This window comes from Rhodococcus sp. Q, assembly GCF_005503035.1.
Taxonomy (GTDB): Bacteria; Actinomycetota; Actinomycetes; order Mycobacteriales; family Mycobacteriaceae; genus Rhodococcus_G.
In genome coordinates this window covers 170,008-225,514 of the sequence record NZ_SCOY01000005.1, presented here as the reverse complement: position 1 = coordinate 225,514, position 55,507 = coordinate 170,008, and the positions used below count along the sequence as shown (strand labels likewise).

The window sequence follows — 55,507 nt, the reverse complement described above, 5'->3', positions numbered from 1 at the left end:
GTAGCCCTCGACGGTCAGCTTCGTTGGTGGCGTGTAGGTCTGGTTCTCGATCTTCTGGTTGATGTTCCGCAGTTCGCGGGCGGCGTCCTTCCTCGTGATGAATCCCCGCTTTTGGGCGCGCTTCGGCTTCCCGTGTTCCTGGGGCACGTAGTAGAGGATCGAGTACCGGGTGCCCTTGGCGGTCTGGTACTCGTTGATGCCGCCTTCGCCGGCCTGTCTACGCCTTGGCATCGTCGACCTCCTGATCATCTGCCGAAGTTTGAAACCGTGAAGGGAGAGTGACCGGCTGTAGACCTGCTTCAACCTGACGACGCCTCACAGACCTCAAGTCGGATTCGAGGGTTGAGAGTCGTTGCTGCGTCATCTTCAGGAGTTCTCTGGCTGCATCGTTAGTTGGGTCGTCAATCAGCGTCTGCGCGTGACGGCTCTCTCGCCGTTCAGTCTTGTAGATCTCGCGGAGCACCTCGACCTCGTCGCGAGCAAGGATGAGCGGCAAGGCCCCGGAGGACCATTCCTCGATCTCCTCCTTCTCGGCACCCACCCTCGGATGCGCCCAAGCGTCCCACCAACTGTGTTTGGACTCCCCACCGAACCACTGTGCCGCTGCGAGGGAATCCATTGCGACACCCGGCAGCACCTCGACTGGGTTGCCCGGAATACCCGGATACAGCAACAAGATTGGCGGTACGCCGAGCGCCTTCGCGAGAACGATCAACTCTGCGACCTCGAGACGGGTACGACGACCAACCTCCATGTCAGAGATGGTTGATCGCGAGATCCGGTAGCCAAGTTCAGCGGTCCGGTCAGATAGCCACTGAACTGAGTTTTCACCACGAAGCCGCCGCACTTCGTCGGCTACGCGTCTAACGATTCCGTCCTGCCAAGGTTGCGTCATGTTCGTCAATGTACCGCCGTGGTTGCCGAACTTCCAGCAGTGCGTCTATGGTTGCGTCAGGTTCGGACATGAACCGTAGCGTCATCCGAAACTCACGCAAATGAGGTGGAGAGGTTGAAGACGACAACCGCACCGATCGCCAAAGTCACGATCAAGGACTTGCAGAAGTCTGACGACATGGCGATCACCCGCACGACCGCCGCGCAGGCGCTCGGTGTTGACCCGCGCACCGTGACGGCCGGCATTGAGAACGGCACCATCCCCAGCGTGAAGCTGGGCCGCCGGGTGCTGATTCCGCGCATCCCGTTCCTGGCGCTGTTCGGCGCCGCCAATGACTAAGGGCTCCGCACTGACGCCGAGTAGTTGCACCTACCCGGACTGCGAAGCCCTCAGCGAATCCACCCCAACCAGGAGATGACTCACCATGACCGTAACGAAGCGCAGCATCATCCGCACTATCGCTGAGTTCCCCGACATCGACGGCGGGATCGTCGACATCAGCACGCACGACTGGGCCGACGCCGGGATCGACGGCGAACAGCTGTTCGCCGTCGAACTCATCATCGGCAACCACGCTTTCGACACATCTCACATCCCGGCCCTGATCGACGCGTTGTGCGCGGCCAAGAAGGTGCTCGACGCGGCCCGCGAGGAGGTGGCGGCGTGACGACCGACATCCTGTTCCTGTGCGCGCTGATGTGGGCGCGCAACATCGCGATCAAGAGCATCGTGTTCCACGTTCTTCCTGCTGACTTCGAGCAGCCCAGTGCCGCAGCCGTCTACGAGGCCATCACCCGCCTCGTCGACGCGGGCAACCCGCACAACCCCGAGGCGGTTCTCGCCGAACTGACCCGGACCGGGCAGGCGAGCGACGCGGTACGCAAGACCCTGCTCGACGCGACAACCGCCGGGTGCACCGGACTCGAATCCGAGTTGCGCTACCACGCCAGTTCGATCGTGGGAGCAGCATTTCGGCGGCGAGTAGAGGTCTGGGGGAAGGCGTTGGTCGACGCCGCGGGCAACATGCCCGAGCAGGACTTGATGCCGCTCAGCGTCCGTGAAGGTCTCGCCGCCCGTGAACATTCCCGTCGTCTCGCCGCACTTCGCGGCCAGGAGGTAGCTGCATGAGCGTCACAGTGACGGAACTCCCACTGGCAGAACGGTTCTGGTCTTCGCGTCCGGTCCTCGATCACGTCCGATCATTCGCCCGCTCTCGCCGGTCTGGTCCCTGGTCGACACTCGGTGTCGTCCTGGCCCGCGCAGTCGCCAGTGTGGAGCCGAACGTGATGATCCCGCCGATCGTCGGCGGCCCGGTGTCGCTGAACATCTTCTCGGCCCTCGTCGGCGCGTCCGGTGCCGGCAAGGGCGCATCCGAGGGAGCGGCACGGGACGCGGTGCAGTTCGTCGACTTCAACGGGCGCCCGATCGACCTGGACGAATTGCCCCTCGGTTCCGGTGAGGGTGTGGCGCGGACGTACCGGCCCGCTGGTACCGAGGACGACGAACCTAATCCCCGGACCCGCGCCCTGTTCTCGGTGCAGGAGGTCGACACCCTCGCCGCTCTAGGTTCCCGGCAGGGCGCGACGCTGCTCCCGGAGCTGCGGAAGCTGTACATGGGTGAACAGTTGGGATTCAACAACGCCGCGAAGGCCACGCGCTCGGTACTGCCCGCGCACAGCTACCGCGCCTCGTTGGTCGTCGGCGTCCAGCCCGCGAAGGCCGCGCCACTGCTGCACGATTCAGACGGCGGCACTCCGCAACGGTTCGTGTTCCTCCGCGTCGACGATCCCGATGCACCCGACGAGGCACCGCCGACCCCGGAGCCGTTCGTGGTGAAGATCCCGCGTTGGGGGTCGGATAGCGAGTATCTGACGATCCCCGACAGTGCCCGCGTAGCGATGGATCGGCACCGCCTGGCGATCCTGCGTGGCGCAGATGTTGATCCTCTCGACGGCCATCGGATGCTCGCTCGATTGAAGGTGGCGGCTGGTCTGACAATCCTCGACGGGCGCACCATCGTCGACGACGAGGATTGGTTGCTCGCCGGGGCGATCGCACGAGAGTCGGATCGGACCCGAGCGGCCATCGAATGTGTGCTCGCCGAGCGGACCCGCGAAGCCAACCGGGCACGCGCCGAAGCGAAGGCGGACGAGGCCGAGATCATCAACGACCGAGCCGACCGCAAAGACCTCGACCGCATCCGAGGCGCGATCATCCGATGCCTCGAACGACGCGGAACGGCTACCCGGAAAGACCTCCGAAACAACCTCAAGGCCAACCTTCGGGACCGCCTCGACGTCGTGTTGAGCGACCTCGAATCGTCCAACGCGATCACCTTCGACGGCACTGCCTACCAACTGTAAGGGGGGTAGGACCGTAGGACCCTAGGTCCACCGCTCTGACCTGCGAAAACGGGGGAGGACCGCGGTCCTACCGGTCCTCCCCCTGCAACCACCGACCTGGGAAAACGAGGCAACATGACCACCAAGCCCGATCGACGACACGACCGCGCCTTCTCCAACCACACCACCGTGAGCGTGACCGCACTCCCGCCCGGATGGATGAACGTCTGGAGGCTCAACGACGGCACCGAGTTCGTCGAACCCTGTCCCGCGCTCCTCCTTCAAGAGCATCGCGAAACAGACCTCGTATGGAACACCCCGGAACACAGCCGCGTCCACTACGAAACCGTCACCGAGACGCCCCCCTACGACACGCGGACCGTGTTCGCAGCCGCCGAAGACGGCGAGCTGGTCCCCGTCGACGACCACAGCGGCTACATCCGCACCGAATACCGAGATCCGAACGAGCCGATGCACGCCGCCATGACTGTCCTCACGGCCGCCGTGATGGGGCCGAAGTGGCGCAAGACCACACAGGAGGGTGACCGATGACCAACGCCTACGCCCAAGGCGACATGCTCGCCCTCGCCCGCGAAGCCGCCAAGCGCCGCCTCAACGGACTCGCCAAGCACTCGTGGAAGTACACCCCCGAGCAGCTGACCCTGTTGTCCAGCCTGCTCGACGAGTTCGCCCGCAAGTCCCACCAGTACCGCAACCAGGAGAACAGCAATGACTGACACCACCGAAACCATCGACTCCCTGCCCTCATGGGCACAGAAGATCATCCGCGACCTCCGAAGCGAAGCCGCGCAGCACCGGCAGGACGCGACCGAGGCCCAGGCCGAGAGGGACACCCTGCGCGAGGAACTGTCCGGCATCCACACCAAGGCCGCCCTCGACGGACTCAAGGACAAGCTGGCCGATCCCGAGGATCTGGGCCGCTACGTCGACACCGCCACCCTCGTTGACGACAACGGCAAGCCGGACCCGGACAAGTACGCCGACGCCGCAACCGCCCTCGTGACCGAACGTCCGCACCTCGGCATCGCGAAGCCGCCCGCTGGCCGATCCGGCAACCCCGTCGGCGGCGCCCGACCGCACGCCGCATCCACCCCCGATCCCGCCGCCCAGGCCGCAGCCGGCACCGCCGACTTCGTAGCGATGGTGCAGGACGGCTTCTAGGCCCCGCGTCAAAGTCGCCGAGCCGGTCCCAATGCCCGGCAAGGAATCCAAGGGTACGGGGAGGGATGGCGTGTAGACGTCCCGTTACGAACCTGCCCTGCGCGGAACAACCAATACCCCCGGGACGTCATCATGCCCCGGGGGTATTGGTGTACCCTGACAACTGATCGAACGGGCCAGGCGCCCACCCGGTTACCAGCTTCACGAGGTCCGGCACCTCACATCACGGCCAGCTAGAGCGCGACGCTCGCGGCCAATCCCCTTGGCGTACAACGCCATTCCCCCGCCGGGCTTCTACCGTCCCGGCCTGTCCCCTCCGGGAGCATTCTCATGGCACTGTCCACTTCCACCGCCGGGTCCGTACTCTCCGCCGAGCAGATCACGAACATCGTCACCGTCCCCCTTCAGAAGGCGTCGGTGTTCCTGTCCTCGGGCGTCAAGATCATCGACTCTCACGGCCCCGTCCGCATCCCCACCTACACCGGCAGCACCTCCCCGTCCTGGCACGGAGAGAACGAGCTGATCGACGAGGTGGAACCCTCGTTCGATGAGGTGCTTCTCCTCGACCCCAAGATCAAGTCGATCAAGAGCCTTCACCGGTACTCGAACGAGCTGGCCCGCCAGTCCATCGCCGAGACCATCGCCGCGATTCAGACGCGCATGGTCAACGACGTCGCCGGAAAGATCGACGACCAGCTCATTGCTGGTACCGCGGGCACCCCCACCGGCACCCTGCCCCTCGGCCTGCTCAACTACACCGGCGTGCAGAACATGACCGCAGTCGGCACCCCGAGCCTCGACGACCTGCACGACGCCGAAGGGCTGGCCCTCGGCGCGGAAGTCGACCCGACTCAGCTCAAGTGGCTCATGAACTCGCGCGACCTGGTCAACCTGCGCAAGATCAAGCAGGCCACCGGATCGAACATGTACGCACTCCAGCCCGACCCCACCGAAGCCGGCAAGTACCGCCTCCTCGGCCACGAGGTCATCGTCTCCAACCGCGTCCCGAAGAACCTCGGCGCCGGCACCAACGAGTCCGCGATCGTCCTGGCCGACTTCTCCAAGATCACCGTCGCCCGCGACATGGCCCCGACCGTGACCCTGCTCCGGGAGACGTTCGGCGAGTACGACCAGCAGGCCATCCGCGTTGTCTGCCGCTACGACGCCGCCCCGGTCAACCCCGAGGCCATCGTCGTGCTGCGCGGCGTGACGGCGTAACCGATGGCGGGCCGCCCGAAGACGCGCGCCCGCAAGGAGGCGCAGGAGGCCGGGGAACTTGCCCCGGTCCCTGCGTCGTCCTGGCAGCGCCCACCCTTCGAGAAGAACAACACCCTCGCGCTCCAGCACGGCGCGCACTCCGAACGCAGCATCGCGCCCATTGCCGCGAGGTGGATCGAAACCGCCCTCGCGCAGTGCGCATACCTGAACGACCCCTCATACACCCCCGCACTGACAGCCTGGGCCAGGTTCGAGGCCAAGGTCGACCTCCTCCACGACTGGATCGACGAGCACGGCCTCATCGGCCCCACCGGTGACGCCACCCCCGCCGCGAAGCTCCTGCCGGTCTACGAGGGCCGCGCCGCCTCGCTGCGCGCCACCCTCGGCATGGACCCGATGGCCCGCGCCAAGCTCCAACGCGACGCCGCCGCCACCGAAGTCGATCTGGCAACCCTGCTGTCCCAACACAACGCCAACCGCGAGAAAGGCGCTGACGCATGACCGCCACCCTCGACGGCATCGACGCCGACCGCCTCGTCGACGACCCCGCCTACTTCGCCGAGCAGGTCATCGGCGAACCCCTCTGGGACTACCAGGCCGACTTCGCCCGCTCCCCCGCCCGCTACCGCTGCCTCCTCGCCGGCAGGCAGGTCGGCAAATCCCGCGTTCTCGCTGTCTGCGCGCTCCATACCGCCGCCGTCCGCAGCAACGTGCGCGTCCTGGTCATCTCCAACGGAGAGGACGCATCCAAGCGCGTGCTCGACGACTGTGCCGGCATGGCCCGCCGCAGCCCGTTGCTGCGCGGGTCCGTTCTCGACGACCAGAAGCAGCTACTCACGTTCGGCAACGGCTCGACCATCCAGTCCATCCCCGCATCCGACGCCCGCGCCCGCGGCAACAGCATCGACCTGCTCATCGTCGACGAAGCCGCCTTCATCAGCATGAGCCTCTGGCAGGCCGCAGAACCGTCGATCCTCGCCCGCCCCGGCTCCCGCGTCATCCTCGCCTCGACACCCTGGGGATCGACGACCCACTTCTTCCGCAGCAAGTACGTCGACGGCAAGAACACCCCTTCCGAGCGCGTCCAGTCCTGGCACTGGCCCTCCGCCGCATCACCGATTGCCGACCTCGACCTCATCGAGGAGTGGCGGCGCACCTGGTCGCCGATCAAGTTCCGCACCGAGATCGAAGCCGAATGGACCGACGAGGCCGGTAGTTACTTCACAATGGCCGAGCTCGACAACGCCGTCGCCGACTACCAGCTCATCCCACCAGCGAAGGCGCACGGACAGACCGCCGTCGCCGGAATCGACTGGGGTTACAGCGACTCCAATGCGCTGGTCCTCCTCGGCGTCCTCGACGACCAGGAACTCAACCGGGGTAAGCACCTCGACGAACTGGTCTACTTCATCCCCTGGCTCGAAGCTCACAGCCGTATGCAGTACTCCGACTTCATCGACCGCATCGCCGAAGTGGCACGCGGCTACGGCCTGGTCCGGCTCATCTCCGAAACCAACGGCGTCGGGCAGATGCCCACCCAGGTACTCGCCAACCGGATGGACAAGCAAAGCCACCTCATGCGCGGCTACGGCATGGTTACGCCGGTCACCACCGACAACCGCCGCAAGACCAGCGGCTACGGCGCACTCAAGCTCCTGCTCCAGCAGGGCCGCGTCGTCCTGCCCAACCACACCGAACTCCTCAAGCAACTACACGCCCTCACCTACGAGATGACCCCCAGCGGAGCAGTCCGAATCGAGGTACCCGAAGCCGCCGGACACGACGACCTCGCCGACGCACTCATGCACGTGATGTGCGCAGTCGAGGGCAACTACCGCTCTTGGAGACCCGACGACCCCCGACCACTCAAGGGGAAGATCCTCACCACCCCAGGCGGCACACGGATACCTGAGAACCCGAAGTGCTGGGATCTACCGCACGCCATCATGCGCGTCAGAGGACGAGATAAGGGTGATGGATGGTGAGCGCTCGCCCGTCCGCCCGCGCCGGCCTGCCGACCTGACAGAACCCCGCACGCGCACGACAGGCGGGGGAACCGTGGTTCCAACCGTGGTTCCCCCGCCGATGCAATCTGCCGTCTGCCTGTGCGCCTACATGTTCCGCATGATTCGCGTTACAGCAGGTGAGAGGTGTTTTCCAGCCTTGACGTGCTGTCTGATGTGAGTACCGGAATCGAAGTTCGAGTCTCACCGAGGGCACCAGCAAGACACAGGTCAGCGGCGTTCCGTCAGCTCCTGAATCCCGCCACCATCGCTTCGAGGTCGGCCTTCCCCGCCTCGTCGACGGTGAGACTCATGATCGACGATATGACGAGCAGTGCGGTGAACTGTCGCGGAGTGCGCGGCTTTCCGAACAGTGACTTCTTCTCCGTGATCCGCAGTTCACGGAACGTCGAGACGGGATTGCGGGCGGCCTCGTCCTTCCCGTGATGCCGGTACTTCGCCACGGTCGTTCCGTCGAAGAGAATCGACTCGCCGGCGGCTCCCCGCACCTCGGTCACCGGCGTGTCCGCCATCGGCGTATCGGGCATGGACACCTCCTTTTCCGCGACATGCCAATCCTGGCCGGTGGTCCCGGCAGGGTGAGCTGCCCCCCAGTTTTCTGGGCCCGGTAGCGCCCCAGGTCCGTGGACGCGGAAGACCCCGGCGAGACGGGATGGGAAACGCCACGGGCCGCGACGACGCTCGAAGGCATGACAACCACCATCTCGTCCCCCCAGCGAATCAACCCCACAACGTGGAACGCCCCGTTCCGGTTCGACCACGCGCAGCTGCGCTCGGCACCCACCCGCATCCTGACCGTCGCAGGTCAGGCCTCGGTGGACGCCGAGGGCCTGGTCCTGCACGAGGGCGACCTGTCCGCGCAGATCTCCCTCGCGATGCACAACATCGAGGAGATCCTCCAGATCGCGGGCATGACCCTCGCCGACGTGCACATGCTCACCATCTACACGACCGACGTGCCCGCGACGCTCGCCGCGTACTCGGCGTTGACCGAGCGCCTCGACGCCGCCCAGGCGACCCCGCCGGCCGCGCTCGTCGGCGTCACCGCGCTCGCGCTCCCAGGCCTCGCCGTCGAGATCACCGCCCAGGCCGGTCGCTGACACCCGCCCCGCCTCCCGACCCGACACCTCGAGGAACCCACATGTCGATCACCACCCAGCAGCAACCGTCCCCGTCCGTCGACCGTCTCCGCGCGGCTGTCGCGGGTGCCGTCCTCACCCCCGGCGACGCCGGCTTCGACGCCGAACTGACCGGCTTCAATCTCGCGGCGACACCCGCAGCGTCAATCGTCGTCGCCGCCACCTGCGCCGACGATGTCGCCGCGGCGGTCCGATACGCCGCCTTCCACGGCCTGCGGGTGGGAGTACGTGCCACCGGCCACGGTGCGGCGCTCGAAGGCGCCGGCCAGCTGATCGTGACCACTTCCCGCATGACCGACGTCGCCGTCGACCCGGAATCCAAGACCGCCCGGGCGGCGGCGGGGGCCCGCTGGCGCGACGTGGCCGCGGCCACCGCCCCGCACGGACTCACGGGGCGGGTCGGTTCCTCGTCGAGTGTCGGCGTCGTCGGATTCACCCTCGGCGGCGGCCTCAGCCTCCTCGGACGCGAATTCGGTTACGCCGCAGACCATGTGCGCGCACTGGAGGTCGTGACCGCGGACGGAGCCGTCCGCACCGTGGACGCCGACTCCGACCCGGACCTGTTCTGGGCGTTGCGCGGTGGCCGCGACGGATTGGGCATCGTCACCGCAATCGAATTCGGCCTCGTCGAGCTCGCCCAGATCTACGGCGGCGGGATCTTCTTCGCCGGCGACAGTGCCCGCGACGTCCTGCACGCCTGGCGGCGGTGGGCACCCGCGTTGCCCCCGGAGGCGGGAACATCAGTGGCGATCACGCGGCTGCCCCCGGACCCGAATCTTCCTCCGCCGCTGCAGGGTCAGGTCGTCGCGCACCTGCGCTACACCCACACAGGCGACCCCGACGTCGCCGAGGCCCTGCTGGCTCCGATGCGAACCTGCGGGGCCATCCTCCTCGACGGTGTCGGCGTCATGCCCGTCGCGGCGCTCGACGCCGTCCACATGGATCCGCCCGGCCCGCTGCCCGCCGCCGACCGCGGAGCGGCACTGTCCGCCCTCCCGGCCGAGGCCGTCGACGCGATTCTCGCCGTCGCCGGACCCGACGTCCCGAGCCCGCTGGCGATCGTGGAGATCCGCCTCCTCGGTGGTGCGCTCCGCCGGCCGCACGGCACCGACAACGCGGTCACCGGCCGCGATGCCGCGTTCGCCGTGACGGCCATCGGAGTCTGCGCCGGCCCCCTGGGTGACCAGGTAGACACCCATCTGCGCGCGGTGACGGATGCGGTGGCCCCCTGGAGCGCCGGGGCGCTGCTCAGCTTCTGTGGGCTGCCTGCGGCCGTGCGGGCGGCACTGTGGCCCGCCGAGCAGCGAGCCCGTCTCGACGAGATCCGGCGGCGCCACGACCCGAACGGCGTGCTCTCCCCTGTCGACCCAGCGCTCGACGCCCGAGGGGACGGCTGACCTCGACTGTCTCCGGCGTCAGCCGAGCCAGCTGCGTCGGAGATCGGGCGGGAGCTTCTCGATCGCGAGCCTGAGCGCCGGACGGGGCATCGCCGCCGCATTCGTCGCGAGGAAGGCCTCGAGGGCGCCGCGGTCACGACTGCCCGCGTGCTTGAGATAGATGCCGACCGCATTGGTCACGACCGGCTCCGGGTCGGCGTGCAGGACCGCGCAGACCTCGAAGCCAACGGCGCGGTCGGCGTCGGTCCCCGCCATCGCGAAGTACAGGGGCGCCGTGGCCGCCGTCCGACGACGCAACGGATGCTCGGCGACGGCCAGTTCGTGCAACACGTCGTAGGGACCGCCGGCGACGTGGCCACCGACGACCCGAGGGGCCGCACGGTCGACCATGTCCCAGGTACTGATGGCGTCATGGCGCCGGAGGTACAGGTCGTGGAGCTCGGGATCGCCGAGCGCCGCGCGGGCCTTGAAGTCGAGCACGCAGAACGCCGCCATCCGCGACTCGTACTCTGCGTGGTCCATCAGCCGCTCGACCTCGGTCAACGGCATCCCGGTTGCCGCCTTGGCCGTGTCGAAGAGGTCGCGCATGCGCATCCCGATGACGGCCTCGTCGGGGGCGAGGCGTTTGCGCATCGCCGGCAGTTGCTCCGCATCGGCGTGCGACACCAACCGTGCCTGGACTGCGTCCGCCGTCAGCAGCCGCTCGCGCATCGCACTCCCGTCGTCGAGGATCGTTCGAGGCTAACGAACCCAGCTGGACGTCCGCTCCCCGATCGACCCCAACTATCTGGGATGGACAGCCAACCAGCACGGTTCCACACTGGGACGATGACGCGGAGCCTGACTGCCGAGCGTGTACGGCGCGACCTCGACGTGGTCGCGCATGCCGGCCTCGGCCTCGACGAGTTCTTCGCCGAGGTCGTCGAGTCGATCAGCCGCGCGATCCCCAACGACGCCATCTGTGTCGCGGGCCTCGATCCCGGTTCGCTGCTGCTGACCTCGGCCCGCAAGTACGGCGGCCTGCTCGGCCAGGACCACAAGGACGCCGACTGGGGCCTGCTGGAGTACGGGCGGGTCGAGGAGACGGCGTTCCGGGAGATGGCCGCGCAGCGGGTCGACGCGGTCGGGCTGAACGCCCTCACCCGAGGCGAACCCCGCGTCTCGAATCGGATGAGCGAACTGATGATCCCCGAGTACGCGTTCCACGACGAGGCCCGGATGATCCTCCGCGACGGCGACCACGTCTGGGGCGGGATCTCGTTCTTCCGGGCGGGATCGGACTGCCGTCCCTTCGGCGAGGACGAGATCACCTTCCTGGCAGCGCTGTCCCGCACCCTCGCGCACGGCGTACGGTCCGGCCTGCTGTGCTCTGTCGTCGCCGGACCTCAGACGACGATGACCGGCCCGGCGGTCCTCATCGTCAGCCGGGACGACGAGATCGTCCAGATGAGCGCGGGCAGCCAGGAACGCATCGACGACCTGATCGCAGGCGACAACAGCGGTGCCGCCGTCAATCCGATCTACTCGCTGATCGGGGCCGCGCGCCGCTACGGCCGCGGCGAGTCGGAGGTGCCCCCGCGCCTCCGGGTGCGAGGCCGGTCGGGAATGTGGCTGGTGATCAACGCGTCTCCCCTGTCGTCGAGCGACGGGCGTGTCGGCGAAGTGGTGGTCACCATCGAGGAGGCCCGGCCACCGGACATCGTGCCGATCGTGGTCGAGGCGTTCGGTCTCAGCCCCCGCGAGCGGGACGTGACACAGCTGGTGCTGCAGGGGGTCGCGACCAAGGACATCGCCGCGGCACTGCACCTGTCCGCCTACACCGTGCAGGACCACCTCAAGCTGATCTTCGACAAGGCGGGCGTCCGCAGCCGCCGTGACCTCATCGCCCGCGTCTACTTCGACCAGTACGCGCCGCGCATCAACCAGCCGCTCACGCCGTCGGGGACCTTTCTTCCGGAGCGATGAGGCTTGCTTCCCGCCTCGGGAAAGCGCACCGTGAGACGGGTACCCCTGTCGACGAACTGGTCGTGATCCGTCATGAGAACCGTTGCCCTGCGCGCCGCCGTCGCCGCGGCCGCCGTCCCCTCCCTGCTCCTGCTCGGCTCCGGAGCCGCGGCCGCTCACCAGCCGGCACCGGACCCGGTCCGTCCGGTGGTCCTCATCGGCCAGAACCAGAACCCGCTCGCGGCGTTCCTGGCGTGCGCGCCGGTAGGTCTCATCCCACTGTTCGGACCGAACATCATTCTGCCCATCTGCGTGGCCTGACCCTGCTAGATTCCTGCCCGATCGAGGCGGCGGGGGCCACCTCGCGGCGGGCAAGGAGTCTCCTTCGTGGGCAGGTTCTCGAGAACGCGGGCAGTGGCGGTTGCCGCCGCAGTGGCAGCAGCGGTGGCGATGACGGGCGCGGCGGGCGCCGCGGCGCAGGATCCGGTCGAGTACGTCAACCTCGGCGACAGCTTCAGCGCCGGTTCCGGTGTTTTCCCGACCGTTCCGGGGACCCCGACGTCCTGTGCGCAGTCCTCCCGCAACTTCGCCCACCTGATCGCTGCCGAACGCGGCTATCAGCTGACCGACGTGAGCTGCGGCGGCGCCAAGACCGAGGACTTCTACCGCGCCCAGTACGAGGGGATGCGACCGCAACTCGACGCGCTGACCCCGTCCGCGGATCTCGTCACGATGATGATCGGCGGCAACAACAACAGCACGTTCGCGATGGCGATGGCCAAATGCATCGGCGCCGGGGTGACTCGTCTCGGAGCGTGGAGCCCGTGCCGGGATCAGTACGGCGAGAGCCTCGCGGAGGAGGTGCGTACGAAGACGTACCCGGCACTGGTCCAGGCACTGAGCGACGTCCACGACCGAGCGCCGAACGCCGAGGTCGCGATCGTCGGGTACCCGTGGTTGCTGCCGGAGTCGGGCGGCTGCCTACCGCAGATGCCGCTCGCCGCGGGCGATGTGCCGTACCTGCGCGATCTCCAGGCGACGCTGAACGACGCCGTGTCCCGCGCCGCCGCGGAAACAGGCACCACGTTCGTCGACATGGCACAGGCCTCCGTGGGGCGTGACGGATGCCAGTCGCCGGAGCAGCGGTGGATCGAGCCGATGATCGGCGCGCTCCAGCCGGTTCCTGTGCACCCCAATGCTGCTGGTGAGCGCGCGCTCGCGGATGCCGTGCTCGCGGCCGTCCCGGCCTGAGTCGTCACAACCACAGACACGACGCGACCCCCGCCGCTCACCGAGAGCAGCGGGGGTCGTGTCGTGTTCGGGGACTACGCCGCCGGCGGGGTCTCCGGCTCGCTCGATCCGAGGCCGAGGCCACCCAGGATGTCTCCGAAGGATGCGTAGATCTCCGCGATGCTGCCCATGAAATGCTCCTCAATGACTGTGGGACGGTCTGCCACCGATGACCGGTGACGCATCACGGTAACGCATCTGAGCGGTCCCGTCAGTGCCACTTTCAGTGGGCGAGATCGGCGACCGGCGGCGCCGCGCGCACCCTGGAGCAGGGCCGACAGGCGCGACAGTTCGGGAGCGGTGACCTGGCCCGGCGATGTCCGCGTAGCCCGGGCAAGGTCGAACCCCCGGGTATGGCGCCCCTCCCAGCGATCCGCCGCCGGAGTGACGCCGACATCGTACCGGGACGCCTTGCTCGCTCTGCGCGTGGCGCGACGGTCACCGCGGTCGCCAGAAGTGGTTTAGTGGGCCAAAGTGTGTTCGTTCCAGGAGAAGGTGGCCACATGTCCGTGCTCGACAAGTTCCGTCTCGACGACAAGGTCGTCATCGTCACCGGCGCATCGTCGGGACTCGGTGTGGCGTTCGCCCAGGCCTGTGCCGAGGCAGGAGCGGACATCGTGCTCGCGGCCCGCCGCACCGACAAGCTCGAGGACACCGCGAATCTCGTCCGGGCAGCGGGGCGACGTGCGCTGTCGGTCGCGACCGATGTGGCCGTGCCGGAGCAGTGCCAGGCGATGGTCGACGCCGCGATGGCCGAGTTCGGACGCGTCGACGTCCTGGTCAACAACGCGGGCATCGGGACGGCGGTCCCCGCCACCCGGGAGACGCCCGACGAGTTCCGCTCGGTGGTGGACATCAACCTGAACGGGTCCTACTGGTGCGCCCAGGCGTGCGGCCGGGTAATGCAGCCGGGCAGCTCGATCGTCAACATCGCCAGCATCCTCGGCCTCACCACCGCGCAGCTGCCGCAGGCGGCGTACGCCGCGAGCAAGGCCGGGGTCATCGGCCTCACCCGCGACCTCGCACAGCAGTGGGGGGCACGCAAGGGCATCCGCGTGAACGCCCTCGCGCCCGGCTTCTTCCAGTCGGAGATGACCGACAACTACAAGGACGGCTACCTGGACAGCCAGGCACCGCGAATCGTGCTCGGCCGCACCGGCGATCCCACCGAACTCGCAGCCAGCCTGGTGTGGCTGGCTTCGGACGCAGGCGGCTACGTCACCGGGCAGACCATCGCCGTCGATGGCGGCTTCACCATCACCTGATCGAGAACACCGGGCTCAGGAGGAATGCCGATGGCACCCAAGGAGATACGTCTCGAACGACACGTCGCCGCAACCCCGGAACAGGTCTGGGCGGTGCTGACCGACCTCAACTCGGCCGCGCAGACCCTGTCCGGCGTCACTCGCGTCGAGCGGGTCGCGGGCGCCGGCTACGAGGTCGGCACCCGCTGGCGTGAGACGCGAAAGATGTTCGGCAAGGAGGCCACCGAGGAGATGTGGGTGGCCGAGATCGACGCGCCTCGCCGCACAGTGGTCAAGGCGCACTCGTCGGGCACGGACTACACCACCACGTTCACTGTCACCGCAGCCGGCCCCGGGACGGACCTGACGATGACATTCTCCGCCGAGGTCGGGTCGTCGTCGCTGGTGACGAAGGTGATGATGGCGGTGTTCGGTGGCATCGGCATGAAGGCGACGACGAAGGCGATGGCCACCGATCTCGACGACATCGCCGCACGGGCCGAGGCGGCCGGGCGCTGACCTACCCTGTCACCGCGGTCTCGTCCCGGCCGATCTGTTCCTGGAACGCGGCCCCGCGTCGCGCGAAGGCCCCGGGAGTGCAGCCGTGCCAACGCCGGAATGCACGGTTGAACGCCGCCTCCGAGCGGTAGCCGACGCGGGTGGCGATCCGGCCGAGGGAGAGTCCGCCGCCCCGGACGAGCCGGGCCGCGAGATCCATGCGCCAGGACGTCACGTATGCCATCACCGGTTCGTCCATGAGGTCGGTGAACCGGGCTGCGAACGCCGACCGCGACATCCCCGCCGCCTTCGCCAGTGATTCGATCGTCCACGCCTGGTGGGGTTCCGCGTGGAAGGCCGCGAGCGCCGCGCCGACGGCCGGATCGCGCACCGCGGCGACCCAGCCCTGCCGCGGTGACGACTCCTCCAACCACGACCGGATCGTCTGGACCACCAGCACGTCCGCGAGGCGGGCCGTGACGACGTCGCTGCCGGGACGAGGGGTGATCGACTCGGCCGCGATGACGTCCAGCGCGGCGCGTTGCCACCCGGCGTCCGCTCCGGAAGTGACGAGCACCGGGGGCAGGGTCCGCGCCAGGCGCGCGACGCCGAGACCGGAGAACGACACCGCACCGCACACCAGTCGGCACGGCGTACCGCCACCGTCGATCCGGATTCGCTCGTACCGGTCGGTGAGCTCTTCTCGCGGAAGGTCGAACAGCGGGGTGCCGGGAGTGTCCGGCGAGTCCGCCAACAGATGGCCCGTGCCCCGCGGCACGAGCGCGACGTCGCCCGGTTCGAGCCGACACTCCACGTCGCCGACGCGTACCACCGCCGAACCCTCCGTGACGAGGTGGAAGATCATCGTCCCCGGAAGTGGCGGCATGTCGATGCCCCACGGTGCGGCCAGGTCGGACACCGCATAGAAGACGCCGGTCATGCCGAAGTCCTGCAGCGCGGCGGTGAGCAGGTCGGTGTGCATGCGTCCAAGCATTCCACTCATTGGACGGTCGAGCAATAAATCGAGCCAAATAGGCATTGATCGTATCGGCCGACGGGTCGAGTCTGGGAGACACCCGGAGAGACCGGAATCGAGGACGAGGGAGTGGACGACATGAAGGTTTTGGTAGTGGGAGCAAGCCGGGGAACCGGCGCGGCCGCCGTCACAGCGCTGGTCCGGGACGGACACGACGTAACGGCGTTCGCGCGCACCGCGGCGCCGACGTCCGAGAACGTCCGCACGGTCACCGGCGACGTCTTCGACCCCGACGCGCTGGGGAAGGCGATGGTCGGTCAGGAGGCGGTCGTCGTGATTCTCGGCATCTCGGACAATCCGTTCGGAGTGCGCCTGTTCGGTCGGGCACGGACGCCACTCGACGTCCGATCCGAGGGCACGCGCCGCGTGGTCGAGACGATGGGGGCCAACGGGATTCGCCGGATCGTCGTGCAGACCACCTACGGGCTCGGCGACACCTTCGGGCGGCTGTCGCTGCCGCTGAAGCTGTTCTTCCGTGTGGTGTTGGCCCCCCAGCTCGCGGACAGCGAGGCGCAGGAGGCCGTCGTCCGCGGCAGCGATCTCGACTGGACGATCATCCGCCCGGTCTCGCTGACCGACGGATCACCCGACAACGACGCGGCACCCGCCCACGTCGACGTTCACGACCGGATCGAGGGCCTTCAGGTCACACGCGGTCAGGTGGGGCAGGTACATGCCGACGCACTGCGCCACGACGACTGGATCGGCGCGACGGTCAGCGTGTCGGGGTGAGGGGGACGAACACCGGCATCACGGCACGCGGGCCTCGACGATCAGCGACGCGGCTCCACCTGGGACAGCACCGAGGGCAACGTCGCCCAGTCGGAGGTGATCACATTCGCCGCGCGGCCCGCCAGCTCGGTGACCCGTGCCGATGCCGCCACCGGATCGGGGACTCGATTGTCGATCGCCGGTACCACTGCGTGCGCGGCGGTCATCACCAGCAGATAGTTGTTGTCCCGGTACCACCCGGTGTCGACGTCGCTGTCGACGTAGGCCGACGCATCCCCGTCGAACACCACGAACCAGGGCCGGAGCGAGACGTCGGCGTATCGCAGTCGCGGATCGCCGGGTGCGGCGCCGTTGACTGCGGGAAACGCGACGGCGGAGGTCAGGTCACCCGAATCCGCGAGATCACGCAGGTGGGCGGCATATTCACTGTCCGTCCACAGGGCGTCGAACGGGTTCGCCTCTTCGACGGTGCCCGGGATCAGGTCGATCAGGAACCGACCCGCGAGCTCGTCGCGGGTCGGCCAGCCGCGCTCACGGACGGCGTCGTCGAGGGTGGCGGCGGCGCCGAGCAGATCCGCCGGCCGGTACACCGCGTCACCGAGTCGTTCCTGCACGAGGGCATCGAATTCGGCAGGCCCGCGCGCGATTCCGGCCGAACCGGCCGATCCATCGACCGGTACCGCGCCGAACCCGTCCTTCATCTCGATCTTCACCAGCACCGGGCGGTGAGCCAGGTTCGCGTCGTGCCACGTGCGCAGATCTGTCAGGCAGGCGCCGAGGTCACCGTTCCGCGGTCCCGATGGTCCGTCGACCGAACCACCGCCGACGCAGTTGTTCTCGTTCGCCAACGGATTCTCGTGCGACACCCGCCAGCCGGTTCCGCCTGCGTTCGTCCACACGTCGAGTTCGATCAGTCCGGCACCGGCCTCGAGAGCGTCGACGAGAAAGGGATAGGTCGCCTTCTCGTAGGTGTTGTGCACTCCGACCGAGGTGGTCTGGTCGTAGCGCAGCCCACCGACATCCGGACCACTGTCCGCAGATGCAGATGCCGCCCCCGCCGACATCACGGCCACGACGGCCGACACCACCAGTACCCGGCCCACCGCACGCGACACCCGCCACACCGTCCTCACCACTCGACAACTCCGCCACCGGGCAGCGTACGAACAAACGTGTGCGACCGGGGCCGTTCAGCAGGATCCGGCCGCGAATCAGGAACGGACGATGTCCGGCAACAGGATCGACCGGGGCGGCATCGGACGGCGCGGGCGTGGGCGGCGCAGTCGACCGGTCCGGAACCGGACCTCAGGCTCCGATCGCGCCCTTCATCATCGGCAGCATCGCCCACAACTGGTCCTGCCAGTAGGGCCAGGAGTGGATGCCGGTGTTCGGAAATTCGAAGTGAGCGCTGTCGATGCCCATCGTCAGCAGCCGCACCTGGAAGGCGCGGGACTGGGCGAGCGACAGCGCTTCCAGACCCATTCCCACCGTCGTGTTCCAGTAGTCGATCGGAGCAGCGGGGCGGGTGTGATCGCCCGGGAGTCCGCTGCCTGCCGACACCCACATCGGCAGGCCGCGGAGCCCTTCGGCCTGGACGAACGGGTCGTGACGCAGCCAGGCCGGATCCCACGGTGGACCCCACATGCAGTCCGAGTTGTAGAGACCGGCGTCGAGCATCGCGATCCGGATGGCTTCCCGCATGCCGGGCGCCGACAGGTTGAGGTAGCCGGACAGTGCGCCGGCGAACGCGAACTGGTCACGATGCCTCGACGCGAGGATCAGTGCCGCGTTGCCACCCATGGACAGTCCCACCACCGCGTTGCGGGATCGACTGAATCCGTACCGCGCGGCAAGGAAGTCGGGCAGGTTGCGAGTCAGGAAGGCTTCCCACGTGTAGGTGTAGGGCTGACGGGTGAAGTTGTTGGGCGCGTACCAGTCTGCGTAGAAGCTGGCCTTCCCGCCGACGGGTTCGACGACGTTGACGCCGTGCTCGGAGAGCCACGCAGCGTTGGTCTCGTGTTCCCAGCCGCTCACGTCGTCGGTGGCCCGCAGCCCGTCGAGCAGGTAGACGCTCCGGTTGCTCCCGTTCGCGGCGAGCCAGGTACGGACCTTGATGTACCCGACTCCGCCGGGCGCCGGAACCCAGTCCTCACGCAGCCGCGAGTAGGGGTCGGCGGACGCGACTCCGGCCGCGCCGACCGCGATGCCGAGTGGCACGACCACCGCCGCCACCAGGAGCAGTACAAGATGCCGCCAGCCTCGTGTCGACGCACTCATCCGATCGACCTCCGTCACACCGAACCCTCGGAGCCGCACTGTGATTCAGGACACAGTCTTTTGGTCACGGTATTCCGCGCCCCGCGGTGCCGATTCGATCGCCACCCAATCGTTATCCCCCTTGCCCGGATCGTGATCCGGACACTCGCGGTGGCCAATACGGTCAAACCGCCTGCAGAGACCGTTCGGTTCGCTACTCTCCTGTGCAGACTTGTGCGGATTCGTCCGCACGCCAACCCAACACGGTCCAACGCACACGATCTGATCCTCGGGAGGTCACCGGTGAGCGCGACACGGCATGCGGTCGAGATCCAATTGTCAGGCAGGGGCCCGGTCGCCCGGACCTCCGACGGAGCCCTCGGCCATGCCTAGGCCCGGGCCGGTGCGCCCGCTGGTCGGCGTCAAGATGGATGCGGTTCAGATCGAGTTCTACGACCAGCAGGCCGCGGTCGAGGGGCTGCTGATGAAGTCCGGCAAGCCCAACCGCTCGGAACTCATCCGCATCAAGTTGGCGTTCGCCGACGAGCACATGCCCGCCGGCTGGCGGCCCTGACCCGCGGACCGACACCGACTCGCGACGCACCTCAGACCGACACCGTCGACAGCTCCCACGCCCCGTCACCGGACAGTTCCAGTTGGCGTGAGTGGTGCTGGTCGACCGAACTGCGGTGGCTGACGCTGAAGAGCATGCAGTCCGGAACCTCGGAGCGGACCAGGTCGTAGAGCGAGTACTCCAGTCCCTCGTCGACAGCGGACGTCGCCTCGTCGAGAAACACCAGGTCCGGGCGCAGCAACAGGATTCGCGCGAACGCGATCCGCTGTTGCTCTCCCGGCGACAGCACCTTCGCCCAGTCCTGTTCCTCGTCGAGACGCCCGACGAGGTTGCCCAGCTGGACCTTGCGCAGAACCTCCCGGATCGTGTCGTCGGCCGATCCGTCGTCATCGAGGTCTCGGACGGAGCCGGGGTAGGCGACCGTCGTCCGCAGATCCCCGAGCGGCAGGTACGGCATCTGTGACAGGAACAGCGTCCGACGTCCGGGCGGACGACCGATCCTCCCGTCGGTGTACGGCCACATCTGCGCAAGACTCCGCAGCAGCGTCGTCTTCCCGCTGCCCGAACGGCCCTTGACGACGAGCGTCTCCCCCCGCGCCATCGTCAGGTCGAGGGCCGTCACCAGCGGGGAACCGTCCGGGGTGCGAACGTGCAAGCCCTCGATCTCGAGCGCCGCGTCCAGGTCCCGGGACTCCAGGGCGGGCATCTCCCGCGAGGCGCGATCGGCGTCGCGCAGCCCGTCGAGACGGATCAGGCTGGCGCGGTAACCGGCGAAGGTGTCGTACGACTCACGGAAGAACGACAGCGAATCGTGCACCTGACCGAACGCGGTGGCCGACTGGGTGACGTCACCGAGTGTGATGGTGCCGGAGAAGAACCGGGGCGCCTGGATCAGGATCGGGAACACCTCCGCGACCTGGTTGACACCGAGATTCCAGCCGTTGAACTTCAGGGTCCGGAACACGATCTGCCAGTAGTTCCGCAGTACCGCGGCGAACCGGGTGAGCAGGCCGTGTCGCTCGACCCCTTCCCCGCGATAGAACGCGACGTTCTCCGCGCCGTCCCTGACCCGGACCAGGGCGTAGCGGAAGTTGGCCGAGAGCCGCTCGTTCCAGAAGTTCAGCTGGATCAGCGGCCGGCCGAGCCAGAACGCCACGATCGTCGACAGGAGGACGTACGCGAACACGAGGAACACCATCGCCCGGGGAACCTCGGTGCCGAACACCGTCATCGGCCCGGACAGGTCCCAGAGGATCTTCGTGAACGAGACGAGGGAGACCAGCGCGCCGACCGCCCCCATCGACAGCGTTCGGGAAATCTGCACGAAGTCGGTGATGTCCTGTTGGATCCGCTGATCCGGGTTGTCGATAGTCGAGTCCACGAACCGGTTCCGGTAGTAGGCGCGGCCCTCCAGCCAGTCGGTGGTCACGTCGTCGGTGAGCCAGCGACGCCAGCGGATGTCGAACGCCTGGCCGACGTAGAAGTCGAGGAGTGACCGCGCGACGTGAATGGTGGCGAGGATCGCGAAGACCACGAGGCTCGTCCAGAACGCCGACTCGGCCGCGTCCAGGGCGGCCGCATCGCCCTGCGCAAATGCCTGCGCCGCCAACTGCAGTGCCGTGTACATGTCGTTGCCCTGGTACGAGAACAACACCGTCATCCGCACCGCGAAGACCGTCATGAACAGAACTGCGGCGAGCAGCCCCCAGACCGGCGCGCTGTCGCGGCCGGTGAAGTAGGGGCCGCTGATCCGCCAGAACTGCCGACCCCACCTGGTGTAGCGCAGCAGCACCATCGCGGCGAGAACGAAACAGACCGCGGAAATCCCGAACGCCTCCAGGGTCCACCGCACGCTGTTCCACAGCTCGTGGTTCCAGTCCAACGACGACGACTCGGGCATCGTGACCCCTCCTGGCGTGGTGGGAGTGCGCGAATTCTAACTCCGCCGCGGTAGCGCCGTCCGAGTAACTGCTGGTCGCGGGCTCACGACCGCAGCAGTCCGCGCCGCACGGCGAGACCTCCCGCGACAGCGGCGATCCCGATCGTCACGAGCGCTCCGAGGAGCAGGGCGGGGGCCTCGCCGGGTGCGAACAGCCCGAGCTGGGTTCCGACGGTCGCGGCCGCCACCGGGATTCCGAGCTGCGCCGCGGACAGCGCCGCCAGTGACAGCGGCTGCCCGAGCAGCCTCGCGAGGGAGTGCACCGCGACCGCCGACAATCCGAGCGCCAGCCCGAGACCGACGTACACGGGATCCTCGACGAGCGCGCGGAGGTCGAGCGAGGCCCCGAGCCAGACGAAGAACAGAGGGCCGAGGAATCCTTCGGTGAGACCGAACAGCTGGCGGGCGAGCCTGCGCGGCTCCCCGACCGCCGACAGTGCCAGTCCGAGCGCGAATCCGGCGAGCATCACCGACACGTGCATGGACGTCGCGAGGGCGGCGAGCGCGAAGAGCAGGACGAGGTTCACGCGCAGCTCGAGGGCGAATCCGCGCTTCTCGGATACTCGGTGCAGCCGTTCCTGGAATCCGCTGCGGACCATCACCCGAAAGATCATGTAGACGACCGCGGCACCGACTGCGACCGCCACCGCACCGACCGCGGCGCGCGGCGCCCTGCCGGGGTCGATGACCAAGGGCAGCGCCACGATGCATGCGGCGTCGGCGACGGCGACCTGCGCGACGGTGTCGACCACGGACGGGCCGCCGAGGCGCAGCGAGTCGACGATCGGAAGCACCAGTGCCGCTGACGACGACGCGACCAGCACCGCGTACAGGCCGGCCTTACCGGTGCCGAACGCGGTCGCCAGACCGATCCCGACGGGCACGGCGGCGAGCCCGACCAGGCCAGCGCGGAGCACCCCGCGGCGCAGGGCCGGGCGGATCGCCGCGTCCCGCATCGGGACGTGGGTGCCCGCCACGAACATGACCAGGGCGAACCCGATGTCGGCGAGGAACGCCAGAATCGGGTCGCCCGGGTCGATCACGTCGAGACCGCTGATCCCGATCAGCATCCCGGCGAGCAGTTCTCCGAGCACGACGGGAAGGTTCCACTGCCTGCGCGCAGCGAGCAGGGGCCCGAGCAGCGCGACGACCGAGATCAGCGCGAGCGTCCCGAATCCCACGGCCACTCACCTCCGCCGGTTGTCGCGGCGCGCCGTTCAGCCTCGCTTGGGGAAGTGCCGGATCATGCCTTCCTGTACCACCGTCGCGAGCAGCTCACCCGAGTGGGAGAAGAATCGGCCCGTCGCGAGTCCGCGGGATCCCGAGGCCACCGGCGATTCCGTCGCATACAGCGCCCACTCGTCGAAACGCAGCGGGCGGTGGAACCAGATCGAGTGGTTGACCGTCGCCGCGACGATGCGGTCCAGGCCCCAGGACAGTCCGTGGGTGGTGATGATCGAATCCAGGACGGTGGTGTCCGAACCGTATGCCAGGGCGGCGGCGTGCAACCGGCCGTCGTCCGGGAGCGGCCCGTCGGTGCGCATCCAGACCCGGTTGTGCCCGAGCGTCTCGCCGGTGCCCTTGAGAATCCATGCCGGGTCGTTGGCATAGCGCATGTCGATCGGGCGCAGCGCCCCGACGAAGTGCGGCAGCGTGTCCTCGAAGCCGACCAGCCGCTCCCCGATGGTCGGGAGCGTCTCCGGTGCGGGCACGTCGGGCCGCGGCACGGCATGCTCGAGTCCGCGACCGTGCTCCTGGAACGCGACCAGCGCGACGGACAGCTCGCGTCCGTCCTGGATCGCCGTCACCTGCCGGTTGGCCAGTGCGCGGCCGTCACGGAAGCGCTCCACCCGGTACTCGATCGGCTCCTTGGGGTCGCCGCCGCGAATGAAGTGCACGTTGACGACGTGCAGCGGACGGTCACCGTCGACGGTGTAGCCGGCCGCGATCATCGATTGCGCGACCAGCTGCCCACCGAAGGTGCGGCTGCCGAGCTGCCTGCCCGTCGGGTGCCTGCCGAGGAACGAATCCTCGCCGATCTGCTCGAGTTCGAGCAGACCCAGCAGGGTCTCCAGGTCCTCGCCACGCTCCTGCTCCTGCGGGCTCACCAGCTCGACCGCCGCATCACTCACCTATGGTCCTCTTCCCCGATCCGATGGACGTGAATCAGATTGGTGGAGCCTACGGTGCCGGGCGGCGATCCGGCGACGATAACGACGAGATCGCCCTTGTTGTACCGACCGAGCGAGAGCAGTGCGGTGTCGACCTGCCCGATCATGATGTCGGTCGTCGAGACCGGCGGCACGAGGAACGTCTCGGTGCCCCAGGTCAGGGACAGCTGACTACGCACCTCGGGCAGCGGCGTGAACGCCAACAGCGGCAGCGGAGTGTGCAGTCGCGCGAGCCTGCGAACCGTGTCGCCGGACTGCGTGAACGCCACCAGAGCCTTCGCGTCGAGCCGCTCGCCGATCTCGCGGGCCGCGTACGAGATGACGCCGCGCTTGGTTCGGGGCACGTGGGTCAGCGGGGGCACCCGCGTCGACTCCGTCTCGACGGCCTCCACGATGCGGGCCATGGTCTCGACCGTCTCGATCGGGAACTTTCCGACCGACGTCTCACCGGACAGCATCACCGCGTCGGCACCGTCGAGCACGGCGTTCGCGACGTCCGAGGCCTCGGCGCGAGTGGGACGGGAGTTCTCGATCATCGAGTCGAGCATCTGCGTCGCGACGATGACGGGCTTGGCGTTCTCACGGGCGATCTGGATGGCGCGCTTCTGCACCAGCGGCACCTGCTCGAGCGGCAGCTCGACACCGAGGTCGCCACGGGCGACCATCACCGCGTCGAACGCCAGCACCACGGCCTCGAGGTTCTCGATCGCCTCCGGCTTCTCCAGCTTCGCTATGACCGGCACCCGCCGGCCGACGCGGTCCATCACGGCGTGCACGAGTTCGACGTCGGCGGGCGAGCGGACGAAGGAGAGCGCGATGAAGTCGACACCGAGCCCGAGCGCGAACTCGAGGTCGGCGATGTCCTTCTCGGACAGCGCCGGAACCGAGACGTTCATACCGGGCAGGGAAACGCCCTTGTTGTTGCTGACCGGACCGCCCTCGGTGACGATGCAGACCACGTCGTTGCCCTCGACGCGCGAGACCGTGAGTCCGACCTTGCCGTCGTCGACGAGGAGGCGGTCGCCCGCCTTCGCGTCCGCAGCGAGTTCCTTGTAGGTGGTCGAGACCCTGTCGTGAGTGCCGTCGACCTCGTCGACGGTGATCCGGACCTCCTCGCCGTTCTCCCACACCGTGGACCCGGTCGCGAACCGGCCGAGCCGGATCTTCGGGCCCTGCAGGTCGGCGAGGATGCCGACCGACTTGCCGCTCGCGTCGGAGGCATCTCGCACGAGCCGATAGTTGTGTTCGTGGTCGGCGTGCTCACCGTGGCTGAAGTTGAGCCGAGCGACATCCATGCCGCTCTCGACGAGCTCGCGAATTCGTTCCCCGGTCGCAACAGCAGGGCCCAGGGTGCACACAATCTTTGTCCGTCGAGTCACCTGTGCGAGCCTAGTCTGTGAACCGATTCAGTTCTATTCCCGCCCCATGAACACAATGAACTCGTGTAAAGCGTTCACCGCCGTGTCACCGCCGCGTTCACGAGATCAGCCCCGTCACAGGACCTCGAGGGGCAGCGCCGTCGGATGCACCGGCGACGGGAGATCCGAGTCGCCGGTGAGGAATCCGTCGACCGCGTGTGCCACCGACCTGCCCTCCGCGATCGCCCACACCACGAGCGACGCGCCGCGGTGCGCATCACCGCACACGAACACCCCCGGCGCCGACGTCTGCCAGTCCGGACCACACGACAGAACGCCCCTCCCGGACAGCGGCAGCTCGAGTCCGTCCAGCAGCGCGCTGTGCTCGACACCCTCGAAGCCGATCGCGAGAAGCGCCAGATCGCAGGGCAATTCGACCTCCTCGCCGACCGGCGCGATGTGCCTGCGACCCTGCTCGTCGCGACTCACCCGCACCTCCGCGAGCGACATGGCCCGCACGCGACCCCGCTCGTCACCCAGAAAACGTTGCACCGCAACCTCGTAACGCCGCACGCCACCCTCCGCGTGGGCGGGCGAGGTACGCAGGACCATCGGCCACGACGGCCACGGCGACCGCTCGTCGTCGCGTACGACCGGGGCCTCCGCGTGGTAGTCCAACTGGGTCACGGAGAGGGCGCCCTGCCGATGGGCTGTGCCGAGGCAGTCGGCGCCGGTGTCACCGCCGCCGATGATCACCACGTGTTTGCCGCGTGCGGTGACGGGGCTCGGGCCGTCGCCCTCGCATTCCCGGTTCGCCAGCACGAGGTGTTCCATCGCCAGGTGGATCCCCTCCAGTTCGCGACCCCGGACCTCGGTGTTGTCCCGGGCACGCAGCGCGCCGACGGCGAGGACGACCGCCCCGAACTCCTCACGCAACCGTGGAACGGTCACGTCGACCCCGACCTCGCAGTCCGTGACGAAACGGGTTCCCTCGCCGCGCATCTGGTCGATCCTGCGGTCGATCACCGCCTTGTCGAGCTTGAAGGCCGGGATGCCGTACCGGAGCAGTCCCCCGAGCCGGTCGTCGCGCTCGAAGACGGTGACGTCGTGTCCGGCCCGCGTCAACTGCTGCGCGGCCGCCAGCCCGCCCGGCCCGGAGCCGACCACCGCGACCCGGTGGCCGGTCGACACGATCGCCGGCCGCGGCGTCACGGCCCCCGTCTCGAAGGCCACATCGGCGACGGCCTGCTCGATCCGTTTGATCGTGACGCTGCCGCCGGTGTCGTTCTCGGCGATCGACAGCACGCACGCCGCTTCGCAGGGGGCGGGACAGATCCGGCCGGTGACCTCCGGAAAGTTGTTGGTGGCGTGCAACCGGTCGGCGGCGGCGTCCCACCGGCCGCGTCGAACGAGGTCGTTCCACTCGGGAATCAGGTTGCCGAGCGGGCAGCCCGCCGACCCCGAGTGGCAGAACGGGATTCCGCAGTCCATGCACCGGGTGGCCTGCTGCGCCACATCGGCGGCCCGCGTCTCGGCGGACTGCTCGGCGCCGACCTCGGCCCAGTCACGCACCCGCTCGGAAACGGGCCGTTTCGGTGCCTCTCGCTTGTTCACGGTGAGGAATCCGTGCGGATCAGCCACGAGCGGCCTCCATGATCGCGGTGTCCACGTCGCGTCCCTCTGCCCGCGCGAGGCGGCCCGCTTCGAGCACCCGCCGGTAGTCGACCGGCAGCACCTTCGTGAACAGGGCCGCCCGCCGAGGCCAGTCGGCCAGCATCGACGCCGCCACCGGCGAGTCCGTGTACTCCCGGTGTCGCGCCACGACGACGCGGAGCCATTCCAGGTCGTCCGGGTCGGGCGATTCGAGGGTGACCATCGCCGTGTTGACCCGGGTCGGATCCAGGTTCAGTACGTAGGCGATTCCGCCCGACATACCCGCTGCGAGGTTGCGGCCCGTCGGCCCGAGGACGACGACCCTGCCGCCGGTCATGTACTCGCAGGCGTGGTCGCCGACCCCCTCGACGACCGCGGTCGCCCCCGAGTTGCGGACGGAGAAGCGCTCCCCCACCTGCCCGCGCGCGAACAGTTCACCCGAGGTCGCACCGTACAGCAACGTGTTGCCCGCGATCACCTGCTCCTGCGCGTCGAACGGAGCATCCGCGGCGGGCCGCAGGACGATCCGTCCACCCGAAAGACCCTTCCCGACATAGTCGTTCGCATCACCTGTCAGAGCGAGGGTGACACCGGGCGGCAGGAATGCCCCGAGCGACTGACCCGCCGATCCCGTCAGTTCCACCACGATGGTGTCGGCGGGCAGACCGTCGGCCCCGTACCTGCGGGTGACCTCCGCCCCGAGCAGGGTGCCGACGGTGCGGTTGACGTTGCGGACCGGAAGTCGCAGCCGGACGGGGCGGGCATCCTCGAGCGCACCGTCGGCGAGCTGGATCAAACTGCGGTCCAACGCTTCTGCCAGTCCGTGATCCTGTTCGCGGATCCGGCGCCGCTGCGGCACCGACTGCCCACCGTCGCCTGCGGGGACCGCGAAGATCGGCGACAGGTCCAGGCCGCGACTCTTCCAATGCGCCACCCCCTCCGCGGTCTCCAGCAGATCGGCGCGACCGATCGCCTCGTCGAGACTGCGCAGTCCGAGCCGCGACAGGTGTTCACGCACCTCCTCGGCGACGAACCGGAAGAACTCCTCGACGAACTCCGGCTTGCCGGTGTACCGCGCGCGCAGCACCGGGTTCTGGGTGGCGACGCCGACCGGGCAGGTGTCGAGGTGGCAGACGCGCATCATGATGCACCCGGCGACGATCAGCGGTGCCGTCGAGAATCCGTACTCCTCACCGCCCAGGAGGGCCGCGACCATGACGTCCCGACCGGTGCGCAACCCGCCGTCGCACTGGACCGTGATCCGGTCGCGGAGACCGTTGAGCACCAGCGTCTGCTGCGCGTCGGCGAGGCCGATCTCCCACGGGGCGCCGGCGTGCTTGAGCGAGGTCAGGGGCGAGGCGCCGGTACCACCGTCGTTCCCGGAGATCAGCACGACGTCGGCGTGGGCCTTCGAGACACCGGCGGCCACGGTACCGACGCCGACGGAGCTGACCAGTTTGACGTGGATGCGGGCACGGTCGTTGGCGTTCTTGAGGTCGTGGATCAGCTGCGCCAGGTCCTCGATGGAGTAGATGTCGTGGTGCGGCGGCGGGGAGATCAACCCGACGCCGGGCGTCGAGTGCCGTGTCGACGCCACCCACGGGTACACCTTGAACGGCGGCAACTGGCCGCCCTCGCCCGGCTTGGCGCCCTGCGCCATCTTGATCTGGATGTCGGTCCCGTTGACGAGATAGTCGCTGGTGACGCCGAAGCGGCCGCTGGCGACCTGTTTGACCGCGCTGCGCCGGAGCGGATCACGCAGCCGGTCGGGAGTCTCGCCTCCCTCGCCCGTGTTGGATCGTCCCCCGAGGCGGTTCATCGCGATCGCCATCGTCTCGTGGGCCTCGGCGGAGATCGACCCGTAACTCATTGCGCCGGTGTTGAACCGGGCGACGATCGCGTCGACGGGTTCGACCTCGTCGAGTGGGACCGCCGTCGCCGGGTCCTCTCGGAAACGAAACAGCCCGCGCAACGCCCCACCCTGCTCGGCGAGCGTGTTGACCGTGTCGCTGTAGCGGGCGAACACCTCGCGTCGGCCGGTTCGGGTGGCATGCTGGAGCAGGAACACGGTTTCGGGGGTGAACAGGTGCAGTTCGCCGTCGCGGCGGAACTGGTACTCGCCGCCCACGTCGAGGCGCTGAAATGCGCGATCACTCGGATTCGCGGGGTGGGCGAGACGGTGCCGCCTGCGGACCTCCTCGGCGAGCACGTCGATCCCGACGCCTCCGAGCGTCGAGACGGTGCCGGCGAAGTACTCGTCCACCAGATCGCGATCCAGTCCGATCGCTTCGAAAACCTGTGCGGCGGTGTAGGACCCGACGGTCGAGATCCCCATCTTGGACATCACCTTCAACACGCCCTTGCCGAGGGCGGTCAGATAGTTCCGTACGGCCACCTGCGATTCGAGGCCCCTCAGTTCACCCTCGCGGACCAGGTCCTCGATGGTCTCCATCGCCAGATACGGGTTGACGGCCGCCGCTCCGAATCCGATGAGCATCGCCACATGGTGGACCTCCCGGGCATCCCCCGACTCCACGACGAGCGCGACCCGCGTGCGTTCCTTCGTCCGGATCAGGTGGTGGTGCACCGCCGAGACGGCCAGTAGCGACGGGATCGGCGCATGCGACCGGTCGGCGTCCCGATCCGAGATGACGAGCGTGCGGTACCCGGCGGCGATGGCGGCACTCGCGCGCGAACGCAGGTCCTCGATCGCCTCGCGCATCCCGTCGGCGCCGCGGTCCACCTCGTAGAGCGCGCGCAGTACCGTCGCCGCGAGCCCCGGATGCTCGCCCTCGTCGTCGATGTGGACGATCCTGTTCAGGGCCCGGTTGTCGAGCACCGGCCACGGCAACACGATCTGCCTGCACGAGGCCGCCGTCGGCCGCAGAAGGTTCTGCTCCGGACCCATCACCCGGGACAGCGAGGTGACGACCTCCTCCCGGATCGCGTCCAACGGCGGATTGGTGACCTGCGCGAACAGCTCGACGAAGTAGTCGTAGAGCAGGCGCGGCCGCTGCGACAGGACCGCGATCGGAGTGTCGGTGCCCATCGACCCGATCGGCTCACCGGCCGCCGCCGCCATCGGCGTCAGCAGAAGCCGCAGTTCCTCCTCCGTGTACCCGAACACGATCTGCCTGCGGACCACCGACTCGTGCGGGTGCACCGCGGCAGGTCGGTCCGGCAGTTCGTCGAGCGAGAGTAGACCCGCGTACAACCATTCCGCGTACGGCTCCGCGGCCGCGAGTTCCCCCTTGACCTCACTGTCGGGCACGATCCGACCCGCGGCGGTGTCGACGAGGAACATCTGCCCCGGCTCCAGTCGTCCCTTCGCCAGCACCCGCGACGGATCGATGTCGAGGACACCGGACTCGCTGGCGAGGACGACGCGGCCGTCCTCGGTGAGCCACCACCGGCCGGGGCGCAGCCCGTTACGGTCGAGAACGGCGCCGACCCGGACACCGTCGGTGAACGTCACGCACGCCGGGCCGTCCCACGGTTCCATCAGGGAGGCGTGGTAGCGGTAGAAGTCGCGGCGGTCCGCGGGCATCGCCCGGTTGTTCTCCCACGCCTCCGGGATCATCATCATCACCGCGTGTTCGACGCTGCGCCCGCCGAGATGCAGCAGTTCGAGCACCTCGTCGAACGACGCGGAATCCGACGCGTCCGGCGTGCAGATCGGGTAGAGCCGAGTCAGATCACCGGGGATGAGGTCGGACGCCAGCATCGCTTCACGGGCCCGCATCCGGTTCCGATTTCCGCGGACGGTGTTGATCTCGCCGTTGTGTGCGACGTACCGGAACGGATGTGCCAGCGGCCACGACGGAAAAGTGTTGGTCGAGAAACGACTGTGCACGATCGCGATCGCGCTGCGGCACCGCTCGTCCCGCAGGTCGGGGAAGAACACCGGCAGCTGCGTCGTGGTGAGCATGCCCTTGTAGACCATCGTCCGGGACGACAGCGACGAGAAGTAGACGCCCAGCGCCGGGTCGTCGGGGATCTGCTCGGCACGTTTGCGCAGGGGGTAGACGAGCCGGTCGAGGTCCACACCGGACGGTCGGCGGCCGCCCGGGCCGACGGGTGCCGCGACGAACAACTGGCTCATGTACGGCATACACCCGCGGGCACTGATGCCGATGTCGGCGCCGTCCGGATCGACGGGCACCTCCCGCCATCCGAGGATCTCGAGGTGCTCCTCGGCTGCGATCGCCTCGATTCGAGCGACCGCTGCGGCCCGCGGCGCGGATTCCTGCGGCAGGAAACAGATCCCGGCGGCGAACGCGGCTTCGCCGGAATCGTTCACGTCGGGGAGGTCGAACCCGGCAACCGCGGTCAACAGGTCGACCGGCAACTGCACCAGGATCCCGGCGCCGTCACCGCTGTTCGGTTCCGCTCCGGCTGCCCCACGGTGTTCGAGGTTCGCCAGCGCCAACAGACCGTCGGCGACGATGCCGTGATCCGCCCTGCCGTGAATGTCCGCCACCATCGCGACCCCGCAGGAGTCGGATTCGCGCGCCGGGTCGTACAGGCCCTGCGGTGCGGGCAGTTGGGAGAACAGCACCTGGACACCTCCACGGGAGGCCGCCGTCACGGCACTGGCCGTGAGGCAGGCGGCGTCCGGGTGTGGCGCGCAGAGGATGGTCGACCGAGCGTCACACTCGGGTGCGCACAGTGTAGACGCGAGGTGAGGGCGCGGTCGAGATGCCGTTCTCCGACGGGATCGGCCGGGGGCCGATCAGCTCCGCAGTTTCAGACCCCGCGAGTCCCGGGTGTTGCCTGCCAGCATGATGATCCCGTCGATCAGCGGCCAGATCGCGCCGATCCCGCAGGTCAACCAGGTGGCGGCGATCTGACCGATGGCGATACCGGTGTGGCCGGTGTAGAAGCGACCGGCACCGAACCCGCCAAGGAATATCTGCAGCAGCCCCGCCGCGATCTTGGTCTTGTCCGACAGCGGCTCCCCCGTCAACGGATCACGACCGTACGGGGCGGTCGGATCGACGCCCGGGTATCCGTATCCGGGGACGGCGGAGACCTGCGGGTGCGGAGCGTAGCTGGGCCCGGTGCCCGGCGCACCGTAGACCGGCCCCGGCGGGGGGTACGCGGACGTCGTCTGCTGATCGTCGGGCCCCTGCGCCGCGAACGCGGCCATCGGGTCGAAACCCTGCCCGTTCTCGATCCGCTTCTGCCAGTCGTCGTTCGGTGCGGTCATGACTTCTCGTTCCCCCCTGTGGTGCTGTTCTCATCGTCGTCGGCGGCGACACCCCCGGTGTCGTCGGCGTCGTCTGCCTGGGCACCGTCCACGCCATCCGTGTCGGCGCCGTCGGCCGGCTCGGGATGCTCCGCGAGATAGCGCTCCCGGGCCGCCCCGATACGCAGCTCGGCAGGCGTCTCCCGACCCTTGGTGGCCAGCACGAAGTATGCCATCGCACAGGCGAACACGATCGCCGAGGTGAACGAGTTGATACGGATGCCCGCGATGTGGGTCGCGTAGTCGTCGCGCATGAGCTCGACGAAGAACCGGCCGAGGCTGTATCCGGCGGCGTACAGCGCGAACAGGCGTCCGTGCCCGATCCGGAACCTGCGATCGACGACGACCAGCAGGATCACGATCAGCACGTTCCAGACCAACTCGTACAGGAACGTCGGGTGCACGATCCTTTCGACGACCCCGTTGGAGGTACCGGTGAGCGGATCGAGACGCCCCGCGTCGTTCACGCGCTCGTAGATCTCGAGGCCCCACGGCATCGTGGTCTCGCGCCCGTACAGCTCCTGGTTGAACCAGTTGCCGAGCCGACCGATGGCCTGCGCCAACAGGATTCCCGGGGCGATGGCGTCACCGAGTGCGGCAACGGACACACCGCGCTGACGGCACCCGATCCAGGCGCCGACCGCGCCCAGTGCGACGGCACCCCAGATTCCGAGCCCGCCCTGCCAGATCTTCAGTGCGTCACCGGGATTGCCGCCCTCACCGAAGTACGTGCTCCAGTCGGTGAGGACGTGATAGAGGCGGCCGCCGATCAGACCGAACGGCACCGCCCAGATGGCGACGTCGAGGACCGTGCCCTTCTCGCCGCCGCGCGCGACCCAGCGACGGTCACCCCACACCACCGCGACGAGGATGCCGACGATGATGCAGAACGCGTAGGCGCGCAGCGGAAACGGACCGACTTGCCACACGCCCTGCGGTGGGCTCGGAATATAGGCGAGGATGTCGACAGTTGACGTCACGACGCCACGGTAGCCGAACGGACACCCTCGGCGAGTTCGACCGTGAGGGCCCGCAACGCGTCCATCCCCTGCCCGGCCGCGGCGACCAGTGCGGATCCCACGATGACTGCATCGGCGTAGGCCCCGATCTCGGCGGCCTGGGCACCCGAGCGGACGCCGATACCGACACCGACCGGGATGTCCGAGTGCTCACGCACCCGGGCCACCAGCTCCGGCGCCAGGTTCGACACGGCGTCGCGGGCGCCCGTGACACCCATCGTCGACGTCGCGTAGACGAATCCCCGGCAGGAGTCGAGGGTCATCGCGAGCCGCTCGTTCGTCGAGCTCGGCGCGACGAGGAAGATCCGGTCCAGTCCGTACTTGTCGGAGGCCGCGATCCAGTCGGCGGCCTCGTCCGGGATCAGGTCCGGGGTGATGATGCCGAGTCCGCCTGCGGCGGCGAGGTCGCGGGCGAACTCGTCCACGCCGTACTTGAGTACGAGGTTCCAGTACGTCATGACGACCGCCTTGCCACCGGCCTTCGTGATCGCCTCGACGGCCGTGAACACGTCGCGCACACGGAATCCGGCGCGCAGCGCCTCGTCGGCGGCCGCCTGGATCGTCGGGCCGTCCATCACCGGATCGCTGTAGGGGACGCCGACCTCGATCAGGTCGCAGCCCGCGTCGACGAGCGTCTCGAACGCCTCGATCGACTTCGGTACCGTCGGATAGCCGGTGGGCAGATACCCCACGAGAGCCGGCCTGTTCTCGGCCCGGCACTGCGCGAAGATCTCCCCCAGTCGCGACTGCTGCGCGCTCACTTGTCTTCCCCCTCGGTTGCGGTGTCGGTGTCGGAATCGGTCGGCATGAGCCCGAACCACGTGGCGGCGGTGTCGACGTCCTTGTCACCGCGACCGGAAAGGTTGACGAGCACGATCGCACCCTCACCCAGCTCCCGGCCGAGCTTCAGTGCACCCGCGACGGCGTGCGCGGACTCGATCGCCGGGATGATGCCTTCGGTGCGGCACAGCAGCGCGAACGCATCCATCGCCTCGGTGTCCGTGACCGGGCGGTACTCGGCCCGTCCGATGTCGTTGAGGAACGAGTGCTCCGGCCCCACGCCGGGGTAGTCGAGGCCGGCCGAGATCGAATGCGACTCGATGGTCTGACCGTCGTCGTCCTGCAACAGGTAGGAGTACGCGCCGTGCAGCGCGCCCGGCGATCCGCCCGCGATCGTCGACGCATGACGTCCGGTCTCCACACCGTCACCGCCTGCCTCGAATCCGACCAGCTTCACGGCCGGGTCGTCGATGAAGGCGTGGAAGATGCCGATCGCGTTGGAGCCGCCACCGACGCACGCGGCGACGGCGTCCGGCAGCCTGCCGGTCAGCGCGCGGACCTGTGCGCGGGCCTCGAGGCCGATGATGCGCTGGAAGTCGCGGACCATCGTCGGGAACGGATGCGGGCCCGCCGCGGTGCCGAAGCAGTAGTACGTGTTGTCCGCGTTGGTGACCCAGTCGCGCAGCGCCTCGTTGATCGCGTCCTTGAGTGTCGCCGATCCGGTGACCGCGGGGATGACCTCGCCGCCGAGCAGGCGCATCCGTGCGACGTTGAGCGCCTGCCGCTTGGTGTCCACCTCACCCATGTAGACGACACACTCGAGTCCGAGGAGTGCGCACGCCGTCGCGGTCGCGACGCCGTGCTGACCGGCGCCGGTCTCCGCGATCACGCGGGTCTTGCCCATCCGCTTGGCGAGCAGCACCTGCCCGAGCACATTGTTGATCTTGTGCGACCCGGTGTGGTTGAGGTCTTCGCGCTTGAGGAGCAGGCGCGCACCGCCCGCGTGCTCGGACAGCCGGGCCGCCTCGTAGACCGGGGACGGCCGGCCGGTGTAGTCACGCTGCAGGCGGTCCAGTTCGTTCAGGAACGCCGGATCGACGCGGGCCTTGTCGTACTCGGCGGTGACCTCCTCGATCACCGCCATCAACGCCTCGGGGACGTAGCGGCCACCGTAGGCGCCGAAGTGGCCACCCGCATCGGGTTCGTGGGCGCTTCGCGCGGTGACGCCGTCGCTCATGCGGGGCAGGCCCTGGTTCGTGCTGGGGAAACCCTTGGCGGAAAGTACGGGATCGTCTGCAGTCACCTGTTCAGTCTGCCCTAGTCTGCAGACCCGAAATCCCGCCGGGTCGCAGACCCGAAATCCCGCCGGGTCCGGCCAGTCGGTATTCGGGGGCCTGGCCGTGACCGGCCCGTCAGCGCGCGGGCTTCGGGCAGGACGGATGAGTTCCGGCCGCGACCAGATCCTTGACCGCCGTACGAGGGTCTCCGCTGGTGACCAGGCCCTCGCCGACGAGCACCGCATCGGCGCCCGCCCCGGCGTACGCGAGCAGGTCCGCGGTGCCACGGACACCGGACTCGGCGATCTTGACGACCCGGCTCGGCAGGCCCGGCGCGATGCGTGCGAACGTGTCGCGGTCGACGTCGAGGGTCTTGAGGTCGCGGGCGTTGATGCCGATGACGCTCGCCCCCGCCTCCAGTGCGCGATCGGCCTCTTCCTCGGTGTGCACCTCGACGAGGGCGGTCATGCCGAGCGACTCGGTGCGATCGAGCAGGGACGCCAGGGTGTTCTGGTCGAGGGCCGCGACGATCAGCAGGATCACGTCGGCGCCGTGGGCACGGGCCTCGTGGATCTGGTACGGGCCGACGATGAAGTCCTTGCGCAGGACGGGGATCGACACCGCCTTGCGGACGGCGTCGAGATCCGCCAGGGATCCCTTGAAGCGCCGTTCCTCGGTGAGCACGCTGATCACGCGCGCCCCACCCTCCTCGTAGGCGCGAGCCAGCGACGCGGGGTCGGTGATGGTCGACAGCTCACCCTTCGAGGGGCTGGCGCGCTTGACCTCCGCGATGACGCCGATCCCATCGGCCCGCAGCGCGGCCGCGGCATCGAGGGCAGGCGCCGCGGCGGCGGCAGCGGCCTTGACCGCGGCAAAGTCGAGCAGTGACTCGCGAGCGGCGACGTCGGCGCGCACCCCGTCGAGAATCGAATCGAGAACAGTCATCACGTCCCGAGTCCTTTCTGGGCAGTTGCCGATTGTGAGAAACGTCATCCGTACAAGCAAGCCTAGATGCCGCCCATGTCTTGACTAACGGCGGGTCTACGTGCCAGTGACCGGACCCGGTCCGTCCTGGTCGCCGCGAACATCGTCGGGGCGATCGTCATCGGTGGGATCGTCGCCCGCGTCGAGCGCATCCCACAGGACCCGTTGGCTCGGTGGCTCGTTCGATTCCCGACGTTTGACGGCGTCGTCGCGCCGCGCCGCCGGAGCCGCGTACTTCGACGACAGTCCAGCAGCGACCGACGCCTTGCGCAGTAGCAGGATCGCCGCGGCGAGCGCCGCCACTCCCCCGACGATCACCAGCAACGCAGGCGTCGTGGACACCGCGGTACTCGTCACGTCCGCCCGGTCGGGCAGCTCGGCGAGCCGTCCCGCCCGGTCGTCGTCGACGTTGGACGTCAGCAGGGTCACCGCAGGCACGATCGCCGCGACGGCGACCACGGCAACCAGGAGCGCGACCACGCGCAGCGCCCACCCGCGGACCGCGAACGAGGCCGCGATCGCGGCGAGCAGTGCCAGGGCCAGCGGAGTCGTGGCGGCCGCCCACGTGCCCCCGTCGAGTGCGGTGGTGCGCGCCTCCCCGAGTCCGTCGAACGAGTCCACCCGCACCCACGTCATCCTCGACGCCGCCCACAGGCACAGTGCCGCCACCGCCAACAGCAGCACCGGCAACGCCGCCGTGACGGGAGACCGCCGTGCGGTGGGCTCGGCCTCGGATTCAGACATCGTGACCGCCGAGGGTGCGCAGGGTGCCCGCGGCGGCGATCGCGCTGAGCGCGGACATCGCCTTGTTCCTGGCCTCCGTGTCCTCGTACACGGGATCCGAGTCGGCCACGACGCCCGCACCCGCCTGCACGTACGCGACCCCGTCCTTGACCAGTGCCGAGCGGATCGCGATCGCGGTGTCCGCGTCGCCTGCGAAATCGAGGTAGCCGACGATGCCGCCGTAGATGCCGCGGCGAGTCGGTTCGAGTTCGTCGATCAGCTCCATCGCGCGGACCTTCGGCGCGCCGGACAGGGTGCCCGCCGGGAAGCACGCGGTGACGGCGTCGAGAGCGTGGTTTCCTTCTGCGAGGCGTCCCGTCACCGTCGACACCAGATGCATGACGTGGCTGTAACGCTCGACATGCCGATAGTCGTGCACCTTCACGGTGCCCGGCTCGCACACGCGGCCGAGATCGTTGCGGCCGAGGTCGACGAGCATCAGGTGCTCGGAGTTCTCCTTCTCGTCCGCGATCAGGTCCTTCTCGAGCAGAAGGTCCTCCTCCTCGGTACTGCCGCGCCAGCGAGTGCCCGCGATGGGGTGCGTGGTCGCAGTGCCGTCCTTGACGGTGACCAGGGACTCGGGGCTCGACCCGACGATCGCGAACGCGGTGCCGCCGTCGCCGTCCGGGACGTTGACGAGATACATGTACGGGCTCGGATTGGACGCGCGCAGCATCCGGTAGATGTCCACGGGCGCGGCGTCGGTGTCCATCTCGAATCGCTGCGAGAGCACCACCTGGAACGCCTCACCGGCCTCGATCTCAGAGATCAGGCGGCGCACGTCGGCGCCGAACTCCTCGGTGGTGCGTTGGCGGCGGAACTCCGGAGCGGGGGTCGTGAACGTCGACACCGTCGACGGCGCCGGGGCGCCGAGAGCCCGGGTCATCTCGTCGAGTCGGGCGACGGCGTCGTCGTACGCCTCGTCGACCCGCTCGTCGCTGCCGTCCCAGTTGACGGCGTTCGCGATCAGCGTGATGGCGCCCTCGTGGTGGTCGACCGCAGCGAGATCCGTCGCGAGCAACATCACCATCTCCGGGATGTGCAGGTCGTCGACGGCGTGGCTGGGAAGCCGTTCGAGCCTGCGCACGACGTCGTAGCCGAGGAAGCCGACCATGCCGCCCGTCAGTGGCGGCATGTCCGGGAGTCGCTCGCTACGGAGCAGTTCGAGGGTCTGCCCGAGCGCGGCGACGGGGTCACCGCCGGACGGCGCGCCTGCGGGGACGTTGCCGTACCACGCGGCCTCGCCGTCGACGACGGTCAGCGCCGCGGGAGATCCGACACCGATGAACGACCATCGCGACCAGGAGCGCCCGTTCTCGGCCGACTCCAGGAGGAAGGTGCCGGGCCGGTCGGCCGCGAGCTTGCGATACGCGGACAGTGGGGTCTCGGAGTCCGCCAACACCTTTCGAGTGACCGGCACGACCCGGTGTTCGGCCGCGAGCGCGCGGAACTGCGCGCGGGAGGTGGTGGCTGCGGCTGTGTCGGCTGCAGCGGGTGCGGAGGGAACGGTGGTTGGCTCGCCGGACATGACGTCAATCATGGCAGGAGCGGTCGGACGCGACTGCGATGGCTGCCTACCAGACGTCGCGGTCCAGCGGCCTCGGCAGCGGTGCGAGTGCGCCGGCGTCCCGCAACAGGCGGTAGGCCCGCGCAACCGCGGCAGGTTCCATACCCACCTCGACCAGGATCCCGCCCGCGACGGGCTCTCGATGCCCGGTCGTCAGGTCGTCGGGCACGAGGGCCGCGCGCCCCGCGGACAGGTATGCGAGGCGTCCGATCACGGGGTCGCCCACGCTGTATCCCGCGTCGTCCTCGAGCGCATCGAGGATGTCGTCGTCCGTCGCGTCGCCGAAGTCCGGATCCCATACGCGGGTCAGGGCGGCGAGGAGCTGCGTCTCGGGCAGCACCCGACTGTCGGGTGCCGTGAGGCCGATCACCAGCGACTGCAGCAGGTACTGCGGTGCGCCTCCGGCCAGGCCACTGACCTCGATCTCACACCCGGACGCCGCGGTGCCGGCCAGTCGCAGGCCCATCCCGACCAGGTCCGACCAGCCCTCCTCTGCCTGAGCCGCGCGCAGGGCTCGCAGGAGTGACACCCGGTCCGGCACGAAGGCGGCGGGCGGCCGGGACGCGCTGACGTGCTGCCATCGCACGCCGGGGAGCAGCTCGTCGATCGCCGTCACCGTCGACAGCCACCGGTCCGCGACCGCGTCGACCGATTCCGGCCGCGGCCCCCAGAAGCCCCGCACAATGGTCCGCATCCCGCCGACCGTATTCGATGCGGGCGACCCTCGTACCCTCGGCGCCCACGTACTCTCGGCGCATGAATCCCGGTGACAAGGCCCCCGACTTCGCGCTCCCCGACCAGTCCGGCACGGTCCGGAAGCTGAGCGAGCTCGTCGCGGACGGGCCGCTGGTGCTGTTCTTCTACCCGGCCGCGAACACGCCGGTGTGCACCGCCGAGGCGTGCCATTTCCGCGACCTGGCCGACGAGTTCGCCGCCGTGGGCGCATCCCGGGCCGGGATCTCGACGGATGCGGTGGAGACCCAGTCGTCGTTCGCCGCGGCGAAGTCGTTCGACTATCCGCTGCTGTCCGATGCGGACGGCGCGGTGGCGGAGCAGTTCGGCGTGCGGCGTGGGTTGCTGGCGAAGTTCATGCCGGTGAAGCGGACGACGTTCGTCATCGGGTCGGATCTCACGATTCTCAAGGTGATCGCCAGCGAACTTCGCGCCAACACGCACGCCGATCAGGCGTTGGAGTTCCTGCGGCGTTAGGCCAGTTGCAGGGACCGCTTGGACAGGCCCATCCAGAATCCGTCGATGACCTGGTCGGGTGTCTGCTCGACGTCGCTGGACGCGCCGAGCGCGACGAACAGCGGCGCGAAGTGCTCGATCGTCGGGTGCGCGTAGGGCATGCCGGGCGCCTGGGCACGGAAGTCGACCAGCGCGTCGACATCACCTGCCGCGAGGCGTTCGGCTGCCCAGGCGTCGAACTCCCGAGACCAGCCGGGCGCGGTGGCGTTCGGCGTCCAGTCGCGCAGGAACGGCAGTCCGTGGGTGGTGAAGCCGGACCCGACGATCAGAACGCCGTCGTCGCGCAGGGGTCGCAGTCGTTCGCCGAGGTGGAGCAGCCGCTGCGGGTCGAGGGTCGGCAGGGAGATCTGCAGGACCGGGACGTCGGCATCGGGGTACATGACGGTGAGCGGGACGTAGGCGCCGTGATCGAGCCCCCGGTCGGGCTGGTGGTACACGGGTTCGTCGTCGGGCATCAGCGACGCAACGGTCCGGGCCAGGTCGGGCGCTCCGGGCGCCGCGTATCGCACGCGGCGGTACTTGGGGTCGAAGCCGCCGAAGTCGTAGACGAGCGGAGTTCCCGTGGTGACCGTCCCGATGGTCAACGGTGCGGATTCCCAGTGCGCCGACACCATCAGCACGGCTTTCGGCCGGGGCAGATTCCGCGACCAGGCCGCGAGTTCGGAGACCCACAGTTCGTCGTCGACGAGCGGCGGGGCACCATGGCTGAGGTACAGCGCCGGCATGGCGAGGTCCGTCATGTCCACTCCTTTGAGTTGAAGCTTCAACTATCATAGGAGTCAACGCACGAGTTCGACAAGTATTCCAAGGGGGGCAGCTCCGGATGGCCGAGTCACACGGCGACGAAGAGACGAGCGGGAACGACGGCGGGACCCGCTGGCTGACGGACGAGCAACAGCGGGCCTGGCGTGAACTCGTCGCGCTGTGCACGCGACTGCCCGCCGCACTCGACACCCAACTCCAGCGCGACGCCGAGCTCAGCCATTTCGAGTACTTCGTGCTCGCGGTGCTGTCCGAGGCACCGAAGCAGCGCCTGCAGCTCAACGCCCTCGCATCCGCGGCGAACGCGTCCCTGTCCCGCCTCTCCCATGTCGTGACACGCCTCGAGAAGGCCGGCTGGGCGCAGCGCGAACCGATCGTCGGAGCGCGCGGCTCCTACGCCGTCCTCACACCCGCGGGTCTCGCCAAGGTCGTCGCAACGGCCCCCGGACATGTCGCAACCGTGCAGGCGCTCGTGTTCGACGGACTCGACGACGAGCAGGTCCGCACCCTCGCCACCCTGGGCGCCGCGATGGTCGAGCAACTCGACCGCACGATCGCCCAGGGCACCGGCAAGGCGTGAGCCGTGCGAATGAGACTCTCCCGAGTCAGGCCAGTGGAGTACCGCCGACGCCCCAGTTCTCCCCGGGGACCTCGGTGATCGTCACCCACACCTTGGCGGGATCCTTGCCGCTCGCCTCGGCGTAGGCCCGCGTCACGCCTTCGATCACGGCGCGCTTCTGCTCGGCGGTGAGACCCGGTGTCTGACTGATCTGAATCATCGGCATGCGACGAACTGTGCCACAGCTCCAATGGCGACGAGTGACCCGTCGGGCATCTCTCGATCGGACCGATCACACGCCGCCAGGGCCGCATCGAACTCGGCTCGACATCGTCGAATGGCGCTGAATATCAAGCAGTTCGCACGCTCGCTTGCCGGTTCCACTGCGTGACGAGGTACTTGGCGTCACGGCCGACGCCGCGTAGTGACGCGGAGGAGAGGCTGCGTTGCCATTCGAGGCCGATGTAGCCGAGACCGTTATGGGTGGTGGACAGGCCTTTTCGGTGGCGAGGGCGCCCACTGGCGGTGAGTGCTCCGAGGTTGGAGAAGTAGGGAAGGTGCGGGATGTAACCCGTCGCGAGGATGATCGTGTCCACCTCGGTGGTGGTGCCGTCCGGCCAGAGCGCGGTGCGCCCGGCAAGGCCGGTGAACATCTCGCGGGCCCGAGGCTTTCCGTTGGCGACGGCGGATCGGTAGCGGCCGGCGTCGAACACCGGCGCGGTCGAGGGCCCGCGGATTCGATGCCCGATGGGGAGGGTGTCGAGGCCGGTGACAGTGAACCAGAAGTGCATGTCGCGGCCAAGAGGCCGTTGGGGCACGAACTTCGGCGGTGTGCGGCTCGCGAGCGTGACGCGCGCAGTGGCGGCGAGTTCGGCTGCGATCTGGACGGCGGAGTTCCCGGCGCCGACGACGATGACGTCTTCGCCGGTGCGGTCGGTGGGGTTGCGATAGGCGCCGGCGTGGATGATCGTGCCTGTGAACGTGTCCTGGCCGGGCAGCGCCGGGATATGGGGTGATCCGAATCCGCCGGTGGCCGCGACGATCCGCGGTGCAGTGAAGGTTTCCCCGGTGTCGGTGGTGGCGGTGTAGAGGTGGCCGTCGTGTGTGACGGTCTCGACGCGCTGGTTGACGTGGATGTCGGCATCCAGGGTCTTAGCGTAGAGCCGCAGGTAGTCGACGACTTCGTCGCGGCGCGGGTATCGGTCGCCGTCGCCGGGGAACGGAAGTCCTGGCAGGGCACTGTATTTCGCGGGCGAGAACAAGGTGAGGCTGTCGTAATAGCGAGGCCAGGATCCGACGGGTTCGTCGGACGCCTCGAGCACCGCGGTGCTGAGGTTTGCGCAGCGCAGGGCGTGGGCGGCGGCGAGACCGGATTGTCCGCCGCCGATGACAATGGCGTCGTAGTCGGGCATCAGGAGTCCTTGCGGGTCAGGGTGCGGGTTCGGCGGTGCGGCTGGGAACGGAGACGGAGGCGACTCCGGCCGCGAGGAGTGCGATGGCGCCGAGGACGAGGTAGGTGCGGGCGTAGCTGCCTGTCCAGTCGGACAGGGCGGTGCCGGCCCAGGGTGCGAGTGCCATGACGATGACGATGGGGGCGGACATCAGGCCGTTGAGGCGGCCGTAGTGGGCGGCGCCCCAGCGGTCGGTGATGGCGGTGGCTTGGACGAGGGTGAACAGTCCACGGATCAGGCCGGCGCCGATCGCGACGGTGATCAGGGTGGCGACCGTGGTCACAACACCCAGAAGTGCTGTACTGACGGCGGTAGCGACGAGAACACCGATGGCCCGGCTGCGAGCCGAGGTGCGGGCCGCGAGGGGCAGGTAGCCGATGCGGCCGAGGAGCTGTCCCGCCCCACTCAGGCCGAGGGTCAAAGCCGCCAGCGACGGGGAGAACCCTTGTTCGATGAGCAGTGGCACGAGGTTGAACACGCCGGCGAAGGCAGCGAACGCGCCGAGGCTCAGTGCGACGACGAGAGCGAGGAACGCGGGACTGCGGGAGGCGTCGCGGTGATCGGTGACGTCGCCGTGCGCCGGCGCCGGCGGGTGAGGCCAGCGACCGCGCAGTCCCCACAGGTGGGCGGGGATGGTGATGACGGCGAGGATCGCCGCGAGGACGAGATAGGTGGCGCGCCAGTCGGTTCGCTCGACCAGCGTCGCGGCGAGCGGCGCGAAGACGGTGCTCGCCAGGCCCGCGGCGAGGGTGAGGATCATCAGCGCCTTGACGTAGCTGTCCCCGTACCAGCGGGTCAGGGCCGCGAACGCGGGCGGATAGAGGACGCCGCCCATCGCGATACCGGCGACGATCCAGCCGGCGTAGAACGTGGGCAGGTTGCGTGCGGTTGCGATGAGAAGCAGTGCGGGCACGGCGAGTACGGAGCCGGCGGTCATGATGGCGCGTGGGCCGATGCGGTCGATGATTCGGCCGACGGGGATGCCGGTGAACGCAGCGGCGAGCTGGCCGATCGAGAACGCGGCCATGATCGTCTGCAGGGACCAGCCGGTGTCGTCCGCGATGGACACCGACAGCACGGGGAACGCGTAGTACAGGATTCCCCAGCTGGTGATCTCCGTCAGGCACAGGATCGCCAGGACCCGCCGCAGACCGGCCGCGGGGAGTGTGTCGGTCTGCGGCGGGGCCTTGGTTTCCGTCATCGGGCTATCGTGACCCGCCGGGTGCGGCCAGGGTGACAAGTTCCGGTTCCGGTGTGCCGCAGCAGCCGCCCTCGGAGGCGTCCGCGTCGGGCTCGTCGAACACCCCTGCGCCGCCACACACGCCGGTTTCGGGGAGGATCAGCTCGACTCGGGCGGCGGCGTCGTGATCGCCGGCGATCGCGGCGGCGATGCTGCGGACCTGCTCGTACCCCGTCATGGCCAGGAACGTCGGTGCGCGGCCGTAGCTCTTCATTCCGGCCAGGTAGAAGCCGGGTTCGGGGTGGCTCAGTTCCTTGGCTCCGTGCGGGTAGACGGTGCCGCAGGAGTGCACATTCGGGTCGATCAGTGGGGCCAGCTCGGTCGGGGCCTGCAGGACCGGATCGAGGCCGAGGCGGATCTCCGACAGCCAGGACAGCTCGGGCCGGAACCCGGTGAGCACCACGACCCGGTCGACACCCTCAACCCGCTGACCGGCGTCGGAGACCAGGGCAATCTGGTTCTGATCGGCGGGTTCGACTGCGGCGGTGCGGAACCCGGTGACGACGTGCAGCAGGCCGTCGTCGACCGCCTTCTTTGCCTTGAGACCCAGCGCGCCGCGGGCGGGCAGCTGGTCGGCTTCGCCGCCACCAAACGTGGAGGTGACGTCGCCGCGGCGCAGGATCCACGTAATCCGGGTGCCGGGCGTTTCCTTCTCGAGCGCGGCGAGAGCAACGATGGCGTTGAGTGCCGAGTGGCCGCCGCCGGCGATCGCGGTGTGCTTGCCCGCGTACTGCGCGCGAACTGCCGGGTCGTCGCGGTCCGGGACGCGGTACTCGATGACGTCGGCCGCAGCCTTCTCACCGAGTGCCGCCAGCCCTTCGCCGCCGAGGGGGTTCGGGTTTCCCCAGGTGCCGGAGGCGTCGATGACCGCCTGCGCGAGCACGCGTTCCTCGGTCCCGTCGGCGCGGCGGATGTGCACGGACAGCGGTTCGGTTTCGCGGCCGGCGTCGACGACACGGTCGCGGCCGCGGCGGGCGACGCCGACGACCTCGGTGCCGAACTGCACGGCGTCACCGAGCGCGGCGGCCAGCGGGACGAGATATTCGCGGACCCACTCCTGCCCGGTCAGATACGCCTCATCGTCGGGGGCGTTCCAACCCGACAGGTCGAGTAGGCGGCGGGCGGCGGGGTCGATGACCTCCGACCAGCGGGAGAACAGCCGAATGTGGTTCCACTCGGCCACCGCAGCGCCTGCGCCGGATCCGCGCTCGAACACCAGCGGGGTCAGTCCTCGTTCGCGCAGCTCGGCGGCGGCGGCGAGGCCGATCGGGCCGGCGCCCACAACAACGACGGGCAGGTCAGACACAACAAACACCCTTTCATCGACGTTCATCGATCAACTTCAAATGCGACTGTATCGACGTTCATCGATGAATGCAACCATCGACGGACATCGATATAGTGGAGACATGACCTCCCTGGAGATGCCGGTCGTTCGGACCACCCGCCCCGCCGGGGGCGAGGCACTGGCGACCGAGGACGCTGCGACCTACGCCAGCTGGTTCGCGTGCCTGGCCGAACCGACCCGGGTGCGACTGCTGCATCAGGTCGCGAGCACCCCCGCCGGGATCACGGTCGGTGAGCTGGCCGAGGCACTCGGGGTCGGGCAGCCGACCGTCTCGCACCACGTTCGCAAGCTCGCTGACGTCGGGTTCGTCAACGTCCACAAGGACGGCACCAGCACCGTCGTGGTCGTCAACCCAGCGTGCTGCACCGGCCTTCCGCAGGCCGCAGATGTGGTCATGGGCACCCTCGCGCTGCGCCCCTGCTGCCCGGACGACCTACCCGCCGACGTCACCGTCCGCCCGATGGAAAATGGCGACTGGGATGCGGTGCGCCGCATTTACGGCGAGGGCATCGCCACCAAGGTCGCGACCTTCGCCACCGAGGTCCCCGCCCGCGACGTACTCGACGCACAGTGGCTACCCGGGCACAGGTGGGTCGCCGAGATTGACGGCGCCGTCATCGGTTGGGCCGCCCTGAGCCCGGCGTCGGGCCGCGACTGTTATCGCGGGGTCGCGGAGAACTCGGTGTACGTCGCGGACGGGATGCGGGGCCGCGGCGTCGGCAAAGCGCTCCTGCGCACCCAGGTCATTGCCGCCGACCAGGACGGCCTGTGGACCCTGCAGACGTCGATCTTCCCCGAGAACCGTGCCAGCATTGCCCTGCATCACTCCGCCGGATTCCGCACCGTCGGTGTGCGCGAATGCATCGCGCAACTCGACGGGCAGTGGCGTGACACCGTCTTCCTCGAACGTCGCTCACCCGGGCGTTAGGCGTGGCCGCGCACTGAGGCCAGATGACACCGTGTGCGGAGGCGCGTGATGGACATGCATATGGATCCGTCCGAGTCGGTTGATCGTGCGGCGATTGCCGCCGATCTCGAGCGGGCGCGGGTTTCGCTGCATGAGCTCCTTGATTGCATGGGCGCCAATGATTTCGAGCGTTCCTCGAGCGGCACCCGGTGGACGAACGAGCAGTTGCTGTTCCATATGGTCTTCGGCTACATGGTCGTCCGTCGGCTGCTCGTGCTGGTGCGGATGTTCGCTCGGCTGCCTGGCGGCGTGAGCCGGGTGTTCGCGCGGGCCCTGGACGCCGCAACTCCGGTGTTCGACAAGGTCAACTACCGGGGATCTTGCATGGCGGCACGCGTGTTCGATCGGCGGCGGATGGGGCGCAAATGCGACCGCGTCATCGAGTCCCTTCAACGCCGTCTCGCCAATGAATCCGACGCCGCGCTCCACTCGGGCATGCATTTCCCGACGCGATGGGATCCGTTCTTCGCCGACTTCATGACCCTCGAGCAGGTCTATCGATACCCCGGCAGGCACTTCGACTTCCATCGGGACCAGCTCGCACTCGGCTGAGTGCTCAGCCCTGCCCTGCCTCGGACGACTGTTCATCCCGTCGAACGTTCACCTGAGGCTTTGTTGCGCAGTGATTCGATACCTGTCAATATTGATACATGTCGAATCAACGTCAGCAGGATGACGGAGCCTGCTGCTCGCCGCTGGTGCGCGAGCCCCTGACCGAGGACTGGGCCGGGGACCTGGCCCGGATGTTCAAGGCCCTAGGGGACCCGGTACGCCTACGGCTGCTGTCGCTGGTCGCCTCTCACGCCGGAGGCGAGGCGTGCGTCTGCGACATCTCCGGGTCGTTCGACCTGTCGCAGCCGACGATCTCCCACCACCTCAAGGTGCTGCGCGAGGCCGGCCTCCTGGACTGCGAGCGACGCGGCACCTGGGTGTACTACTGGGTGATCCCGTCGGCCCTACAGCAGCTCTCGGCGGTGCTGCTCACCGAGGGTGGGCCCACGGCGGTGTCGGCGCAGTGCGTGGAGGCCACGGCGTGAGCAAGACCGTGACCACAGCGGAGCATCCGGCTGTCGTCGGCAAGCTCTCCACCCTCGACCGCTACCTGCCCGTCTGGATCGGCGCGGCGATGGTCGCCGGACTGCTGCTGGGCCGGTGGATTCCCGGGTTGAACACTGCGATCGAGAAGGTGCAGATCGACGGGATCTCGCTGCCAATCGCCCTCGGACTGCTGATCATGATGTACCCGGTGCTGGCGAAGGTCCGCTACGACCGCCTCGATACCGTCACCGGCGACCGCAAACTCCTCGTCAGCTCACTGGTGCTGAACTGGGTAATCGGTCCGGCGTTGATGTTCGCCCTCGCCTGGATATTCCTGCCGGATCTGCCCGAGTACCGGACCGGCCTGATCATCGTCGGCCTCGCCCGCTGTATCGCGATGGTGATCATCTGGAACGACCTCGCGTGCGGTGACCGCGAGGCGGCCGCCGTCCTGGTCGCGATCAATTCGGTGTTCCAGGTGGTCATGTTCGCCGTGCTGGGCTGGTTCTACCTCTCGGTCCTCCCCGGCTGGCTCGGCCTGGAGCAGACAACCATCGACACCTCACCGTGGCAGATCGCCAAGTCGGTGCTGATCTTCCTCGGCATCCCCCTGCTCGCCGGCTACCTGACACGCCGTTACGGCGAGAAGGCGAAGGGTCGCGACTGGTACGAGCAGAAGTTCCTGCCGCGGATCGGGCCGTGGGCGCTGTACGGCCTCCTGTTCACCATCGTCGTGCTCTTCTCGCTGCAAGGCGACCAGATCACGTCGCACCCCGTCGACGTCGTGCGGATCGCCATCCCCCTGTTGGCGTACTTCGCGCTCATGTGGGGTGGCGGCTACCTGCTCGGTGCCGCGCTGGGCCTCGGCTACGAGCGCACCACGACGCTCGCGTTCACGGCGGCGGGCAACAACTTCGAACTCGCCATCGCGGTCGCGATCGCCACCTACGGCGCCACGTCCGGGCAGGCGCTGGCCGGGGTGGTCGGGCCGCTGATCGAGGTCCCCGTCCTCGTCGGCCTCGTGTATGTCTCACTCGCGCTGCGTAAGCGCTTCACCCCCACCACGAGATTGTCCGTGTCGGCCACGAAGCCCTGATCCGATCAGTCGCTCGACGAGGGAACTGCACACTGACCAACACCGGTCGCAGCCAGAACTGCTGGTGCCGCAGGATCAGCGTCCTGTTCCGCGAGCTCGCGTCCACCGCTATCACCTGACTGACTCGTCCAGTCCGTCCGATCCTCCTCTTCGAAAGGGACTGTGCATGTCCACCACCCCGAGTGTCCTGTTCGTCTGCGTGCACAACGCCGGACGATCCCAGATGGCCGCGGGCTTCCTCACCGCGCTGGCCGGAGATCGGATCGAGGTCCGCTCCGCCGGCTCCGCGCCCGCCGACCAGGTCAACCCGGCCGCCGTCGAGGCGATGGCAGAGGTCGGGATCGACATCTCCACGCAGAACCCGAAGATTCTCACCGTCGACGCTGTCCAGGCCTCCGACGTGGTGATCACCATGGGGTGCGGCGACACCTGCCCGGTCTTCCCCGGCAAGTCCTACCGCGACTGGGTCCTCGAGGACCCGGCCGGCCAGGGCGTCGAGGCGGTCCGCCCGATCCGCGACAAGATCAAGACCAAGGTCGAGGCGTTGATCGTGGAGCTGACTACCGCCTCCACCGGCCGCTGACCAGCAGGTTGAGCTGATGGCGACGAGTGTCGATGTGGTCGTGATCGGCGGCGGCCAGGCAGGTCTGGCGGCCGGCTACTACCTGCGGCGCACCGGGCACCGGTTCGTGATCCTCGACGACCAGCCCACGCCGGGCGGGGCGTGGCCGCACATGTGGCCGTCGCTGCGCCTGTTCTCTCCGGCGGAGTACGCGCCCCTGCCGGGGTGGCCGATGCCCCACTGGCGCGACGGGTTCCCGCCCGCGAGTCATGTCGTGGACTACCTCACCGCCTACGAAGCCCGCTACGACCTGCCGGTCGAGCGTCCGGTGCGGGTGACCGCGGTCCGCCGCGACGGCAGCGACCTGATGGTCGAGGCGGGTGCCCGGATATGGCGGGCACGCCGGGTCATCAGCTCCACCGGGACCTGGCAGCAGCCATTTTGGCCGATCTACCCCGGAGCGCGCACCTTCACGGGTCGCCAGTTGCACACCGTTGACTACCGCACCCCGGACGAGTTCGCCGGCGCCGACGTGGTGGTCGTCGGGGGCGGCAACTCCGCTGCCCAGCTCGTCGCGGAGATCTCGACGACCGCGTCGACCACGTGGGTGACCAGCCGGCCACCGCGGTTCCTTGCCGACGGCGTCGACGGGCGGGCGCTGTTCGAGGTCGCGGCACGCCGCGCCGCAGCCCTGGCCGCCGGGCGTCCCGATCCCGGCGGCGTCGCGGCTCTCGGTGACATCGTGATGGTTCCGGAGGTGCTGGCCGCCCGTGAACGTGGTGCGCTGACAGCCCTGCCGATGTTCGACCGCCTCACCACGGACGGGGTCGCCTGGGGTGACCGTCGGCAGCACGCCGACATCGTGGTGTGGGCGACGGGGTTCCGGCCCGCACTAGGCCATCTGAGGCCGCTACGGCTGCGCGGCCACGATGGCGCCGTACCCACCATCGGGACCCGCGCGCTGAAGGAACCGCGCCTGCACCTGCTCGGCTACGGCGACTGGACCGGACCAGGGTCGGCCACGATCCTCGGCGTGGGCCGCACCGCCAAATCCGCTGTCGCCGAACTCGACCTCGACGACTGACCGATCCCTGAAAGGACCATTTCGATGAGCACACCCTCGGTGCTGTTCGTGTGCGTGAAGAACGGCGGCAAGTCCCAGATGGCGGCCGGGCTGATGCGCACCGCCGCCGGCGACACCGTCACCGTGCACTCCGCCGGCACCAAACCCGGCACCGCCGTCAACGCCCTCTCGGCCGAGTCCCTGCTCGAGGTCGGCATCGACATCACCGCCGAGACTCCAAAACCGGTCGACCCGCAGCTGGTCCGCGACGTCGACGTCGTGGTCACCCTCGGCCGCGAAGCCCACGTCGACGAGGTGCCGGGCACCGCATTCGAGAACTGGGACACCGACGAGCCGTCCGAACGCGGCATCGACGGCATCGAGCGGATGCGCCTCGTGCGCGATGACATCGCCGCCCGCGTCACCGACCTCGCCACCCGCATCACCCAACAGCACCAGGAGATCCGTTGAGCACCATCGAAGTTTTCGAACCCGCCCTCTGCTGCAACACCGGCGTCTGCGGTGACGATGTCGACCAGGCGTTGGTGACCTTCTCCGCCGACATGGACTGGGTCCGCTCCCAGGGCGGCGAGATCGCCCGATTCAACCTGGCCAGTGAGCCGCTGGCCTTCGCGCAGCGGGAAGCGGTCGCCGCGTTCCTGAAACTGTCGGGTTCGGAGGGACTGCCGCTGGTCCTCGTCGACGGTGTCACCGCGATCACCGGCCGCTACCCGGACCGGGCCCAGCTCGCGAAGTGGGCAGGCCTCGACGAACCGGCCCCCGTCGCCGCGCCGGCAGGGATCACGATGCTCGGGTTGGCCGCCACCACCGACACCGGATCCTGCTGCGCCGACGATACGAACTCGACCTGCTGCTGAGAAGGACTGCTCCACATGAAGTTTCTCGACAACCCGCCCCGCTTCCTGTTCTTCACCGGCAAGGGCGGGGTCGGGAAGACCTCCATCGCGTGCGCCTCGGCGATCGCCCTCGCCCGCGCCGGCAAGAGGGTGCTGCTCGTGTCCACCGACCCGGCGTCGAACGTCGGGCAGGTGTTCGGACTGACCATCGGGAACACCATCACCGCCGTGCCTGCGGTGCCGGGTCTGTCCGCACTCGAGATCGACCCGCAGCAGGCCGCCGACGCCTACCGGGAACAGATCGTCGGGCCGGTGCGCGGGCTGCTGCCCGACGCCGAGATCGCCTCGATCACCGAACAGCTCTCGGGGTCGTGCACCACCGAGATCGCCTCGTTCAACGAGTTCACAGCGCTGCTCACCGACACCGACGGTGTCACTGACGGGTTCGACCACGTCGTGTTCGACACGGCCCCGACCGGCCACACCATCCGGCTGCTTCAACTCCCCGGCTCGTGGACCGTGTTCCTCGACGACGGCAAGGGCGACGCTTCGTGCCTCGGCCCGCTCGCCGGTCTCGACAAGCAGCGCGGCATCTACGCCGACGCCGTCGGCGCTCTCGCCGACCCCGACCGCACCCGTCTGGTGCTGGTGACCCGGGCGCAGCGGGCACCGATCGCGGAAATCGCCCGCACCCAGACCGAACTCGCCGACATCGGCCTGACCCATCAGTACGTCGTCGTCAACGGACTCCTCCCCACGCCGGACGGGCGCGACGCCCTCGACACGGCGATCCACCGCCGCGAACACGCCCTCCTGGACGCGCTGCCGGAGAACCTGCGTACGTTGCCTGTCGACGAGGTCGATCTCAAACCCACCAACATGGTCGGCATCGACGCCCTCGACTCGCTGTTCACCGCGACCACTACGGTCGGCGACGAACCGACTACCCCTACCGCCGGGTCGGGCGCAGCGGCCGATGCGGCGTCGCTGTCAGCTCTCGTTGACGAGATCGCCGCCGACGATCACGGGCTGATCATGTTCATGGGCAAGGGCGGCGTCGGGAAAACCACGCTCGCCGCGGCGGTCGCGGTCGCCCTGGCCGAGCGTGGCCATCAGGTGCACCTGACCACCACCGACCCCGCCGCGCACCTGACCGACACCCTCGCCGGCGCCGTCGCGGGCCTCGAGGTCTCGCGCATCGACCCGGCCGAGGCCACCGAGCAGTACCGCGCCCGCGTCCTCAAATCCAAGGGAGCAGCGCTCGACGAGCAGGGCCGCGCCGCACTTTCCGAGGACCTGAAATCGCCGTGCACCGAGGAAGTCGCCGTATTCCAGGCGTTCTCGCGGGTCATCCACGAGTCCCGACGCCGGTTCGTCGTCGTCGACACCGCCCCCACCGGGCACACCCTGCTGCTCCTCGACGCCACCGGTTCCTACCACCGCGAGATCGCCCGGCAAATGGGCGACAGTACTCAATTCACCACCCCGCTGATGCGGCTGCAGCACCCCGACGAGACCAAGGTCGTCCTGGTCACCCTCGCTGAGACCACTCCGCGCCTCGAAGCGGCGGGCCTGCAGGCCGACCTCGAGCGCGCCGGTATCCAACCCTGGGCGTGGGTGGTCAACAACTCCCTTGCCGCAGCGGCACCGTCCTCGCCGCTGCTGCGGCGTCGCGCGCAGGCAGAGGCCACCGAACTGGCCACCATCACCGCCGAACACGCCACCCGATGCGCCGTAGTACCGATGCTCGCCACCGAACCCGTTGGTGTCGAGGCACTGCGGGCACTGACTCGAGAAGGCTTCGAGGACAGCGCAGCCCAGTGAGCACGCCCGCTGCCACCCGCGACTGTGCAGTCAAGTTCGGCCGCCGAGTCGGCGGCCGAACTCGTGCTCCGGCGCTCAGCAGCAGGACGACTCGGCGGGTGTCTCCTCGGCGGATGCGGTGCCGCAGCACACGCCGCCTGCGGGCTCGATGTCGAGGTGCCGGGGGCTGGAGCCGAAGGTGTCGGAGTCGGCGAGGACGGTGTAGACCTCCCACTTCTCCCCCGCCGGGCCGGTGACCCACACCTTGTCCTGGGTGGCGAAGCAGCAGGTGGTGCCGATCTCCTCGTCGGTGAACAGACCCTCCCCGGTCAGGCGGGCGATCTCCTCGTGCACCTTCGCCGACGATTCGACCTCGACGCCGAGGTGATTGACGGTTCCGCCCTGGCCCGGGTTCTCGAGCAGCACCAGCTTGAGCGGCGGTTCCGCGATCGCGAAGTTCGCGTAGCCGGGCTTCAGCTTCGTCGGCTGGGTGTTGAACAGCTTGGAGTAGAAGGCGACCGATTCCTGCAGGTCGTCGACGTTGAGAGCGAGCTGGGCGCGTGACATGACAGCCTCCATGGGTGTGACATATGTCGAATAAGTACGTCTACAGAGTCGCCACCATTTCGACATAAGTCAAGTAGGTCGGTAGCATTCGGTCATGCCCAAGGCCCTGCCGATCGTCGACGTCACAGCTCCCATCTGCTGCGCCCCGGTGTCCGCCGCGCCGATGAGCGACGACGCTGCCCTACAGGTGGCGCTTCGACTCAAGGCCCTCGCCGATCCGGTCCGGATCAAGCTGATGTCGATCCTGCTCACCGCGGACAACGGCGAGGTCTGCACCTGCGACCTGGCCACCGGCGTCGGGCTCGCCGAATCGACCGTCAGCCATCACCTCGGCCAACTCAAGAGGGCCGGCATGGTCGAGCCCACCCGCCGCGGGATGAACGTCTTCTACAGCGCCCGTGCCGACTCCCTCGACGCGCTCCGCCTCGTGCTCGACCCGAACTGCTGTCGCTAGTTTCGGGAGAGCGAGAACGGCGCAAGGCACAACCCCAGGCGCGGACGGTGTGCACCGCCGCGGGGCCAGGATGCGAGGGCGGCGGGGCGACCGCCGGTAGGATAGACGGATGCACCGTGCCGACTCCAGCCTTGCCTGGGATCCGTACGAGCTTTCTACGGTCCCCCCGTTCATCGCGCGAACAAGGGCGCTCCGCCTACCGAATCGGCCCAGGCTCGACCGGAACGAATTCCCCGGCGGAACGAACGGGTACACGACTTTGTGGGGCACCAACGCGCACGGCAAACTCGCCGGCTGCCCACCCTCTCGGCGCTGACCGCTGCCCTGGACCGCCACGACGGTCCGACTCGATCGCAGACGCCGAGGTCCCGGCGTCCCACGATCCGCACGGAAAGACCTCATGAGCCGACCTTTCGCCAACCTCCCACTGTTCACGCCGGGCTCCTGGCCCGAGACGTCGCGGATCGCCGCGATCCTCCGCAAGGAAACCGTCGGCGGCATTCTGCTGCTGATCGCCGCGGCCACCGCCCTGATCTGGGCGAATTCCCCCTGGTCGGCGAGCTACTACACGATCAGCGACTTCACGATCGGGCCGGCGGGCCTGCACCTGAACCTGCCACTGTCCCTGTGGGCCGCGGACGGCCTGCTCGCGATCTTCTTCTTCGTCGTCGGCCTGGAACTCAAACGCGAGTTCGTCGCCGGGGACCTGCGCGACCCCAGGCGGGCCGCGCTGCCTGTCATGGCGGCCATCGGCGGCATGCTGGTGCCCGCCGTCATCTTCGTCGTCGTGACCGTCAGTTCAGGTTCGGGCGGGGTCCACGGCTGGGCGATTCCGACCGCGACGGACATCGCTTTCGCCGTGGCGATCCTCGCCGTGATCAGCTCGCACCTGCCCCTGGCGCTGCGCACCTTCCTGCTGACCCTGGCGGTGGTCGACGACCTGCTGGCGATCACCGTGATCGCGGTCTTCTACACCGACGAGATCCACTTCGCGTACCTCGGCGCCGCACTGATTCCGCTGGCCCTGTTCGCGATCGCGGTCCAGAAACGCATCCGAACCTGGTGGATTCTCATCCCACTCGCCGTCGTCACCTGGGCGCTGCTGCACCAGTCCGGGATCCACGCCACGATCGCGGGTGTCGCCCTCGGCCTCACCGTCCCCGTCCTCCGGAGCAAGGCTGCGGGCGGACCCGACGCGGGTCCCGGCCTCGCCGAGCACTTCGAGCACCGAATCCGGCCGTTCTCAGCAGGATTCGCCGTCCCCGTGTTCGCGTTCTTCGCGGCAGGTGTGACGGTCGGCGGCATCGACGGATTCCTCAACACCCTCACCGACCCCGTGGCCATCGGCATCATCGCGGGTCTCGTGATCGGCAAGGCGGTCGGCATCACCGGGGCCAGCTACCTGACGGCGAAGGTCACCCGCACCGGCCTGTCGGAGGGACTGCGCTGGCTCGACGTCGCCGCCGTAGCACTCCTCGGCGGCATCGGATTCACGGTGTCGCTCCTCATCGGTGATCTCGCCTTCGCCGGTGACGAGACGCGTATCGACCACGTCAAGGTCGGTGTCCTCGTCGGCAGCCTCGTGTCGGCGATGCTCGCGACCATCGCGCTCCGCATTCGCAACCGTGCGCATCGCGAACTGTACGAGCGACAGGAAGACGACTCCGACAACGACGGAATCCCGGACGTCTACCAACGCCCGTGACCCCTGCGCGTGGGATGCTGGACCCTGGAACCGAAGGAGAGCGATCATGGGGTTCTACGACGATCATTTCGTACCGCGCCTGGTCAACGTCTCGTGCGGCCTGTCCTCACTCGAGCACCTGCGCCGCAGCGCGTGCTCCGGACTGCACGGACGCGTCGTCGAGATCGGATTCGGGTCGGGGCTGAACATTCCGTTCTACCCGGACACCGTGGACTCCGTCGCCGCCGTGGAACCGGC

The 55,507-nt window shown here is 68.5% G+C and carries 60 protein-coding genes (2 of these 60 running past the window's edge); 33 read left to right on the top strand and 27 right to left on the bottom strand.

Annotated features, from left to right (window positions below; all coding sequences use genetic code 11):
- Both FFS72_RS08100 and FFS72_RS08095 read right to left on the bottom strand, forming a co-directional pair.
- Positions 1–303 carry the beginning of a site-specific integrase gene (locus FFS72_RS08100; protein WP_137873447.1) on the bottom strand. The gene continues 969 nt to the left of window position 1, outside the view, so 303 of the gene's 1,272 nt are visible here — the first part of the coding sequence; it begins with the start codon at positions 301–303; its stop codon lies beyond the left edge, outside the window.
- Positions 218–895, bottom strand: a complete 678-nt coding sequence (locus FFS72_RS08095; protein ID WP_137873446.1) for a helix-turn-helix domain-containing protein — start codon at positions 893–895, stop codon at positions 218–220. The genes FFS72_RS08100 and FFS72_RS08095 overlap by 86 nt, the downstream gene beginning before the upstream one ends.
- A 114-nt stretch (positions 896–1,009) precedes the next feature.
- Between FFS72_RS08095 and FFS72_RS08090 the strand changes: the two genes are divergently transcribed.
- From FFS72_RS08090 to FFS72_RS08045, 10 genes are all read left to right on the top strand, one after another.
- On the top strand, positions 1,010–1,234 hold the full coding sequence (locus FFS72_RS08090) for a helix-turn-helix domain-containing protein (protein WP_249353185.1): 225 nt from the start codon (positions 1,010–1,012) through the stop codon (positions 1,232–1,234).
- Between the two features lie 85 nt (positions 1,235–1,319).
- A complete protein-coding gene (locus FFS72_RS08085) occupies positions 1,320–1,562 on the top strand; it encodes a hypothetical protein (protein WP_137873445.1) in 243 nt (80 codons plus the stop codon).
- Positions 1,559–2,023, top strand: coding sequence for a DnaB-like helicase N-terminal domain-containing protein (locus tag FFS72_RS08080; protein ID WP_137873444.1), 465 nt, complete (start codon positions 1,559–1,561; stop codon positions 2,021–2,023). Before FFS72_RS08085 ends, FFS72_RS08080 begins: the two co-directional genes overlap by 4 nt.
- The gene (locus tag FFS72_RS08075; RefSeq protein WP_137873443.1) at positions 2,020–3,258 is read left to right on the top strand and encodes a hypothetical protein; all 1,239 of its coding nucleotides are present in this window, start codon (positions 2,020–2,022) and stop codon (positions 3,256–3,258) included. The genes FFS72_RS08080 and FFS72_RS08075 overlap by 4 nt, the downstream gene beginning before the upstream one ends.
- Positions 3,259–3,372: 114 nt before the next feature.
- Complete coding sequence (locus FFS72_RS08070) at positions 3,373–3,789, top strand: hypothetical protein (RefSeq protein ID WP_137873442.1); 417 nt, start codon at positions 3,373–3,375, stop codon at positions 3,787–3,789.
- Positions 3,786–3,974, top strand: coding sequence for a hypothetical protein (locus FFS72_RS08065; RefSeq protein ID WP_137873441.1), 189 nt, complete (start codon positions 3,786–3,788; stop codon positions 3,972–3,974). The genes FFS72_RS08070 and FFS72_RS08065 overlap by 4 nt, the downstream gene beginning before the upstream one ends.
- Positions 3,967–4,419: a hypothetical protein gene (locus FFS72_RS08060; RefSeq protein ID WP_137873440.1), complete on the top strand. Its 453-nt coding sequence runs from the start codon at positions 3,967–3,969 to the stop codon at positions 4,417–4,419. The genes FFS72_RS08065 and FFS72_RS08060 overlap by 8 nt, the downstream gene beginning before the upstream one ends.
- Before the next feature lie 330 nt (positions 4,420–4,749).
- A complete protein-coding gene (locus FFS72_RS08055; RefSeq protein WP_137873439.1) occupies positions 4,750–5,637 on the top strand; it encodes a phage major capsid protein in 888 nt (295 codons plus the stop codon).
- Between the two features lie 3 nt (positions 5,638–5,640).
- Positions 5,641–6,138 (top strand): hypothetical protein, encoded by a 498-nt coding sequence (locus tag FFS72_RS08050; RefSeq protein ID WP_212744333.1) that lies wholly within the window; start codon positions 5,641–5,643, stop codon positions 6,136–6,138.
- Positions 6,135–7,622, top strand: coding sequence for a terminase large subunit domain-containing protein (locus FFS72_RS08045; protein WP_137873438.1), 1,488 nt, complete (start codon positions 6,135–6,137; stop codon positions 7,620–7,622). The genes FFS72_RS08050 and FFS72_RS08045 overlap by 4 nt, the downstream gene beginning before the upstream one ends.
- Before the next feature lie 263 nt (positions 7,623–7,885).
- Here FFS72_RS08045 and FFS72_RS08040 read toward each other — a convergent pair whose 3' ends face one another.
- Positions 7,886–8,188, bottom strand: a complete 303-nt coding sequence (locus FFS72_RS08040; RefSeq protein WP_249353184.1) for a hypothetical protein — start codon at positions 8,186–8,188, stop codon at positions 7,886–7,888.
- Between the two features lie 162 nt (positions 8,189–8,350).
- Here FFS72_RS08040 and FFS72_RS08035 point away from each other — a divergent pair, with 162 nt between their 5' ends.
- Both FFS72_RS08035 and FFS72_RS08030 read left to right on the top strand, forming a co-directional pair.
- Positions 8,351–8,761, top strand: coding sequence for a RidA family protein (locus tag FFS72_RS08035; protein ID WP_249353183.1), 411 nt, complete (start codon positions 8,351–8,353; stop codon positions 8,759–8,761).
- Positions 8,762–8,802: 41 nt separating this feature from the next.
- Entirely contained in the window at positions 8,803–10,197 is a 1,395-nt protein-coding gene (locus tag FFS72_RS08030; RefSeq protein WP_137873436.1) for an FAD-binding oxidoreductase, read from the top strand.
- Positions 10,198–10,215: 18 nt separating this feature from the next.
- Here the strand turns inward: FFS72_RS08030 and FFS72_RS08025 are convergent, their stop codons facing one another.
- Positions 10,216–10,908: a DNA alkylation repair protein gene (locus FFS72_RS08025; RefSeq protein ID WP_137873435.1), complete on the bottom strand. Its 693-nt coding sequence runs from the start codon at positions 10,906–10,908 to the stop codon at positions 10,216–10,218.
- A 117-nt stretch (positions 10,909–11,025) separates the two neighbouring features.
- Between FFS72_RS08025 and FFS72_RS08020 the strand changes: the two genes are divergently transcribed.
- From FFS72_RS08020 to FFS72_RS08000, 5 genes are all read left to right on the top strand, one after another.
- Positions 11,026–12,162, top strand: a complete 1,137-nt coding sequence (locus FFS72_RS08020) for a helix-turn-helix transcriptional regulator (RefSeq protein ID WP_137873434.1) — start codon at positions 11,026–11,028, stop codon at positions 12,160–12,162.
- A 72-nt stretch (positions 12,163–12,234) separates the two neighbouring features.
- Positions 12,235–12,462 carry a hypothetical protein gene (locus tag FFS72_RS08015; RefSeq protein WP_137873433.1) on the top strand — a complete coding sequence of 76 codons (228 nt, stop codon included), beginning with the start codon at positions 12,235–12,237 and terminating at the stop codon, positions 12,460–12,462.
- Positions 12,463–12,528: 66 nt separating this feature from the next.
- A complete protein-coding gene (locus FFS72_RS08010; protein WP_249353182.1) occupies positions 12,529–13,392 on the top strand; it encodes an SGNH/GDSL hydrolase family protein in 864 nt (287 codons plus the stop codon).
- A 542-nt stretch (positions 13,393–13,934) separates the two neighbouring features.
- Positions 13,935–14,696 (top strand): SDR family NAD(P)-dependent oxidoreductase, encoded by a 762-nt coding sequence (locus FFS72_RS08005; protein WP_137873432.1) that lies wholly within the window; start codon positions 13,935–13,937, stop codon positions 14,694–14,696.
- 30 nt (positions 14,697–14,726) lie between these two features.
- Positions 14,727–15,194, top strand: coding sequence for an SRPBCC family protein (locus FFS72_RS08000; protein WP_137873431.1), 468 nt, complete (start codon positions 14,727–14,729; stop codon positions 15,192–15,194).
- Position 15,195: 1 nt separating this feature from the next.
- On the opposite strand, the gene FFS72_RS07995 is transcribed toward FFS72_RS08000, so the two are convergent.
- A complete protein-coding gene (locus FFS72_RS07995; protein WP_137873517.1) occupies positions 15,196–16,155 on the bottom strand; it encodes an AraC family transcriptional regulator in 960 nt (319 codons plus the stop codon).
- A 132-nt stretch (positions 16,156–16,287) separates the two neighbouring features.
- On the opposite strand from FFS72_RS07995, the gene FFS72_RS07990 reads away from it, so the two are divergent.
- The gene (locus FFS72_RS07990) at positions 16,288–16,941 is read left to right on the top strand and encodes an NAD(P)-dependent oxidoreductase (protein ID WP_249353181.1); all 654 of its coding nucleotides are present in this window, start codon (positions 16,288–16,290) and stop codon (positions 16,939–16,941) included.
- A 41-nt stretch (positions 16,942–16,982) separates the two neighbouring features.
- Here FFS72_RS07990 and FFS72_RS07985 read toward each other — a convergent pair whose 3' ends face one another.
- Positions 16,983–18,056, bottom strand: a complete 1,074-nt coding sequence (locus FFS72_RS07985; RefSeq protein WP_249353180.1) for a phosphatidylinositol-specific phospholipase C domain-containing protein — start codon at positions 18,054–18,056, stop codon at positions 16,983–16,985.
- A gap of 190 nt (positions 18,057–18,246) precedes the next feature.
- On the bottom strand, positions 18,247–19,218 hold the full coding sequence (locus tag FFS72_RS07980) for an alpha/beta hydrolase (protein WP_137873429.1): 972 nt from the start codon (positions 19,216–19,218) through the stop codon (positions 18,247–18,249).
- A gap of 364 nt (positions 19,219–19,582) precedes the next feature.
- Here FFS72_RS07980 and FFS72_RS07975 point away from each other — a divergent pair, with 364 nt between their 5' ends.
- Positions 19,583–19,771: a hypothetical protein gene (locus tag FFS72_RS07975; RefSeq protein ID WP_137873428.1), complete on the top strand. Its 189-nt coding sequence runs from the start codon at positions 19,583–19,585 to the stop codon at positions 19,769–19,771.
- 31 nt (positions 19,772–19,802) lie between these two features.
- Here the strand turns inward: FFS72_RS07975 and FFS72_RS07970 are convergent, their stop codons facing one another.
- The 14 genes from FFS72_RS07970 to FFS72_RS07905 all read right to left on the bottom strand — a co-directional run bounded on the left by FFS72_RS07970 (position 19,803) and on the right by FFS72_RS07905 (position 39,244).
- Positions 19,803–21,671 (bottom strand): ABC transporter ATP-binding protein/permease, encoded by a 1,869-nt coding sequence (locus FFS72_RS07970; protein WP_137873427.1) that lies wholly within the window; start codon positions 21,669–21,671, stop codon positions 19,803–19,805.
- Positions 21,672–21,754: 83 nt separating this feature from the next.
- The gene (locus tag FFS72_RS07965; RefSeq protein WP_137873426.1) at positions 21,755–22,891 is read right to left on the bottom strand and encodes a cation:proton antiporter; all 1,137 of its coding nucleotides are present in this window, start codon (positions 22,889–22,891) and stop codon (positions 21,755–21,757) included.
- 36 nt (positions 22,892–22,927) lie between these two features.
- Entirely contained in the window at positions 22,928–23,842 is a 915-nt protein-coding gene (locus FFS72_RS07960; protein WP_171018599.1) for an acyl-CoA thioesterase II, read from the bottom strand.
- Positions 23,839–25,260 carry a pyruvate kinase gene (gene pyk / locus FFS72_RS07955; protein ID WP_137873425.1) on the bottom strand — a complete coding sequence of 474 codons (1,422 nt, stop codon included), beginning with the start codon at positions 25,258–25,260 and terminating at the stop codon, positions 23,839–23,841. Before pyk ends, FFS72_RS07960 begins: the two co-directional genes overlap by 4 nt.
- A gap of 114 nt (positions 25,261–25,374) precedes the next feature.
- Positions 25,375–26,880, bottom strand: coding sequence for a glutamate synthase subunit beta (locus FFS72_RS07950; RefSeq protein WP_137873424.1), 1,506 nt, complete (start codon positions 26,878–26,880; stop codon positions 25,375–25,377).
- On the bottom strand, positions 26,873–31,450 hold the full coding sequence (gene gltB / locus FFS72_RS07945) for a glutamate synthase large subunit (RefSeq protein ID WP_137873423.1): 4,578 nt from the start codon (positions 31,448–31,450) through the stop codon (positions 26,873–26,875). The genes FFS72_RS07950 and gltB overlap by 8 nt, the downstream gene beginning before the upstream one ends.
- 174 nt (positions 31,451–31,624) lie before the next feature.
- Positions 31,625–32,101: a TM2 domain-containing protein gene (locus FFS72_RS27100; RefSeq protein WP_137873422.1), complete on the bottom strand. Its 477-nt coding sequence runs from the start codon at positions 32,099–32,101 to the stop codon at positions 31,625–31,627.
- The gene (gene lgt, locus FFS72_RS07935) at positions 32,098–33,120 is read right to left on the bottom strand and encodes a prolipoprotein diacylglyceryl transferase (RefSeq protein WP_137873421.1); all 1,023 of its coding nucleotides are present in this window, start codon (positions 33,118–33,120) and stop codon (positions 32,098–32,100) included. Before lgt ends, FFS72_RS27100 begins: the two co-directional genes overlap by 4 nt.
- Positions 33,117–33,920, bottom strand: a complete 804-nt coding sequence (trpA, locus tag FFS72_RS07930; protein ID WP_137873420.1) for a tryptophan synthase subunit alpha — start codon at positions 33,918–33,920, stop codon at positions 33,117–33,119. The genes lgt and trpA overlap by 4 nt, the downstream gene beginning before the upstream one ends.
- Positions 33,917–35,176 (bottom strand): tryptophan synthase subunit beta, encoded by a 1,260-nt coding sequence (gene trpB / locus FFS72_RS07925; RefSeq protein ID WP_137873514.1) that lies wholly within the window; start codon positions 35,174–35,176, stop codon positions 33,917–33,919. The genes trpA and trpB overlap by 4 nt, the downstream gene beginning before the upstream one ends.
- A gap of 175 nt (positions 35,177–35,351) precedes the next feature.
- On the bottom strand, positions 35,352–36,161 hold the full coding sequence (gene trpC / locus FFS72_RS07920) for an indole-3-glycerol phosphate synthase TrpC (RefSeq protein ID WP_137873419.1): 810 nt from the start codon (positions 36,159–36,161) through the stop codon (positions 35,352–35,354).
- 96 nt (positions 36,162–36,257) lie between these two features.
- A complete protein-coding gene (locus FFS72_RS07915) occupies positions 36,258–36,944 on the bottom strand; it encodes a TIGR02234 family membrane protein (RefSeq protein ID WP_137873418.1) in 687 nt (228 codons plus the stop codon).
- On the bottom strand, positions 36,937–38,511 hold the full coding sequence (locus FFS72_RS07910; protein ID WP_137873417.1) for an anthranilate synthase component I: 1,575 nt from the start codon (positions 38,509–38,511) through the stop codon (positions 36,937–36,939). The genes FFS72_RS07915 and FFS72_RS07910 overlap by 8 nt, the downstream gene beginning before the upstream one ends.
- Before the next feature lie 46 nt (positions 38,512–38,557).
- A complete protein-coding gene (locus tag FFS72_RS07905; RefSeq protein WP_137873416.1) occupies positions 38,558–39,244 on the bottom strand; it encodes a hypothetical protein in 687 nt (228 codons plus the stop codon).
- Positions 39,245–39,306: 62 nt separating this feature from the next.
- Between FFS72_RS07905 and FFS72_RS07900 the strand changes: the two genes are divergently transcribed.
- The gene (locus FFS72_RS07900; protein WP_137873415.1) at positions 39,307–39,759 is read left to right on the top strand and encodes a peroxiredoxin; all 453 of its coding nucleotides are present in this window, start codon (positions 39,307–39,309) and stop codon (positions 39,757–39,759) included.
- Here FFS72_RS07900 and FFS72_RS07895 read toward each other — a convergent pair.
- Positions 39,756–40,538, bottom strand: coding sequence for a dioxygenase family protein (locus FFS72_RS07895; RefSeq protein WP_171018598.1), 783 nt, complete (start codon positions 40,536–40,538; stop codon positions 39,756–39,758). The genes FFS72_RS07900 and FFS72_RS07895 overlap by 4 nt on opposite strands.
- An 83-nt stretch (positions 40,539–40,621) precedes the next feature.
- Between FFS72_RS07895 and FFS72_RS07890 the strand changes: the two genes are divergently transcribed.
- Positions 40,622–41,140 (top strand): MarR family winged helix-turn-helix transcriptional regulator, encoded by a 519-nt coding sequence (locus FFS72_RS07890; RefSeq protein WP_137873414.1) that lies wholly within the window; start codon positions 40,622–40,624, stop codon positions 41,138–41,140.
- 25 nt (positions 41,141–41,165) lie between these two features.
- Here FFS72_RS07890 and FFS72_RS07885 read toward each other — a convergent pair whose 3' ends face one another.
- The 4 genes from FFS72_RS07885 to FFS72_RS07870 form a co-directional block, all read right to left on the bottom strand.
- Positions 41,166–41,345 carry a tautomerase family protein gene (locus FFS72_RS07885; protein WP_137873413.1) on the bottom strand — a complete coding sequence of 60 codons (180 nt, stop codon included), beginning with the start codon at positions 41,343–41,345 and terminating at the stop codon, positions 41,166–41,168.
- 124 nt (positions 41,346–41,469) lie between these two features.
- Positions 41,470–42,531: a flavin-containing monooxygenase gene (locus FFS72_RS07880; protein ID WP_137873412.1), complete on the bottom strand. Its 1,062-nt coding sequence runs from the start codon at positions 42,529–42,531 to the stop codon at positions 41,470–41,472.
- 16 nt (positions 42,532–42,547) lie between these two features.
- Positions 42,548–43,771: an MFS transporter gene (locus tag FFS72_RS07875; protein ID WP_137873411.1), complete on the bottom strand. Its 1,224-nt coding sequence runs from the start codon at positions 43,769–43,771 to the stop codon at positions 42,548–42,550.
- A gap of 4 nt (positions 43,772–43,775) precedes the next feature.
- Positions 43,776–45,116: an NAD(P)-binding domain-containing protein gene (locus FFS72_RS07870; protein ID WP_137873410.1), complete on the bottom strand. Its 1,341-nt coding sequence runs from the start codon at positions 45,114–45,116 to the stop codon at positions 43,776–43,778.
- A gap of 103 nt (positions 45,117–45,219) precedes the next feature.
- On the opposite strand from FFS72_RS07870, the gene FFS72_RS07865 reads away from it, so the two are divergent.
- From FFS72_RS07865 to arsA, 9 genes are all read left to right on the top strand, one after another.
- Positions 45,220–46,086 carry a helix-turn-helix domain-containing GNAT family N-acetyltransferase gene (locus FFS72_RS07865; protein ID WP_137873409.1) on the top strand — a complete coding sequence of 289 codons (867 nt, stop codon included), beginning with the start codon at positions 45,220–45,222 and terminating at the stop codon, positions 46,084–46,086.
- Positions 46,087–46,134: 48 nt separating this feature from the next.
- Positions 46,135–46,677, top strand: coding sequence for a DinB family protein (locus tag FFS72_RS07860; RefSeq protein WP_502704088.1), 543 nt, complete (start codon positions 46,135–46,137; stop codon positions 46,675–46,677).
- A gap of 98 nt (positions 46,678–46,775) precedes the next feature.
- Positions 46,776–47,162, top strand: coding sequence for an ArsR/SmtB family transcription factor (locus tag FFS72_RS07855; protein WP_137873408.1), 387 nt, complete (start codon positions 46,776–46,778; stop codon positions 47,160–47,162).
- Positions 47,159–48,259: an ACR3 family arsenite efflux transporter gene (arsB, locus tag FFS72_RS07850; RefSeq protein ID WP_137873407.1), complete on the top strand. Its 1,101-nt coding sequence runs from the start codon at positions 47,159–47,161 to the stop codon at positions 48,257–48,259. Before FFS72_RS07855 ends, arsB begins: the two co-directional genes overlap by 4 nt.
- Positions 48,260–48,425: 166 nt before the next feature.
- Positions 48,426–48,842 (top strand): arsenate reductase ArsC, encoded by a 417-nt coding sequence (locus FFS72_RS07845; RefSeq protein ID WP_137873406.1) that lies wholly within the window; start codon positions 48,426–48,428, stop codon positions 48,840–48,842.
- A gap of 16 nt (positions 48,843–48,858) precedes the next feature.
- Positions 48,859–49,905 (top strand): ArsO family NAD(P)H-dependent flavin-containing monooxygenase, encoded by a 1,047-nt coding sequence (locus FFS72_RS07840; RefSeq protein WP_137873405.1) that lies wholly within the window; start codon positions 48,859–48,861, stop codon positions 49,903–49,905.
- Positions 49,906–49,929: 24 nt separating this feature from the next.
- Positions 49,930–50,355, top strand: coding sequence for an arsenate-mycothiol transferase ArsC (locus FFS72_RS07835; protein WP_137873404.1), 426 nt, complete (start codon positions 49,930–49,932; stop codon positions 50,353–50,355).
- On the top strand, positions 50,352–50,762 hold the full coding sequence (gene arsD, locus FFS72_RS07830) for an arsenite efflux transporter metallochaperone ArsD (RefSeq protein ID WP_137873403.1): 411 nt from the start codon (positions 50,352–50,354) through the stop codon (positions 50,760–50,762). Before FFS72_RS07835 ends, arsD begins: the two co-directional genes overlap by 4 nt.
- Positions 50,763–50,777: 15 nt before the next feature.
- Positions 50,778–52,565 (top strand): arsenical pump-driving ATPase, encoded by a 1,788-nt coding sequence (arsA, locus tag FFS72_RS07825; RefSeq protein ID WP_137873402.1) that lies wholly within the window; start codon positions 50,778–50,780, stop codon positions 52,563–52,565.
- Positions 52,566–52,640: 75 nt separating this feature from the next.
- On the opposite strand, the gene FFS72_RS07820 is transcribed toward arsA, so the two are convergent.
- A complete protein-coding gene (locus FFS72_RS07820) occupies positions 52,641–53,111 on the bottom strand; it encodes an ArsI/CadI family heavy metal resistance metalloenzyme (RefSeq protein ID WP_137873401.1) in 471 nt (156 codons plus the stop codon).
- Positions 53,112–53,205: 94 nt separating this feature from the next.
- On the opposite strand from FFS72_RS07820, the gene FFS72_RS07815 reads away from it, so the two are divergent.
- From FFS72_RS07815 to FFS72_RS07800, 3 genes are all read left to right on the top strand, one after another.
- A complete protein-coding gene (locus tag FFS72_RS07815) occupies positions 53,206–53,565 on the top strand; it encodes an Rv2640c family ArsR-like transcriptional regulator (protein ID WP_137873400.1) in 360 nt (119 codons plus the stop codon).
- 400 nt (positions 53,566–53,965) lie between these two features.
- A complete protein-coding gene (nhaA, locus tag FFS72_RS07805; protein WP_137873398.1) occupies positions 53,966–55,270 on the top strand; it encodes a Na+/H+ antiporter NhaA in 1,305 nt (434 codons plus the stop codon).
- A gap of 46 nt (positions 55,271–55,316) precedes the next feature.
- Positions 55,317–55,507, top strand: partial view of a class I SAM-dependent methyltransferase gene (locus FFS72_RS07800; RefSeq protein ID WP_137873397.1) — the 5' portion only. 424 nt of this gene lie beyond the right edge of the window; the window shows 191 of its 615 coding nt (coding positions 1–191); its start codon is at positions 55,317–55,319; its stop codon lies beyond the right edge, outside the window.

What these genes read in the sequence shown, in the direction of transcription:
- FFS72_RS07860 (WP_502704088.1), top strand. Translation starts at nt 46,135, where the DNA reads ATGGACATGCATATGGATCCGTCCGAGTCGGTTGATCGTGCGGCGATT.
- FFS72_RS07895 (WP_171018598.1), bottom strand. Translation starts at nt 40,538, where the DNA reads ATGACGGACCTCGCCATGCCGGCGCTGTACCTCAGCCATGGTGCCCCG.
- FFS72_RS08050 (WP_212744333.1), top strand. Translation starts at nt 5,641, where the DNA reads ATGGCGGGCCGCCCGAAGACGCGCGCCCGCAAGGAGGCGCAGGAGGCC.
- FFS72_RS07890 (WP_137873414.1), top strand. Translation starts at nt 40,622, where the DNA reads ATGGCCGAGTCACACGGCGACGAAGAGACGAGCGGGAACGACGGCGGG.
- FFS72_RS08015 (WP_137873433.1), top strand. Translation starts at nt 12,235, where the DNA reads ATGAGAACCGTTGCCCTGCGCGCCGCCGTCGCCGCGGCCGCCGTCCCC.
- FFS72_RS08075 (WP_137873443.1), top strand. Translation starts at nt 2,020, where the DNA reads ATGAGCGTCACAGTGACGGAACTCCCACTGGCAGAACGGTTCTGGTCT.
- FFS72_RS07900 (WP_137873415.1), top strand. Translation starts at nt 39,307, where the DNA reads ATGAATCCCGGTGACAAGGCCCCCGACTTCGCGCTCCCCGACCAGTCC.
- FFS72_RS07975 (WP_137873428.1), top strand. Translation starts at nt 19,583, where the DNA reads ATGCCTAGGCCCGGGCCGGTGCGCCCGCTGGTCGGCGTCAAGATGGAT.
- FFS72_RS07845 (WP_137873406.1), top strand. Translation starts at nt 48,426, where the DNA reads ATGTCCACCACCCCGAGTGTCCTGTTCGTCTGCGTGCACAACGCCGGA.
- FFS72_RS08030 (WP_137873436.1), top strand. Translation starts at nt 8,803, where the DNA reads ATGTCGATCACCACCCAGCAGCAACCGTCCCCGTCCGTCGACCGTCTC.
- FFS72_RS07990 (WP_249353181.1), top strand. Translation starts at nt 16,288, where the DNA reads ATGAAGGTTTTGGTAGTGGGAGCAAGCCGGGGAACCGGCGCGGCCGCC.
- FFS72_RS07840 (WP_137873405.1), top strand. Translation starts at nt 48,859, where the DNA reads ATGGCGACGAGTGTCGATGTGGTCGTGATCGGCGGCGGCCAGGCAGGT.
- FFS72_RS08035 (WP_249353183.1), top strand. Translation starts at nt 8,351, where the DNA reads ATGACAACCACCATCTCGTCCCCCCAGCGAATCAACCCCACAACGTGG.
- FFS72_RS08070 (WP_137873442.1), top strand. Translation starts at nt 3,373, where the DNA reads ATGACCACCAAGCCCGATCGACGACACGACCGCGCCTTCTCCAACCAC.
- FFS72_RS07970 (WP_137873427.1), bottom strand. Translation starts at nt 21,671, where the DNA reads ATGCCCGAGTCGTCGTCGTTGGACTGGAACCACGAGCTGTGGAACAGC.
- FFS72_RS08020 (WP_137873434.1), top strand. Translation starts at nt 11,026, where the DNA reads ATGACGCGGAGCCTGACTGCCGAGCGTGTACGGCGCGACCTCGACGTG.
- FFS72_RS07980 (WP_137873429.1), bottom strand. Translation starts at nt 19,218, where the DNA reads ATGAGTGCGTCGACACGAGGCTGGCGGCATCTTGTACTGCTCCTGGTG.
- FFS72_RS07885 (WP_137873413.1), bottom strand. Translation starts at nt 41,345, where the DNA reads ATGCCGATGATTCAGATCAGTCAGACACCGGGTCTCACCGCCGAGCAG.
- FFS72_RS08085 (WP_137873445.1), top strand. Translation starts at nt 1,320, where the DNA reads ATGACCGTAACGAAGCGCAGCATCATCCGCACTATCGCTGAGTTCCCC.
- FFS72_RS07820 (WP_137873401.1), bottom strand. Translation starts at nt 53,111, where the DNA reads ATGTCACGCGCCCAGCTCGCTCTCAACGTCGACGACCTGCAGGAATCG.
- FFS72_RS08005 (WP_137873432.1), top strand. Translation starts at nt 13,935, where the DNA reads ATGTCCGTGCTCGACAAGTTCCGTCTCGACGACAAGGTCGTCATCGTC.
- FFS72_RS08040 (WP_249353184.1), bottom strand. Translation starts at nt 8,188, where the DNA reads ATGCCCGATACGCCGATGGCGGACACGCCGGTGACCGAGGTGCGGGGA.
- FFS72_RS27100 (WP_137873422.1), bottom strand. Translation starts at nt 32,101, where the DNA reads ATGACCGCACCGAACGACGACTGGCAGAAGCGGATCGAGAACGGGCAG.
- FFS72_RS07835 (WP_137873404.1), top strand. Translation starts at nt 49,930, where the DNA reads ATGAGCACACCCTCGGTGCTGTTCGTGTGCGTGAAGAACGGCGGCAAG.
- FFS72_RS07905 (WP_137873416.1), bottom strand. Translation starts at nt 39,244, where the DNA reads ATGCGGACCATTGTGCGGGGCTTCTGGGGGCCGCGGCCGGAATCGGTC.
- trpB (WP_137873514.1), bottom strand. Translation starts at nt 35,176, where the DNA reads ATGAGCGACGGCGTCACCGCGCGAAGCGCCCACGAACCCGATGCGGGT.
- nhaA (WP_137873398.1), top strand. Translation starts at nt 53,966, where the DNA reads ATGAGCCGACCTTTCGCCAACCTCCCACTGTTCACGCCGGGCTCCTGG.
- FFS72_RS08025 (WP_137873435.1), bottom strand. Translation starts at nt 10,908, where the DNA reads ATGCGCGAGCGGCTGCTGACGGCGGACGCAGTCCAGGCACGGTTGGTG.
- FFS72_RS08060 (WP_137873440.1), top strand. Translation starts at nt 3,967, where the DNA reads ATGACTGACACCACCGAAACCATCGACTCCCTGCCCTCATGGGCACAG.
- FFS72_RS07855 (WP_137873408.1), top strand. Translation starts at nt 46,776, where the DNA reads ATGTCGAATCAACGTCAGCAGGATGACGGAGCCTGCTGCTCGCCGCTG.
- FFS72_RS07875 (WP_137873411.1), bottom strand. Translation starts at nt 43,771, where the DNA reads ATGACGGAAACCAAGGCCCCGCCGCAGACCGACACACTCCCCGCGGCC.
- arsA (WP_137873402.1), top strand. Translation starts at nt 50,778, where the DNA reads ATGAAGTTTCTCGACAACCCGCCCCGCTTCCTGTTCTTCACCGGCAAG.
- FFS72_RS07995 (WP_137873517.1), bottom strand. Translation starts at nt 16,155, where the DNA reads ATGCACACCGACCTGCTCACCGCCGCGCTGCAGGACTTCGGCATGACC.
- FFS72_RS07880 (WP_137873412.1), bottom strand. Translation starts at nt 42,531, where the DNA reads ATGCCCGACTACGACGCCATTGTCATCGGCGGCGGACAATCCGGTCTC.
- FFS72_RS08065 (WP_137873441.1), top strand. Translation starts at nt 3,786, where the DNA reads ATGACCAACGCCTACGCCCAAGGCGACATGCTCGCCCTCGCCCGCGAA.
- trpC (WP_137873419.1), bottom strand. Translation starts at nt 36,161, where the DNA reads ATGACTGTTCTCGATTCGATTCTCGACGGGGTGCGCGCCGACGTCGCC.
- FFS72_RS08055 (WP_137873439.1), top strand. Translation starts at nt 4,750, where the DNA reads ATGGCACTGTCCACTTCCACCGCCGGGTCCGTACTCTCCGCCGAGCAG.
- FFS72_RS08000 (WP_137873431.1), top strand. Translation starts at nt 14,727, where the DNA reads ATGGCACCCAAGGAGATACGTCTCGAACGACACGTCGCCGCAACCCCG.
- FFS72_RS07815 (WP_137873400.1), top strand. Translation starts at nt 53,206, where the DNA reads ATGCCCAAGGCCCTGCCGATCGTCGACGTCACAGCTCCCATCTGCTGC.
- FFS72_RS07915 (WP_137873418.1), bottom strand. Translation starts at nt 36,944, where the DNA reads ATGTCTGAATCCGAGGCCGAGCCCACCGCACGGCGGTCTCCCGTCACG.
- FFS72_RS07910 (WP_137873417.1), bottom strand. Translation starts at nt 38,511, where the DNA reads ATGTCCGGCGAGCCAACCACCGTTCCCTCCGCACCCGCTGCAGCCGAC.
- FFS72_RS07865 (WP_137873409.1), top strand. Translation starts at nt 45,220, where the DNA reads ATGACCTCCCTGGAGATGCCGGTCGTTCGGACCACCCGCCCCGCCGGG.
- FFS72_RS08095 (WP_137873446.1), bottom strand. Translation starts at nt 895, where the DNA reads ATGACGCAACCTTGGCAGGACGGAATCGTTAGACGCGTAGCCGACGAA.
- FFS72_RS08045 (WP_137873438.1), top strand. Translation starts at nt 6,135, where the DNA reads ATGACCGCCACCCTCGACGGCATCGACGCCGACCGCCTCGTCGACGAC.